Origin of the sequence: Taibaiella chishuiensis (genome assembly GCF_003014535.1) — a bacterium.
GTDB classification, from domain to species: Bacteria; Bacteroidota; Bacteroidia; order Chitinophagales; family Chitinophagaceae; genus Taibaiella; species Taibaiella chishuiensis.
The window spans coordinates 1-57,671 of sequence record NZ_PYGD01000010.1 but is presented as its reverse complement, the minus strand read 5'-3'; the positions used below and the strand labels follow the sequence as shown (position 1 = coordinate 57,671).

At 51.0% G+C, this 57,671-nt stretch carries 43 protein-coding genes (1 of these 43 running past the window's edge); 20 read left to right on the top strand and 23 right to left on the bottom strand.

Translation table 11 applies throughout. The features are described 5' to 3' along the window. Window positions 1–3,149 carry the 5' portion of a response regulator gene (locus tag B0I18_RS20125; protein ID WP_106524556.1) on the bottom strand. Its footprint begins 256 nt before the window's first position, so only the first 3,149 of its 3,405 coding nucleotides appear in the window; the start codon lies at window positions 3,147–3,149; the stop codon falls past the left edge of the window. A 140-nt stretch (window positions 3,150–3,289) separates the two neighbouring features. Then, a complete protein-coding gene (locus B0I18_RS20120) occupies window positions 3,290–5,425 on the bottom strand; it encodes a T9SS type B sorting domain-containing protein (RefSeq protein WP_106524555.1) in 2,136 nt (711 codons plus the stop codon). A 133-nt stretch (window positions 5,426–5,558) separates the two neighbouring features. Between B0I18_RS20120 and B0I18_RS20115 the strand changes: the two genes are divergently transcribed. The 7 genes from B0I18_RS20115 (at window position 5,559) to B0I18_RS20085 (ending at window position 11,324) form a co-directional block, all read left to right on the top strand. Further along, complete coding sequence (locus B0I18_RS20115; RefSeq protein WP_106524554.1) at window positions 5,559–7,583, top strand: sensor histidine kinase; 2,025 nt, start codon at window positions 5,559–5,561, stop codon at window positions 7,581–7,583. A 4-nt stretch (window positions 7,584–7,587) separates the two neighbouring features. Further along, the gene (locus B0I18_RS20110) at window positions 7,588–8,232 is read left to right on the top strand and encodes a LuxR C-terminal-related transcriptional regulator (protein WP_106524553.1); all 645 of its coding nucleotides are present in this window, start codon (window positions 7,588–7,590) and stop codon (window positions 8,230–8,232) included. Between the two features lie 69 nt (window positions 8,233–8,301). Further along, the gene (locus tag B0I18_RS20105; protein ID WP_106524552.1) at window positions 8,302–9,432 is read left to right on the top strand and encodes a M14 family metallopeptidase; all 1,131 of its coding nucleotides are present in this window, start codon (window positions 8,302–8,304) and stop codon (window positions 9,430–9,432) included. A 308-nt stretch (window positions 9,433–9,740) separates the two neighbouring features. Beyond that, the gene (locus tag B0I18_RS25545; RefSeq protein ID WP_106524551.1) at window positions 9,741–9,866 is read left to right on the top strand and encodes a lecithin retinol acyltransferase family protein; all 126 of its coding nucleotides are present in this window, start codon (window positions 9,741–9,743) and stop codon (window positions 9,864–9,866) included. Between the two features lie 44 nt (window positions 9,867–9,910). Further along, the gene (locus B0I18_RS20095) at window positions 9,911–10,585 is read left to right on the top strand and encodes a hypothetical protein (RefSeq protein ID WP_106524550.1); all 675 of its coding nucleotides are present in this window, start codon (window positions 9,911–9,913) and stop codon (window positions 10,583–10,585) included. A gap of 195 nt (window positions 10,586–10,780) precedes the next feature. After that, window positions 10,781–11,032 (top strand): type II toxin-antitoxin system ParD family antitoxin, encoded by a 252-nt coding sequence (locus B0I18_RS20090; RefSeq protein ID WP_106524549.1) that lies wholly within the window; start codon window positions 10,781–10,783, stop codon window positions 11,030–11,032. Further along, the gene (locus B0I18_RS20085) at window positions 11,025–11,324 is read left to right on the top strand and encodes a type II toxin-antitoxin system RelE/ParE family toxin (protein ID WP_106524548.1); all 300 of its coding nucleotides are present in this window, start codon (window positions 11,025–11,027) and stop codon (window positions 11,322–11,324) included. Before B0I18_RS20090 ends, B0I18_RS20085 begins: the two co-directional genes overlap by 8 nt. A gap of 79 nt (window positions 11,325–11,403) precedes the next feature. Here the strand turns inward: B0I18_RS20085 and B0I18_RS20080 are convergent, their stop codons facing one another. The 5 genes from B0I18_RS20080 to B0I18_RS20060 all read right to left on the bottom strand — a co-directional run bounded on the left by B0I18_RS20080 (window position 11,404) and on the right by B0I18_RS20060 (window position 16,033). Continuing rightward, window positions 11,404–12,345 carry a phytanoyl-CoA dioxygenase family protein gene (locus tag B0I18_RS20080; protein ID WP_106524547.1) on the bottom strand — a complete coding sequence of 314 codons (942 nt, stop codon included), beginning with the start codon at window positions 12,343–12,345 and terminating at the stop codon, window positions 11,404–11,406. Between the two features lie 38 nt (window positions 12,346–12,383). Then, window positions 12,384–13,229 carry a DUF5694 domain-containing protein gene (locus tag B0I18_RS20075; RefSeq protein ID WP_106524546.1) on the bottom strand — a complete coding sequence of 282 codons (846 nt, stop codon included), beginning with the start codon at window positions 13,227–13,229 and terminating at the stop codon, window positions 12,384–12,386. A 123-nt stretch (window positions 13,230–13,352) separates the two neighbouring features. Further along, complete coding sequence (locus B0I18_RS20070; protein ID WP_146146821.1) at window positions 13,353–14,303, bottom strand: alpha/beta hydrolase; 951 nt, start codon at window positions 14,301–14,303, stop codon at window positions 13,353–13,355. 75 nt (window positions 14,304–14,378) lie between these two features. Then, window positions 14,379–15,431 carry a cytochrome-c peroxidase gene (locus B0I18_RS20065; RefSeq protein ID WP_106524544.1) on the bottom strand — a complete coding sequence of 351 codons (1,053 nt, stop codon included), beginning with the start codon at window positions 15,429–15,431 and terminating at the stop codon, window positions 14,379–14,381. Next, entirely contained in the window at window positions 15,428–16,033 is a 606-nt protein-coding gene (locus B0I18_RS20060) for a hypothetical protein (protein ID WP_106524543.1), read from the bottom strand. The genes B0I18_RS20065 and B0I18_RS20060 overlap by 4 nt, the downstream gene beginning before the upstream one ends. A gap of 109 nt (window positions 16,034–16,142) precedes the next feature. Between B0I18_RS20060 and gldB the strand changes: the two genes are divergently transcribed. The 3 genes from gldB (at window position 16,143) to B0I18_RS20045 (ending at window position 19,123) form a co-directional block, all read left to right on the top strand. After that, on the top strand, window positions 16,143–17,183 hold the full coding sequence (gene gldB, locus B0I18_RS20055) for a gliding motility lipoprotein GldB (RefSeq protein WP_106524542.1): 1,041 nt from the start codon (window positions 16,143–16,145) through the stop codon (window positions 17,181–17,183). 89 nt (window positions 17,184–17,272) lie between these two features. Beyond that, a complete protein-coding gene (locus B0I18_RS20050; protein ID WP_106524541.1) occupies window positions 17,273–18,295 on the top strand; it encodes a DUF3078 domain-containing protein in 1,023 nt (340 codons plus the stop codon). A 30-nt stretch (window positions 18,296–18,325) separates the two neighbouring features. Further along, on the top strand, window positions 18,326–19,123 hold the full coding sequence (locus B0I18_RS20045) for a segregation and condensation protein A (protein ID WP_106524540.1): 798 nt from the start codon (window positions 18,326–18,328) through the stop codon (window positions 19,121–19,123). 1,066 nt (window positions 19,124–20,189) lie between these two features. On the opposite strand, the gene B0I18_RS20040 is transcribed toward B0I18_RS20045, so the two are convergent. The 6 genes from B0I18_RS20040 to B0I18_RS20015 all read right to left on the bottom strand — a co-directional run bounded on the left by B0I18_RS20040 (window position 20,190) and on the right by B0I18_RS20015 (window position 26,495). Further along, window positions 20,190–21,011: a TPM domain-containing protein gene (locus B0I18_RS20040; protein ID WP_106524539.1), complete on the bottom strand. Its 822-nt coding sequence runs from the start codon at window positions 21,009–21,011 to the stop codon at window positions 20,190–20,192. A 27-nt stretch (window positions 21,012–21,038) separates the two neighbouring features. Beyond that, a complete protein-coding gene (locus B0I18_RS20035) occupies window positions 21,039–21,503 on the bottom strand; it encodes a TPM domain-containing protein (RefSeq protein ID WP_106524538.1) in 465 nt (154 codons plus the stop codon). Between the two features lie 44 nt (window positions 21,504–21,547). Then, entirely contained in the window at window positions 21,548–22,138 is a 591-nt protein-coding gene (locus B0I18_RS20030; RefSeq protein WP_106524537.1) for a LemA family protein, read from the bottom strand. Window positions 22,139–22,291: 153 nt separating this feature from the next. After that, complete coding sequence (locus B0I18_RS20025) at window positions 22,292–23,170, bottom strand: NAD kinase (protein ID WP_106524536.1); 879 nt, start codon at window positions 23,168–23,170, stop codon at window positions 22,292–22,294. Window positions 23,171–23,196: 26 nt separating this feature from the next. Beyond that, on the bottom strand, window positions 23,197–24,585 hold the full coding sequence (locus tag B0I18_RS20020) for a BamA/TamA family outer membrane protein (protein WP_106524535.1): 1,389 nt from the start codon (window positions 24,583–24,585) through the stop codon (window positions 23,197–23,199). 347 nt (window positions 24,586–24,932) lie between these two features. Next, window positions 24,933–26,495, bottom strand: a complete 1,563-nt coding sequence (locus B0I18_RS20015; protein WP_106524534.1) for a T9SS type A sorting domain-containing protein — start codon at window positions 26,493–26,495, stop codon at window positions 24,933–24,935. A 191-nt stretch (window positions 26,496–26,686) separates the two neighbouring features. On the opposite strand from B0I18_RS20015, the gene B0I18_RS20010 reads away from it, so the two are divergent. Then, complete coding sequence (locus B0I18_RS20010) at window positions 26,687–28,714, top strand: tetratricopeptide repeat-containing sensor histidine kinase (RefSeq protein ID WP_106524533.1); 2,028 nt, start codon at window positions 26,687–26,689, stop codon at window positions 28,712–28,714. Beyond that, window positions 28,701–29,348 carry a response regulator gene (locus tag B0I18_RS20005; RefSeq protein WP_181358548.1) on the top strand — a complete coding sequence of 216 codons (648 nt, stop codon included), beginning with the start codon at window positions 28,701–28,703 and terminating at the stop codon, window positions 29,346–29,348. Before B0I18_RS20010 ends, B0I18_RS20005 begins: the two co-directional genes overlap by 14 nt. Before the next feature lie 38 nt (window positions 29,349–29,386). Here B0I18_RS20005 and hemL read toward each other — a convergent pair whose 3' ends face one another. The 7 genes from hemL to hemA form a co-directional block, all read right to left on the bottom strand. Further along, the gene (hemL, locus tag B0I18_RS20000; protein ID WP_106524531.1) at window positions 29,387–30,676 is read right to left on the bottom strand and encodes a glutamate-1-semialdehyde 2,1-aminomutase; all 1,290 of its coding nucleotides are present in this window, start codon (window positions 30,674–30,676) and stop codon (window positions 29,387–29,389) included. Between the two features lie 32 nt (window positions 30,677–30,708). Then, entirely contained in the window at window positions 30,709–31,683 is a 975-nt protein-coding gene (hemB, locus tag B0I18_RS19995; protein WP_106524530.1) for a porphobilinogen synthase, read from the bottom strand. Between the two features lie 78 nt (window positions 31,684–31,761). Further along, complete coding sequence (gene hemF / locus B0I18_RS19990) at window positions 31,762–32,679, bottom strand: oxygen-dependent coproporphyrinogen oxidase (protein WP_106524529.1); 918 nt, start codon at window positions 32,677–32,679, stop codon at window positions 31,762–31,764. Continuing rightward, window positions 32,670–33,695, bottom strand: coding sequence for a uroporphyrinogen decarboxylase (hemE, locus tag B0I18_RS19985; protein ID WP_106524528.1), 1,026 nt, complete (start codon window positions 33,693–33,695; stop codon window positions 32,670–32,672). The genes hemF and hemE overlap by 10 nt, the downstream gene beginning before the upstream one ends. Further along, window positions 33,673–34,383 (bottom strand): uroporphyrinogen-III synthase, encoded by a 711-nt coding sequence (locus tag B0I18_RS19980; protein WP_106524527.1) that lies wholly within the window; start codon window positions 34,381–34,383, stop codon window positions 33,673–33,675. The genes hemE and B0I18_RS19980 overlap by 23 nt, the downstream gene beginning before the upstream one ends. Window positions 34,384–34,423: 40 nt before the next feature. Next, complete coding sequence (gene hemC / locus B0I18_RS19975; protein WP_106524526.1) at window positions 34,424–35,344, bottom strand: hydroxymethylbilane synthase; 921 nt, start codon at window positions 35,342–35,344, stop codon at window positions 34,424–34,426. Between the two features lie 31 nt (window positions 35,345–35,375). Beyond that, on the bottom strand, window positions 35,376–36,611 hold the full coding sequence (hemA, locus tag B0I18_RS19970; RefSeq protein WP_106524525.1) for a glutamyl-tRNA reductase: 1,236 nt from the start codon (window positions 36,609–36,611) through the stop codon (window positions 35,376–35,378). Window positions 36,612–36,774: 163 nt separating this feature from the next. Here hemA and hemH point away from each other — a divergent pair, with 163 nt between their 5' ends. The 4 genes from hemH to B0I18_RS19950 all read left to right on the top strand — a co-directional run bounded on the left by hemH (window position 36,775) and on the right by B0I18_RS19950 (window position 41,472). After that, window positions 36,775–37,800 (top strand): ferrochelatase, encoded by a 1,026-nt coding sequence (gene hemH / locus B0I18_RS19965; protein WP_106524524.1) that lies wholly within the window; start codon window positions 36,775–36,777, stop codon window positions 37,798–37,800. A 60-nt stretch (window positions 37,801–37,860) separates the two neighbouring features. Further along, window positions 37,861–38,403, top strand: a complete 543-nt coding sequence (locus tag B0I18_RS19960; protein ID WP_106524523.1) for a CopD family protein — start codon at window positions 37,861–37,863, stop codon at window positions 38,401–38,403. A gap of 84 nt (window positions 38,404–38,487) precedes the next feature. Next, on the top strand, window positions 38,488–41,049 hold the full coding sequence (locus tag B0I18_RS19955; RefSeq protein WP_106524522.1) for a phosphoenolpyruvate carboxylase: 2,562 nt from the start codon (window positions 38,488–38,490) through the stop codon (window positions 41,047–41,049). Window positions 41,050–41,082: 33 nt separating this feature from the next. Next, a complete protein-coding gene (locus B0I18_RS19950) occupies window positions 41,083–41,472 on the top strand; it encodes a hypothetical protein (RefSeq protein WP_106524521.1) in 390 nt (129 codons plus the stop codon). Between the two features lie 132 nt (window positions 41,473–41,604). Here B0I18_RS19950 and B0I18_RS19945 read toward each other — a convergent pair whose 3' ends face one another. From B0I18_RS19945 to B0I18_RS19935, 3 genes are all read right to left on the bottom strand, one after another. After that, window positions 41,605–46,443, bottom strand: coding sequence for a PKD domain-containing protein (locus B0I18_RS19945; RefSeq protein WP_106524520.1), 4,839 nt, complete (start codon window positions 46,441–46,443; stop codon window positions 41,605–41,607). 546 nt (window positions 46,444–46,989) lie between these two features. Next, a complete protein-coding gene (locus tag B0I18_RS19940; protein ID WP_106524519.1) occupies window positions 46,990–48,984 on the bottom strand; it encodes a PKD domain-containing protein in 1,995 nt (664 codons plus the stop codon). Between the two features lie 87 nt (window positions 48,985–49,071). Further along, window positions 49,072–53,898, bottom strand: a complete 4,827-nt coding sequence (locus B0I18_RS19935) for a PKD domain-containing protein (protein ID WP_181358547.1) — start codon at window positions 53,896–53,898, stop codon at window positions 49,072–49,074. A gap of 584 nt (window positions 53,899–54,482) precedes the next feature. Between B0I18_RS19935 and B0I18_RS19930 the strand changes: the two genes are divergently transcribed. The 4 genes from B0I18_RS19930 to B0I18_RS19915 all read left to right on the top strand — a co-directional run bounded on the left by B0I18_RS19930 (window position 54,483) and on the right by B0I18_RS19915 (window position 57,218). Further along, the gene (locus B0I18_RS19930; RefSeq protein ID WP_181358546.1) at window positions 54,483–55,151 is read left to right on the top strand and encodes a response regulator transcription factor; all 669 of its coding nucleotides are present in this window, start codon (window positions 54,483–54,485) and stop codon (window positions 55,149–55,151) included. A gap of 91 nt (window positions 55,152–55,242) precedes the next feature. Continuing rightward, window positions 55,243–55,764, top strand: a complete 522-nt coding sequence (locus tag B0I18_RS19925) for a hypothetical protein (RefSeq protein ID WP_106524516.1) — start codon at window positions 55,243–55,245, stop codon at window positions 55,762–55,764. Between the two features lie 4 nt (window positions 55,765–55,768). Beyond that, window positions 55,769–56,443: a hypothetical protein gene (locus tag B0I18_RS19920; RefSeq protein WP_106524515.1), complete on the top strand. Its 675-nt coding sequence runs from the start codon at window positions 55,769–55,771 to the stop codon at window positions 56,441–56,443. Then, window positions 56,436–57,218, top strand: coding sequence for a sensor histidine kinase (locus tag B0I18_RS19915; RefSeq protein ID WP_106524514.1), 783 nt, complete (start codon window positions 56,436–56,438; stop codon window positions 57,216–57,218). The genes B0I18_RS19920 and B0I18_RS19915 overlap by 8 nt, the downstream gene beginning before the upstream one ends. Window positions 57,219–57,671 lie beyond the last annotated feature (453 nt).

The window sequence follows — 57,671 nt, the reverse complement described above, 5'->3', positions numbered from 1 at the left end:
ACCGCTTCGCGGCCGTTACTGGCGGTCTCCACCTCCATTTCCTGGTCTTCCAGCATGCTTACCAGGGCAAATACATTGCGCATATCATCGTCTGCGATCAGTACTCTCTTACCCTTAAGCTCGTTGCGTTCCAGGGGATGTATATTGTTATTGTTGAACCGTACGGTTTCCGGTTTATCGTTGATGCGGTGCAGGAACAGTTCCAGCTCATCGGTAAGCCGGCGCTGTGCCTCTTCCGACTTCATCACCACGGCTTCCGATACCTTTTTCAGTTTGATCTCGTCGGCCGCCGATATTTCCCGGTTGATCATCAGGATCACGGATACCTTGCGGAAGGCCGGGATGTTCTTCAGCGCTTCGATCCGCCTTATGCCCTCATCGATATCCATACCGATATCCGCGATCACACAATCAAAATCCTGTTCCTGTGCCAGTTTCCGGCAGGCTTCTATGTCATCGGCAAAGCGGTAGTCGATACCTTCGGGAATACTATTGACAAAACGCTCCAGGAATTCGCCGGCGAAACTATCGCCGGGCAGGATCAGCAGGTGGCGGTTGCGGTCATGCATCTGCGAACCGATCAGTTGGAACGTATGTTCCAGGCTTTCCTTGCTTACCGGTTTTTTAAGATAGGCTACGGCGCCTTCTTTTGGCATCCTGATCTCGTCTATGGCCGATATGATATGTACCGGGATATCTTTCAGTTGTTCGTCGTCCTTAAGCCGGTGCAATACTTCCCAGCCATCCATTACGGGCATCTGCAGGTCGAGGATAATGGCATCGGGTATATGCGCCGCGGCCATTTCCATACCGATCTTTCCGTCGGCTGCGTGTAAGGCTTTATAATTTCTTTCTTCTGCAAAATCCTGGAGGATCGAAGCAAAGTTGGCATCGTCCTCGATGATCAGGATAGTACGCCTGTTACCATCTGCTGCCGGGCGCAGCGGCTGCAGTACTTCCGGTACCGGCTGTTCCTTATGCGTCGTTACCAGCAGTGGTTTCTGGTGTTCGGGGTAATGCAGGGGTATACTGATCGTAAAGGTGCTTCCTTTATGCTCTTCGCTTTGGATCGTAATGCTGCCGCCAAGTATACGGGCCAGCTCTTTGGAGATGGACAGCCCCAGGCCGGTGCCGCCATATTTCCTGTTGGTGCTGCCATCGGCCTGTTTAAAGGCTTCAAAGATCAGCTGCTGTTTCTCCTTACCGATACCGATACCGGTATCTTTTACTTCGATATGTAAGCCGGGTACCGGATGCCCCTCCTGGTTTATTTCACCGGTGCGGATCTGCAGGGTTACGGTTTCATTTTTCGGCGTAAACTTCATGGCATTGGACAGCAGGTTCTTCAGGATCTGCTCCAGCCGCTGCCGGTCCGAGCTCATCAGTTCCGGCACATCCGGGGCCTGCTGCGTTTTAAATACGATGCCTTTCTCCTCGGCAACCACGGCAAACATCTGCCGCATGTTTTCCAGCATACCCGATGGTGCGAAAGATTCGATCACCAGGTCGATCTTCCCGGCTTCGATCTTCGACAGGTCGAGAATATCGTTGATCAGCTTTAGCAGGTCGGAGCCGGAGTTGTGGATGATGCGGGCATATTCAACCTGCCGTTCCGTAAGGTTATTGTCTTTGTTGTCGCTGAGCAGGCCGGCCAGGATCAGCACACTGTTCAGCGGGGTACGCAGTTCGTGCGACATATTGGCCAGGAACTCGGACTTGTATTTACCCGATACTTCCAGCTCGGAAGCTTTGAAGGCCAGTACTTCCTTGGCCGATTCGAGGGCTTCATTCTTCTCTTCCAGCTCTACATTGATCTGTTTTAGTTCTTCCTCCTGCACCCGGAGCTCTTCTTCAGAGGCCTGCAGGATATGGGTCTGGTGGGTCAGTTCGTCGTTGGCCAGGCGCAGTTCTTCCTGCTGGTTGATCAGGATCTCCTGTTTCTCCTGGAGTTCCTCCATCAGTTCGTTACGGTTTTGCTGTACCAGGGCTGTGGCCAGGCGTACCGAAACCACATTGGCTATATTCTGGAAGTAGTCCAGCGCTTTATCGGTAAACGGCACAAAACTGCCGAGTTCGATAACACCGGCTAAACGTCCGCGGTTTTCGAGGAACAGGTAAGCGATACTGCCTGGCGTGCTGCTGCCTATAGCCGTCTGTGTTTTCCAGAAGCCGGCAGGCACATCTTTCACCACGGCTACATGGTCCCGGGCGCCGTCCCTGGCAACGGGTAGTTGTTGCACGGTTATAGGCCGGGCCTGTTGCTCGGGTATACCGGTATAACTTACAGGCGATAGCTTTTTATCATCATTTTCTTTTACCAGGTAAACCACGCCCGCCGGTAAATTCAGGAAGCGGGTAATACTCAGCAATACCGCCGAGGCAAACCCGTCCACATCGGTAGCCGACTGGCAGGCCTCTACCAACTGTTGTACGCCGTTCAATACTTCATTATGCAGCCGCGTCTTTTCGTTCATCGTCTCCAGCTTTTCCAGGTTGCGTTGCAGGCTGTGTTCCGCGCGCCTTCTCTTTTTCAGCTCGGCGGCAATGACCATGCTCAGCGCTATAACAATAAACAGTACCAATACCGTACCGCCTATATTGAACCATTTGTTCATGTTGGCAAATGAACTGGCATGCGCCTTTCTCGACTTCAGCAACAGGTCTTCTTCGCCATTCATCTGCTGCAGTACCACATTGATACCGGCAATATGTTTGATCTCTTCCGTAAAATACGCTCTTTCCCGCACCGGGTCCAGGCGGGTGGTCCGGATATCGATGGTGTTCCAAAGGCGGAATAAGCCGTCGATGCGTGTTTTCAGGTCGTCGGCCTTCCGGCTCTGGGAAGGGTTATCATCCACCAACTGCCTCAGGTCCACTACTTCCTGGTGGATCGTTTTTTCGTTGGCATTCCGGAATAAGGTATCCGAGTTTTCATACTTCCGAAGGGTGCGGATATTGGCCGTATTGTCCTTTATACCGACATTGATATCCTGCAGTTTGGCCTTGACCAGTAAGGTATGATTAAACCACAATTCGGCTTCGCGGCTCTGGTAGCTGGAGTAAAGGGATAAACCACCCAGGGCGGCAACCAGGACGATGGCCAGGCTGAGGCCCAGGAAAAGTTGATAGTTAAGTTTGGTATACCGCATCAAATAAAATGTTGATTCGACGATTAATGAGCAAAGAAACAATTTTAACGGTATACTTAGCACTTTTTTGATCTGATAATTGTGGTGCTCAGGCACAAAGGCAGACCAGTTTCTATGGCCTGCCTTTGCATATTTTATACTTAGCGGATCAGCGCTACATCACCTTTCCGGCTAAAGGGATTTCCTTTGCGGTCTTCGTAGTCTATGGTATAGAAATAGGTTCCTGCGTCGGCCGGCTGCCCGTTTACATAACCGTCCCAGGATTGATCGGGTTTATAACTATTGAAAACCCGTGCGCCCCAACGGTTATAGATACTGATCCGGTACTTGACGGGTACATCGCCGCAACCGAGGTAAATGCTGAACAGGTCGTTAAGCCCATCGGCATTCGGGGAGAAGGCATTAGGCACCAGTAGTTTGCAGCGACAGTCCTGCGCGCTTATGGTAATGGTATCGCTGCCTTCGCAGCCGTCCAGTAAGGCGGTAACGATATAGGTACCGGCCTGTTGTACGGTATAATTGCGGCCATGACCGCCGTCCTGCCAGCTATAGCTATCTGCATTAAAGGGACAGGTAAGCACCAGTTGATCGCCGGTACACAACTCCTGGTCGGGGCCCAGGCTGAACTGCGGCACTGTTTTCGAGGCGATGGTAACCGTATCGGTATCGCTGCAGCCGTTAAGGCTCATCTTTACCCAGTAGCGGCCCGGCCGGTCGATATGCAGTGTAGTACCGGCTGTTCCGTCCTGCCATTGATACGCGGTTCCTGCAGGGTTATTGCTATTGTCGGCTTCTATGTTAAAGTCGAATGCCGTACCGCAAAGCGCCGTATCCCGGAGACCGGCATCAAAACTGTAACTGTGCACCCTGATCGTATCGCTATGCCATGCACAGTGATCTTCGTAGGTAATCCAATAGGTGCCCGTGCCGGTAACCGTAGCAGCCGTATCGTGGCTTTCAACACCCTGGAAGTAATAGTACAGGTAACCGGAAGGCGCATACAGCGTAAGCGCCGACCCGCTGCAGACCGAGGTATCGCGGGCGCTGTAGAGGGTATCCTGTACCGGGTAAACCACCGGTGCGGGCAACATGGTCTTGACCTGGGTAGGCGTGGTAAGGGCAAAACCCGGCGTTACATAACCACAGGCGGTACCGGCTGCATTGGGGTTATCGATGCGGTCGGCAAAGGTATTACCCGAGTTAAAGTAGCCAATGTACAGCTTATCATCCGGCGCCCGCTGCAGGTCGCCCAGCAGGAAGGTGGTCGATACTGCGGTACGGGAGGCCTGTATAGCCGCCAGTGTAGGCAGGCTCAGGTCCATCTGGAACAGCCCGCCGGAACCGGGCGCCATCAGCGGCCGGAAAGGCATAGAGTAATACAGTTTGGAGCCATCGGGCGAAAACTCTACGCCCAGGATATTATAGAAGAAGGTACCATAACCATCCAGCAGCAGGCTGTTGCTCACAATACCCGTTGCAGGATCGAAGTCATGCAGCTCAACCGCAGAAGAGTCGACCGTAACGCCATTGACCGCCCCTATGGTAAAAGTGGTGGTAGCGAGTTTGTGCCGGTCGGGCGATATCTTCATCACCGAAGTAAGATAGGCATTAGGCCCTTTTACATTACCCGTCTGCGATACCACAGGCGTGGTATTGATGCCAGCTTCCGTAATCTCGAATACCTTAAATATATTGCTGTTGTTGTTGTCATTGCCCGTAACATGGGTAACCAGCCATACATTGCAGTTATCGCCGGCAACGGCGATCATGCCGCTACCCGGCGGATCGTGCTCGGTACCGCCCATCGTCCAGAGGGGCACATTCTTCTGGGTCGTCACCACATCACCGAATCCACCATTAAGCGTCATGTCCACTACAGAGTAATGGACAGCACCGGTAAAATTGCCCCATACATCCATATCGCTCTGCAGGTGAAAGATGTAAAAGCGGTTAGTATCGTTGATGAACGGCACGATCACTGCTTTTTGCAGGGCATAGGTATCGGCCAGTAAGCCGCTGCCATTGGGCATCTGGGTATGATTACGGCTCCAGACCTGTAGTCCGCTGGTGTAGAACAGGAGGTTGCCCGTTCGGTCCGATACGGAGGCACAGCCGCCTTCCGAAGCCATATTATTGGTAGTTGCTACCGGCGTTGCCCCATTGAAGTCGATGCCGGCCTTATCGCCGAAAGCCCATATATTATTTACTTTCTGGGCAAAGAGGCAATAGCTTGCGATAAAATTGAAAAGGAAAAAAAGGCATAGATTTTTCTTCATATTCCGGTATGGTTATTAGATCAATAAAATAAAAGACAAGGCCGGGGCTTCAGCCGGCGGAATAAAATTATTATCGTTGTCTATCTTTTTTCTACGTAGAAATACGGAGGAAGCGCGCAAACAGGCAGGAATTATGTACCTTAAGCCCAGTCCTTATTGTATGCCTTTTATCCGGTACCCCCGTTTATTGTTATTGCTTGCCTGCCTGCTGTTGTGGGCCAGGTTGCCTGTGCAGGGCCAGGAGCATGTCTTACTCCGTTATACCGGCGCCCATGCTGTGAGCCAGGCCGACAGCGCCCGTATCATAGGCCTGATCAAGGCTTCGCAACGTTTTGAATATAAAAAGCTGGATACTGCTATCGCTATGGTGGACCAGGCATTGAACGAGAGCCGCAGGCTTAACTTTACCTATGGTATCGGTAATGCTTACATTGCCTATTCGATCTATGCAACCACGGCCGGCAAGTACCGGCAAAGCGACTCCTTTCTCGAAAAGGCCTATCCCTATTGCCAGGCCCTGGCCTTGCCCGGCAGCGATAACCGCCTGCTGATCCATTGGTACCAGATCGCCAGTACACAGGCGGCGTATAACGGCGACTACGACCGGTCGGTAAACCTGGCCTGTAGCGGCTTACAGCTGCTCAACCAACGACCCGGCGATACCTCGTTCAACAGCGCCCGCGTCAAGGCCTACAATGCCATAGGCTCGATGATGCAATATATGCGTCAACCCGAAAGGGCTTTTTACTTTCTCGATAAGGGTATAGCCCTGGCAACGGCAGGCAACGACCGGGCCAACCTGGCGCAACTCTACGTCAACTATGGCAGCGCCTGTAACCTGCTCCGGCAGTGGCCCCGGGCCGGGGACTACCTCGGTAAAGCCATTGCCCTGGCCAAAGCCGACGATAATACCTTTGTACTACAGGTGGCCTATCTTACCGAGGCAGGCATGTATATCGATATGGGTAAGCAGGACAAGGCCATCAACAGCCTGAAACTGGCTACGGGCGTGTCGGATAAGACCAACCCTTTTATGGCCAAAGCCACGCCGCAGCGCCTGTTGGCCCAGGTCTATTTCGACCGGGAGCAATACCGCGAGAGTATCAGTCATGCCCTGGAAGCACTGTCCATAGCCGAAAAGATGCACAGCCGTCAAAATATAAGCAATGCCCATGCCCTGCTGGCCGATGCCTACCATGCTACGGGTCAGTGGGAAAAGGCTTACACGCACCAGTTTGCCTATACCCGTATGCTCGATACCCTGCGCAATACCGCCACCCTGGCTAATATCAACCAGCTCGAGATCAAATCGAGGGTAGCCGAAAAAGACCGGGAACTGGCACAACAACAGCTTGCACTCAACCAGAAAGAAAGCGCCCTGCGCGAAAAGAACTTCTGGATCGCCGGCATCGGCGCAGGATTGCTGTTGTCGGGTACCTTGCTCTTAAGTCTGCGCAGGAACTACCGCAACCGGCAACAACTGCAGGAAAGCGCCCGCGAGGTAGAGCGGCTTAAAGCCCGTATGGACGGTGCAGAACAGGAACGGCAACGCATCGCTACCGAACTGCACGATGGCGTGGTAAGCCAGCTTTGGGGCCTCAAGCTCAACCTGGCCTCGGCGATCAGCCAGCAGGACACCGCCGGTGGAGCGCAACCCAGCGACCTGGCCAAAAGCCTCAATTACCTCGACGACGCCATGCAGGAGCTGCGTTCTACGGCGCATAACCTATCGCCGGAAATGGCGCTGCAAGCCGGCCTTATCGATGCGTTGTCCAATTTCTGTACTAAAATGAACCACCGCGGCCTTACGGACGTCGTATTCCAGGTATATGGCCAGTTGCAACCAACCGACAAACACGCCGCCCTGTCTATATTCCGGAATGTACAGGAACTGGTGCTCAATGCCCTCAAACATGCCCATGCCTCCACCGTGCTGGTACAGCTCAATTGCGAAGAGGACCTGCTGGGGGTTACCGTGCAGGATGATGGTACGGGCTTCGACCCGGCCACAGCGGCACAAGGCATGGGCCTGCGTAATGTTACCGAACGGATCCATGCGTTTCATGCAGGCATAGACCTGCAGAGCAGCGAAAAAGGAACCAGTATTTATATGGAATTTAAGTACCAACATATTGCCGGCAACGGCAAAGCCTATTAGCATTATGACCATTAAAGTAGCCATAACCGACGACCACCCTATGGTACTTGCCGGCCTCAGGCATACGCTGGCGGCCAATCCCGATATTATGCTTACCGGGGCCTATGCCACCGGCGAAAGCCTGCTGTCTGCATTGCCGGCCCTGAGGCCAGATGTATTGTTGCTCGACCTGCAATTGCCGGATATGCCGGGCAGGATGGTCGCCCTGCAGGTATTGAAACAATACGAGGATATCCGTATCCTGGTCCTGTCGAGCCAGGAAGATACCTGTTATATCCAGGAGATGATGGAGCTGGGTTGCTCGGGTTACCTGCTGAAAAGCACTACCGGTCATGCTTTGCTGCTGGATGCTATACAAAAGGTGTACTATGGCGAAAACTTCCTGGATGAAGCCCTGAGCAAACAGCTGATGACCGGCATCCTTAAAAACCGCAAGAAATCGGATAAGACCATTGCCCTGCTTACCCGCAAGGAAAAAGAGATACTGGGTTATATCGTAGATGGCGGATCCAGCAGTCATATCGCCGCGCAACTGGGTATCAGCGTACGCACGGTAGAGACGCACCGCTACAGCCTGATGCAGAAGCTGGAGGTTAAAAATGCGCCGGAACTGGTACGCAAGGCCATTGAGCTGCACCTGCTCAAATAACCGGTCGTCCCTTGCCGGTAAATGCCTAAGTTTACAGGCTGAAACACATCAACATCAACCCAACTATTTATGAAGATCACTTCCAATTTTGACAGTGGCAATATTGATATCGTGAGTATCGACGCCAACGAAGGCGATATTAAACTGAAAATCCGCCGGGATACGCATTCCGAATTCTTTCAATGGTTCCACTTCCGGTTGAGCGGCGCCCTGGGCCAGACCTGTACCCTATCGCTCCTCAATGCCGGCGAGTCCTCGTACCCGAAAGGCTGGGAAGGTTACCAGGCCTGTGCTTCGTACGACCGCGAAGAGTGGTTCCGTATACCCACTACCTTTGAGAACGGCGTATTGCAGATCCGTTTTACACCGGTACACGATGCCGTATACTTTGCCTATTTCGCTCCTTATTCCTACGAACGCCACCTCGACCTGGTACACCAGGCACAACAATCCGACCAGGTACGCATGGAAATTATCGGCGAGACCTACGAAGGCCGGCCTATCGAAATGCTGATCGCGGGCCTGCCCGACGACAGCAAGAAAAAAATATGGATCATTGCCCGCCAGCATCCCGGCGAGAGCATGACCGAATGGTTTATGGAAGGCCTGCTCGAACGCCTGCTCAACACCGACGATCCTGTAGCGCGCAAACTGTTGCAGGAGGCTTGTTTTTACATTATCCCCAATATGAATATCGATGGCGCCATAGCCGGCAACCTGCGTGCCAGCGCCTCGGGTGTAAACCTGAACCGCGAATGGGAAACACCATCACTTGAAAAGAGTCCTGAAGTATACCATACCCTGCGCAAAATGGATGAAACCGGCGTAGACCTGATGCTCGATGTGCATGGCGATGAGGTATTGCCTTATAACTTTATTTCCGCATCTGAAGGCATACCCGGTTATAACGACTATATCCGCAACCTGGAACGTAAATTTATCGAACACTGGATGGACATTTCGCCTGACTTTCAGGATACCTATAAATACGAGCTGGACAAACCCGGTGAAGCCAACCTGACCATCTGTACCAACCAGGTGGCACAACGGTTCGGTTGCCCGGCTTATACCATAGAGATGCCGTTTAAAGATAATGCGGATATGCCCGACGAGCTGTATGGCTGGTCCGACAACCGTTCCGCCATCCTGGGCGCCTCGGTGCTCAACCCCATCCTCTTTGTACTGAAAGACCTGAAATAAAATAACCGGTAACGATCATATACATAAAGCCATCCTCCGGGGTGGCTTTATTAGTTATGTGGTGTAGCTGTATTGGATTTGTTCTTTTGCTTTGGATGCAAAAAGAACAAAAAATGAGGGACGTGAGTTTCCGGTTGGTGGAATGGTACTGTTATGTCTGCATGCCTTCCTATAGGTTAGGTGTTTGGTGATCTCTAAAGCAACCTGCACGCATATAATTTACCTAGTGCTAGGTATATGTAACGTGAAATAGATATTTTATTTTTGCTCTATATTGCTTTCAATAACAAGATCAGTTGTGAAGTACTATTGTACAGCGAGCCTTGGCGCTTAGAGGTAAAGCTTACAACCTCATTACTTATAACTGCGAACACTATGCCAACGAAGTACAATACGGTAAACAAGAAAGCAGACAAGTACAAATGATGGACTGATTCGCGAAGCTTACCCGACAGTAAATGTTAATTACTAAGAGATAATGAAAAAAATATCAGTAAAAAATATTATTGCGTTTCGTCGTAAGTCTGATAAATCAAGAAAGACGTTTTTAAAATCATTAGACAAAGTAAAAGCTATCGATTCTGAAAGTGGCGGAAATTATTGGGTTAGAAGTTTAAGTGCGTTAAGCAGTACTTTTAAAAGTAACGATAATCAGCATATCAAAGACAAAATTGAAGCTGTTTCTGACGACTTTGCTAAGTCGAAACGAAAGCAAACTAAAGATATGTATCAGCGGAATCTTGATATTTTATTTAACTATGAGAATTTCGACTTTTCAACCTGGTATCCAAATAAAACTTTCAAAATATTAGAAAAAGCCAACAAAAAATCGGTTATAGAAATCAATAAAGTACCTGTACAGGTTTTGCCAAGTCAAGTCTTCACCTTTACTAAAAACAAAATCGACTACGTAGGTGCGATATGGTTTGTTGCTAAACTTGATGGATATAGTAAAGCTGAATTTGGAGCTTTTGCGGAGAGTCTTTTTATTTATTTAGAAAATAATTTCTCGAAGAAATACCAAGTCAGTTACGAAAACTGCTTAGTAGTGGACGTCTTAAACTTAGCAGAGGTGAATTACCAAATGATACTCGACCGGACCATACCAGCCATATTGGGAGATACCCTAAATTCTATAAGGGAAAACTTATAAGAATTTGCAGTTAACAAATTTCCACGTTTGTGATCAAGCGGCCCCACTGCAAGCCCCAGCCCACCCGCACCCCACCGTATCTCAGCGGTTGCTATAGTTCGTCAGCAACATACTCTTATGTCCGCCTCGACTACAATTAACATGATCTGAAAAAGTTACCAAAATTTGGTAACTTTACTAAAAACAAGGAATGTTATGGGACGAAATACCTCGGTGTCGTTGGGCGATTACTTTGAAGATTTTGTAGAACACAGCATTGCTGAAGGCCGGTACAAAAATGCAAGCGAGGTAATACGGGCAGGGCTCCGGCTGCTGGAAGAGGAAGAAAGCAAGGTTCGGGCCCTGAAAAATGCCATAGACGAAGGCATTAAAAGCGGAGTCGCTAAAAACTTCAACGCCCAAAAGCATTTAGCCCAATTAAAATCTGCAAAGCGGAAAGATGGCTAAATATGTATTGACCAACAAAGCTGTTGAAGACCTCTCTAAGATTTGGGATTATACTTATGAGGAATGGTCGGAAAACCAGGCTGACAAGTATTACGGGCTGATCATCGCCGCTTTCGAAGAAATAGCGGAAAGCCCGGCTTTGGGTAAAAGCTATGAAAAAATATCAAACGGGATCTTAGGTTTTAAAGTTGAGAAGCATATTGTATTTTACAGGGTGCTGACGCCCAAAGATGTCGAGATAATAAGGGTGCTACACGCCGGAATGGACCTGAAGAACAGACTGCTCGAATAAAACCAGGTGTATTTAAAGCATGGCAATAAAAAGGCAGTTCCATTCCTTCCAATTCATTTTACTTACCTAACCTACCACATCAATCCAATTTCGTAAAACTCAAATACTGTACAAAGCGCGGCTTGTCCGAACGGTTGATACTGGCCGTATGGGGTAAGGTTTGCAGCCATACCACGATATCGCCTTGTTGGCCGGGCACGGGTATAGCGCCGGCCTCCCGCTCGATGGCATGCTGGGCCGCCACAGGATCGTTGAATTGTTGCTGATAGGCCTCGTACCGGTGATGGAAACCGGGGATCAGGTACAAGGGGCCACGGTCTTCGGGCGTATCGTCGAGATAAATAAGCCCCTGTATATAATACTGCGCCGGCCGGTTATGATCAATATCCCAATGCAGGCGTTGATGCTGGAACTGCCAGTCCTGCGTTTCGGGCGGGTTATAACTTACCTTATCGGTGTCGGCTACGATATGGGATGTTTGATACAGTTCTGCAAAGAGTTGCTTTATGGCAGGATGCTTACGGATGGCTTCCATATCGGGCTGCTGGTATACCTGTAACATCAGGCCATGCCAGTCCTTGTGATTTTGATACCAGGTGCCGGCATCGCTGAGATCGATATCCTGGTAGTCGCAGATAAATTGTTTTACCCGCTCACAATACACAAGGGGCACCAGGCCGCTGATCCTGAGGTAGCCTTGCTCTTGCCAGTGTTGCCATTGTTCGGTACTCAAAACAGATGTTTGGTTGGACAGCGTCTCTGTGGTTTCCGGTTTGTCGAACAGACTGCCGGCCTCGGTTACATTTCCGGCGCCCCGGGTATCGAGCAGCCATTGCTTAAAATCGGCCTCTGAGCGGCATTCGTTATAGAGATAGCGGAAGGTTTCAAGTTTGCCCAAGCCGTGCAGGGCAAGCCAGCGGCTTTCTATACGATCGAAGCCCGGCATCTGCGGGCGCGGCTTGCCTGCTTTTATATCGAGATGGGTATGTACAAAATGGTGGATGAATTCCTGGCTGGTCATGGGGACACGAATGTAATGGTTTTTAAATGTCCCATTGCCTATTTTTTTAACACATCGGCGAGCTCGGTTACTTTATAGTTTTCATCGAGGTCGATAAAATGCTTGAACAATGCCGCATGGCCGGCGCCTACAATGATCATGATGCGTTTGTCCTGCTCTGCGGTTAACTTCTGCACCAGGGAGTACATGTATAAGTTGCGCCGGTACCAGGCATCGACTACCGAAGCTCCTGTAAAATCGGTGAGCGCCCCACCCTTGTTCAACAGGGTAATATACATGCCGAGATTTTTATCGCGGGTTGCTTTTGTATTTTCTTCCAGCAATATCCGGGTAAGCGACATCTTTTTCATCAAGGCATTGGCATGTTCGCTAAACGCCACGATCTGGTCTTCAATTTCCCGCTGCAGCGTGGTCTGCCCGGCCTTCTGTATGGCCAATTGCAGGCTGTCGAAAGGCCAGTTCATTTGTACATCTATGGCATGGATTTTCTGAAGCCCCGCCAGCTTTCCGGCCCGGAACGCTAACTGGAATATTTCGTTTTGTGTATAAAACGCATTATCCGGGTACTTGCTTTGTACCCAGGAAAAATATTGCCCCTTCCGGTACAGATCATAGAGGGTATCGAGTGCAGGTTGATCATCATAATCCCACTCGACAAATATTTTATCGGGACGAAACTTTTTAATCTGCGCGGCAAGTACTTCCAGCTCCTGCTGCGCTTGTTTACTCATTACATTAAAGGTCTCCGTCTTGGCCAGGTCGGCGCCGGGATTATTAAAATGAAAGACGCCCAGGAGGAGCGCTTCTTTTGCCGTATTTTTTGTTTGCGCCGTGGCATAGTTCCAAAAACATAATAGTGCGCATAGAGCGAGGTATCTTTTCATAATTGCTTCTTTGTTGCAAATAAATGGAAAACAGGAACCGTTCTTTTTTGTGTAAAAGGTATATTTTACCCAGGCAGCAAAACACTTTACGTAAAGCAGGTATAGGCTATTGGCTATAGTGTTTTACCGGACTGTATTTAAAAACGTGCTTACATCTTCTTCCCACTTTACCGCATAATCGCTCAGGTAACTTTCGTGGCCTGCTAAGGGATAAGTGACCAGGGTTTTAGGCCCTGCAAGGTTGTTGTAGATATTATCGATCTCCTGACGGGTGACCCGGTCGTCTTTTTCACCGTATAACAACAACACCGGTATTTTTATGCGCCTGGCATACTCTTCGGGATTATGGCGAAAGGCATTAAATCCATTCTCCAGCCCACCCCAGAATACAAGCAGGTCGGACATGGGAAATGCCGGCACTTTCATCATGGCAAAACGGTTCTTTACGGTTTGCCGCATACTACCGAAAGGACATTCGATAAGGAGTGCTTTTACCGGCAAGGTATGATCTGCCGTGGCTTTCATAACGGCAGCAGCCCCCATCGAGGTACCAAACAGGATGATATGATGTTCGCCCTGCCGGCTGAGGTAATCCACGCAAGCCTTTACCTGGCCCGCTTCTTTATAACCGATGGTGCATTGGTTGCCCTCGGATGCGCCGGCGCCCATAAAGTCGGGCAGGAATACCTGGTAGCCCATGGCAACCAGTGCATAAGCCCGGTCGAGCATTGATGCTTTACTACTGCCATAACCATGACACATGACTACGGTTCCTGCTGCGCCATGGGTCTTTAACCACCAACATACTATTTGTTTATCGCCGTTCAGGGTCACGGTTTCGAAAGGTATTGTTGGCCGGACCTGGTTCTGAGGCCTGGGCAGGCTTACACCCGTAAACAGTAGTTGGGCCTTTTTAAGCAGGGGCATATTGGCAGCTTCTTTGGGCTTGATGTCTGCCGCGGGATCGAAATGCGTAAACTTCCAGGCATGGAAGGCAGCCATAATATTCATCAATACCAACAGGATGCCTGCCGTTATAAGGAGTTTACGTAATAATTGTTTTCTGTTTTTCATGTTGGGGTGATACAACCAAGTAACGACCGGATGCCCGTGTTTATTATCGGGCGAAGATGCGGAAACATACCTGCCTTATGGATTGGGATCGCTGAAAGCCGGGTTGGTAATAAATGAAGAATCGGTAAGGGTGTGCAGGAATGCGATGAGATCGGCCCGCTGTACGTCGTTTAAGAAAAGGCCGCGGCCCAGCGGTACGATATGTTCATCGATATTCGGACTCTTTTGCTGTAAGGATGTGCTATAAAAATCCAGTACTTCGCCGAGGTTTTTAAAACGGCCGTCGTGCATATAGGGCGCAGTCAACGCCACATTGCGCAGGGAAGGCACTTTCATGCGGCCGCGATCGGTTTCTTTACCGGTAGTATTGTATAAGCCGGGTTGCGGCGCCAGGTCGAGACCATTGTTGCGGAAAAAATTATCGGTAAGTAATACATCGCTATGGCAATGATTGCACTGCCCTATCCCGAAAAAGATGTCGAGTCCCCGTTCTTCCTGTGGGGTCAATGCCTTTGCATTACCTTCAAAATAATACTGGTCGAAACGGGTGTTGAAGGATACCAGGGTTCTTTCGAATTGCCCCAGGGCTTTCATCACCAGGTCGCTGTTGATCTTACCGGGACCAAAGGCCTTTTGAAACTGGCGTACATATTGCGGATCCTGCTGTAGCCGCTCCAGCACTAAGCCCCAGGTATTGGCCATCTCGAGTTTATTGGTAATGGGATCGGTTACCTGTTCTTCCAGCGAAGCTGCACGGCCATCCCAGAAGAAATGTTTGCCCCAGCCCAGGTTGACGAGGCTCATGCTGTTGCGCACACCCGGCTGACCGTTTACCCCTGTACTGAATTGCTTATTGTCTGCAAAGGCGAATTCCTGTTTATGGCAGGAGCCGCAACTGATGGTATGATCCGCGCTGAGCCTTTTATCGTAAAAAAGCTTGCGCCCCAGGGCCACACCTTCTGCAGTTACCGGGTTATCTTCTGGTATGGGCATCGGGTCGAAGTAATCGCCTACAAACCCGGGCAGGTTTACGTTATAGGCCTTATGCCTTTTCTTGTCTTTACCGGCGCTGGTCTGCAATACCAATACGCCCGACAGCACTGCCGCTATAACGAGGAGCTTCTTCATTCTGCCACCTGTTTTTCCTGCTCAAACCTGTTTTTGCTCATTTGCAGGGCCCGCCTGATGGCTTTAATGATCACCCCGTTGTCGCGGGGCGAATAACCCAGCCGCTTATAGTAGCCTTTATGTCTTTTGCCGCCGCCCAGTACCAGTATCGTAGGCATACCCATACCGCCGTAAAAGGCAACTTCTGCAGCGCCTTTGGTAAACAGGGCATCGGTGGTAAACCGGTTGCTTTTTTTCCATTGTTGGAGGCTGCGGCAATCGGTCCGGTCTTCGTACAACGTCTGGAAGTACAGGATGCGCCCCGGGTGCAGCTCCCGCAGCGAGTTTACGATCCTCTCCAATCCTTTGCCCGCGGTAATACAGGGCCTGCAATCCATCATCACATATTCGTGCACCACTACGTAACCGCTGTCCAGCAAGGCATACAGGTCATAGGTACGGCCGGTTATACAATCCTGCTTTACCCATTTGGTGGTATTGTATACATCCGATTTAGGGAAGGTAAGGTTATGCGTATGGTCTTCCTCGCTTTGCACAAACTGGGCAAAACACAAGGCAGGCAAGAGCAGCAGGCATAACAGGTACCCCAGTTTTACGGACATCGGTCAAAGTTAATAAAGATTTGATAAAGCCTTAAAGACGGTCAAATCGCGGGACAAGGATAGTATAAATTGCTTAGTTTTGCCGCTGAAAAAAAGATATAAGCATATAATGAATTATATACGTTTGGTTATATGGGCGGCTATGCTTGCTGCATCCCTGTTTATTTTGTCTTCCTGCGGAGGCGGCACTACGCAAAAAGCCCCGGATGTGAGTACCGTAACCGTTCCGTATAAGTCTTATCCCTTTTACCGCGATTTTTCGGCAATAGATACCAATCATATTGCTGAAGGCTTAACCCGGCTTAAAGCAAAGTACCCCGGCTTTCTCGACTTTTATCTCGATACCCTGATCAGTTCCGGCACGCACGGGCACTATACCGATACCAGCAGGTTCCTGAAATCTTTCCTGACGTATAAAGATTATCGTGCACTGTTCGATACGGTTAACAAGGCCTTCCCGGATACTAAAATTTACGATGAACAATTAAAAGACGTATTCCGTTATACCCGTTATTACGACAGCAGTTTTACTGTTCCGGAACATGTATACTATTTCGTGTCGGGGCTTAATCTCTATACGGCCGTTACCCATAACGAAACGGACCTGGGTATCGGGCTGGATATGTTCCTGGGTCGTGGCTTCGAGCCCTATGCCCGTGTACAGATCCCGGAATATGCAACCATCAGGTTTACCCCTGAAAATATACCGGTATGGGCAGCCCGCGCTATTTATAACAGCAAGTACCCCTGGAACCCGGAAAACCAGAACCTGCTGGAACTGATGATACAGCGGGGCAAGGAGATTTATTTCCTGGAAAAAGTACTGCCCGGTCTGAAACCGGAATTATTGCTGGGCTTTACCCCCGGACAACTAAAGTGGTGTAATGAAAATGAAGCCCTGATCTATAATTTCTTTTACCAGAGCAAATCCAGCCTGCTGTTTGAAAAAGACATGCAGAAGATCATGCGTTTCGTTACCGACGGTCCGACTACGGGTGGTATGCCCAACGACAGCCCGGGCAATACCGGCAGCTTTATCGGCTGGCACATTGTACGTAAATATGCGGCGCAAACCCATGCTTCCATGCATGAGGTACTGGAGGCCAAAGATGCCCGGCAGATCCTGCAGGCAGCGCAATACAAACCCTAAGTTTTTTCTTTATTCCTGTTCTTCAATACTGTACGGCATAAAAACGGCATAGTTTTTGTGCATCTCCTAAAAATTTAAAAATTAATTCTATGAAAAGAATTTTTTTACTGTTAGGTCTGACTTTAGCCGGTAGCTCCGCTAACGCCCAATTATCCTATTACGATGCGCTGAGTAAGAAGAATGCAGAGACTAAAAATGTGGATACCGTGGCTTGGATATACAACGGTACACTCAATATCGGTATCAACCAGGGGATATTGCACAACTGGGCTGCGGGTGGCGAGTTGGCGTCTTTAACGGTGAACGGCCTGTTTAACGGCAGTCTTACCCGGTACAACAACCGCCTGCTCTGGACCAATAACCTGGACGCGGCCTACGGCCTGTTTTATGCGCAGTCCAACTCTTTTGTACCGCGTAAAACCGACGACCGTATCGACTTTACCTCTAAATATGGCTACCGTCTGAGCGATTCGGGTAACTTCTATTTTTCCGTATTGTTCAACGCCAAATCGCAGTTTACCAAAGCCTATAACTACGATGCCCCCGAGTGGGACACCTTTTCTACCTCCAAATTCCTGTCGCCGCTTTACCTCACACTGGCCCCGGGTGTCGAATACCGCAAAGGGAGCCAGATCAGTATCTTCTTCTCGCCTGCCGCCAGCCGGTTTACCTTTGTCGACAAATACTATACGATACGCAACGAAGCGGGTGCTTTTGGTGTAGAGAACGGCAAAACCATGCGGTTTGAGCTGGGCGCCTACATGTCGGCCCGTTATGTGAAAGATCTGACAAAACAGATCAGCTTCCGCAGCCGCCTGGATATGTACAGCAACTACCTGGCCAAAAATGTAACCAACGACCAGGGCGAGGTGGTTAAGAAAGATAACCCGGGTAATATCGATATCTTATGGGATAACTTTATCTCTTTCAAATTTTATAAGTACTTTTCCATCAATTTTGGCGTAGTAGCCATTTACGACAACGACGTGCCTTATGTAAAGACCTACCCGGATGCCAACGGCAACCCGGTAGACAAAAACGAGCCCTACCAGGGTCTTGGCTGGTGGCAGGTAAAACAGGTAATGAGCGTCGGCTTTAATTACAAATTCTAAAAGCCGGGTATACCGGGGAGCGCAATAAAAATGTCTACAACCTACCAGATAAAATTACCCCAGTTTGAGGGCCCGTTCGATCTGCTGCTGTTCTTTATCGAACGCGATGAGCTGGACATTTATAATATACCGATTCATACCATTACCCAGGATTTCCTGAGTTATATCCATGAACTCGAGTCCCTGAATATAGAGCTGGCCAGCGAATTTATCCTGTTCATATCCACGCTGATGCGGATTAAGGCCAAGATGCTGCTACCCCGCCGCGAGGTGGATGCGCTGGGCAACGAGATCGATCCGCGTCATGAACTGGTAGACAAGATCCTGGAGTACAAACGCTTTAAAGAAGCCTCGGCCGCTATGGCTGTAATGGAGTCTGAGCGCCTGCTGCAGCAGAAGCGGGGCAATATACGCAAAGAGCTGGAGGACCTCGGCAACCAATATGCGGAAGGTACCGAAGTGCAGACCGTGACGATGTATAAGCTGATGAGCACCTTCGAAAAGCTGATCAAAAAGCTGAACGAGCGCAACAATAAGCCCCAGCACGTTATCGTCAAGTACAACTATTCGCAGGAAGGCCAGCGCGAATACCTGGTCCGGGAATTGCAGGCCCGGAAGAAGGCAGCGTTCGAAGCCATCTTTGCCGTTTGCGAAACCCGTATCCATGCGATCTTTACCTTCCTGGCCCTGCTCGAACTGATCCAGCAGAAATACATGACGCTGCTTACCGGTACCGGTCGTAACAATTTTATCGTGGAGTGGAATGAAAACCGTGCCGAAGATATAGGCGAAAATGATACTCTGGCCACACAGGAGCCCGAAGTATAGAAGAAGACTATAATATACCGAACCGGATCTGCGGATCCGGTTTTTTTATGGAAATACGTGTAAATACGCATTGCAGCCTAATAAATATTTTATATTTTTACCGTGTAAAACAGTTCTTTTTAACCGCCAGCGAAGATAAAACCTGGACTCCACCGGCACCCGGCCCCATCCCGTTCCCCGCAATTTGTTATCCATAAACCGAAAACCATTCCTGTTTAACGCTTCGAAACTAATCGGTATGAAAGCTAAAATTATAGGAATCCTGCTTGCTATTATCCTGGGTTGCCTGATTATGGAGATCAGGATATAGCAATGTCCAACACCACACACAACTGCACATTTATAATACCATACAAGAACGGCCGGGAAAGATCCCGGCCGTTCTTTTTATAATGATATAGTCGATTGTTGTATTTACGGCTCAAGTAGAAAAGGGAACAAGCGGAAAAGTTGGGGGACTCCGGTGTACTTACCCTGGTTTTTTATTCTTCTTTGTCTTAATACAAAGAAGCAAAAATCAAGACTGTAGAAAAAGTGCTAAAAATGCCTTGTACGCCTAAAAGAAATAAGTCCGGGCATTAGTAAAAATTGGACGAAGGAATGACGAACGAACTAAAGTACAGGGCCAGACTGTGGGAACTGTATTTCTTTCTATACGGCGTCCTGCAGCATTTATTCGCTGTATTTTTTATTTTCCTATTGTGCTCATGAGCGCTACGCGGTTTATTAACGCCCTTTTTCTAAAGGTCGGTATGTTTGGTCGTTTCCTGGCTTGACGTCCCGGCAGTGCATGTAATGGGCGTTGGGCAAAGCATTTCTACGCGGTGGTGACCATATGTTATAACCAATATGCACCTGTTCGCTGCGACGCCGCGCTCGCTGCGAGAAAAAATGAAATTCGCCGGATCACATTCGCCTGCAAGGACCTGGTATTATAGTACATTTATCTATCCTGGATAGCTTAAGCGCTCCCTATTTATTCTCTTTGAATAATTAATAAAGGAACACATCGGCAGGCTCGATTTTCAATACCCCTGGAAATTGGGAAATTGCGCTTGATCTGTATTTACCAGCTGCCGCTTGCGCCGCCGCCGCCAAAACTGCCTCCTCCGAATCCACCGAATCCGCCACCACCCGAGCTGCCGCCACTGCTTCCACCACCCCAGCCACCGCCGGAACCGCCGCCGCCCAGCATATTGCCCAGGATCATGCCGGTAAAGAAATCGGCACCACCCCTGCGGCTGATATACCTGCCACCGCCGCCACCGCCGCGCGAGGAGAAGAATATAATGACCAGGATAATGATGATCACGATCACCAGGACGGGAATACCACCGCCACCCTCATCATCGGTATTGGTGTTCTCAGCCGTGTATTCGCCTTTCGTCGCCTGTATCAGCGCCGTGGCCGCCTTTTGAAAACCGTTGTAATAATTGCCCGTCTTAAACTCGGGCGCCATTTCGTTGCGGATAATACGGCCGCACATGGCATCGGTAAGCGCGCCTTCCAGCCCGTAACCCGGAGAGATATTGATCTTGTGGTCGGTACTCGACACCAGCACTACGATCCCGTTTTTGTTCTTTTTAGAACCTACGCCCCAGCGGTTGCCCAGCTCGGTAGCATATTCGGCAACATCGTAAGGCCCCAGGCTTTTTACGGTAACGATCGTGATCTGGTTGGAGGTTTCGCGGGCAAAGCTCACGAGCTGTCCTTCCAGGTTCTGTTGTTGCGCGGGCGTCATCAGCCCGGCGAAATCGTTAACCAGCCGGGGCGGGTTGGGCGATTTGGGGAAATCACTGTCGGCATCGGCAAAAACCTGCAGTGTCGAAAAGGACAGCAGTATATATAAACAAAAGGAAAAAACTCTTTTAAACGAAAACAAACTCATGGTACCGTGGATTCAGATTAACACCTACTAATCACCGAAAACGATATCGTCCGGCAATTCATTCTTATCTGTTTTACTGTCGTAAGGAAAGTGCTCGGAGAGCGACATGCCGATATGTTGTACACAAGTGGCAATACCCTCGGCAATACGGTTTTCTTGGAAAAAACGGCGCAGCAACTGTACTTCCTGCCGCCAGTATGGATCGCCGCCGGTCTTGCGGTGAATACCCTCGTCGCCATACAGCGCCAGCTGCCGGTCTACAAGGGCAATATAGACCAGTACGGCATTGTGGTTGCTGGTCTCCTGCATTTTCAGTTTGAAAAACACTTCGCGGGCCCGGTCCATACTGTCTACATAAGCGCAACGGGATTCCATATACACCCGGATCTCCCCCGAGGTATTCCGTTCGGCTTCCTGTACGGCAGCTACGATCCGCTCCTGTTCGGCAGCGGAAAGCAGGGGCTTCTTTTTCGGTTTAAACAGACCAAACATATCGGCTATAATTGAAAAAAGCGGTGTTACCCGCTTTTAAGAATTTAAAATTTTACTTCAGGATTTTTTTCGGCCCCGGCTTCGGCTTTAAACATGCCTTTTTCTTTGTAGCCAAACATACCGGCAAACAGGCTGTTGGGGAAGCGCAGCACCTGTACGTTATAGGTTTCTACCGCTTCGTTGAAGTTTTTGCGGGCCAGGGTGATCCGGTTGTTCGTGCCGGTCAGCTCGTCCTGCAGCGCCAGGAAATTGCTGTTAGCTTTCAGATCGGGATAAGCTTCGCTCACAACCATCAGCCTGCCAAGCGCCTGGGTAAGCTGACCCTGGGCCTGTTGGTATTCCTGGATCTTTTCGGGAGAAAGGTCGTTGGCATCGAGCTTGATCTGCGATGCTTTGGCCCTGGCTTCGATTACGGCGGTCAGCGTGTTCTGCTCATGTGCAGCAGCGCCTTTAACGGTATTAACGAGGTTCGGGATAAGATCGGAGCGGCGTTGGTACTGGTTTTCTACTTCACCCCATTTGCCCTTAACGCCCTGGTCGAGGGTAACAAGATTATTTTTAACGTTGCAAGCCTGGCAACCGCCAATCAGCACGATGGCCAGTATAACCAGTAACGCGATGAGTCCCTTTTTCATGTTTTTGTTTTTTAATTTAATAATTTTCTCAAAAATAATTGAAATGTTTTGATTGCTCCTGTTTTTTTTCGGTAAAAAAACGGCAGGATACGGTAGAAACCGGTAAGGTTTAAGCGACTGGTTTGCAGCCCACAAAACCTGTCTTGTACCAATCTAGTTGCGGCTGTCGATACCCCAGTACAATTTCTGCCTTACGGTTTTCAGGAAGTTATGCTCATCCAAACGGATCAGTGAAATATAGAAGTTTTCTTTTTTGATCGCCAGCTGTACATCCTTGGTAATGGTTTCCATACGGGAGTCCATTGTACATAAGAAGTTGTCGGTACGGCCTTCGATCTCGAAGGAGATCACATTATTATCCGGCACTACGATCGGCCTGATATTAAGGTTATGCGGCGCCACCGGTGTGATGACGAAACTGGAGGTTTGCGGAAATACCAGCGGCCCGCTACAGCTCAGCGAATAACCGGTGCTGCCCGTAGGCGTGGATACGATCAGGCCATCGGCCCAATAGGTATTCAGAAACTCGCCGTTGAGGTAGGTATGGATCTTGATCATCTGCGAAGAGTCTTTCCGGTGCAGGGTAAACTCGTTGAGCGCAAAAGGACTGTCGCCGAAGAGCGGTACACTGGAGTCGAGATGGACCAGCGAACGCTTGTCGAGGGTATAGGAACCGCGCAGCAAACTCTGCAGGGCAATATCGATCTCGTTTTCGGGAATGGCCGCCAGGAAGCCCAGCCGGCCCAGGTTAATGCCGATAATGGGGATACCCGAATCGCCGATAAAACAAACGGCGTCCAGCATGGTACCATCGCCGCCCAGGCTGATCATAAAATTGGTATTGCGGCTCAGGTCGCCGTAACCGGTAAAAAGCAGTGGTGTCTGTTCGAAAACGATATGGGGTTGCAGCCGTTCGTAAAAGTCTTTGAAAACGGTAACCTGTACATTATTTTGTTTCAGTACCTGGAAAGTGTGTTTCAGTACCGGCAGGTCCGATTCCTCAAACACACGGTTATATAAAGCAATGAGCATTATGTTCTGTATTTGGCGGTGAGCAGTTATTCTCCGTTACGGTGTAAATATAAAGCTTTCTGGTTGAGATGGTTCACCGTGTACTCAATCCTCACTTTAATATCATATAAGGTGACGATATCCAGGCCGATGCCGCCGGAGTAAAGCATCTTGTTGTAGAGGTTATCGCTTACGGGGTATTTGTTGTAACCGGCGCCCACATCGCCGTATATTTTACCATATACTCTTATCGGGATTACCTGGAAGAAACGGATGGGCAGGTTGATACGCACGTTCAGCAATTCTCTTTTCAGGTTGGCCCGGAGCAGGCCGAAACAGGAACCGTCGATCACGAAGTACTCATAACCCCTGATATAATCAAACTCGTAACCCAGGTTTTGCCGGAAGATATATGGTTGTTTTTGCGGTATCGACACCCGGCTGCGCAGGATAAAACTGGCATACCATTTTTTGCTGAGCTTCAGGAACTGGTCGTAATGCAGGTTAAGGCTGCTTTGCCAGGAGCCGCCCAGCAAGGCAACCTTCTGATCAAAGGTACCGATAAAACGGTTGCCGGTAAGCGGGTAGTTCCAGTTATCGACGCCGTTGTATTCGAAACGGTAACGCAGTTGCAGCACATCCTCCTGGGTACGGCCACCACCCAGGAATTCGGGGTTAAGCTCGCTGATGGAGTCGCTGATCCAATAGTGGTGAAAAGACAGTTCAAAGGTATGGGTGGTGGCATAGGCCGGGCGGTAGGTATACCAGGCGGCCAGGTCCAGCCGGCGTTGCATATAATTATGGTCGCTGCGCAGGAACTTCAGTTTGTTGAACTCGGTCATATAGGCAATCTCCCGGTTCTGCAGGGCAAATATGGAGGCGCCGTAACCGTGTCGCTGGTTCTTATCGGCAAAAGGCCGGCTGTAGGACAAGCCCAGCTTTTGGGTATACCCTACCTGGGCCGAAGCGGAAATGACCTCGCGGTTACCCCTGAAATTATTATGGTTGATGGACAGGCCCAGGTTAATGCGGCGCAGGTCCCGGTTCTGTTCCGTCCACCATACGTTAAAGTTACGGTCGGCAAATTCGAGATTGCCGCCAGGCATAATCGGGAAGCGGTCGAGCACAAATATTTCCATGCTGATGGAATCGCCGCTAAGCGGTTCCCAGGAAATTTTGACATCGTTAAACAAGCGCAGGTTAAACAACCGGAGTTTGTTCAGCTCAAGCACACTGCTTAGGTCAGCCGTAGGGATACAATTGCCGGTGTGGACGCTCAGTTCCCGCAGGATAATGGCATCCCTGGTTTTGCGGTCGCCGGATATATGGATCGCTTTGAGGTAATTGCATTTTTCCGTAGCGGGTACGGCAGTATCGGCCTGCCCGTGAGCAAGAACAGAAAACAGTAAACATACAAACAGAAAAAGCCGGCGCAAAGGGATAGAGATCGGTTTTAAAGGGCGCGCAAAGATACTATTGTACAGCTAATTGTGCCTCAACTTTGTTTTATTTTATGAAATTCATATACGAGGCCGGCCAACCTGTTTTCGCCCGGCCTGCGCTCCTTACCGGCAGGCATATCGTTGTGCTGTCTCCTACCCTGAATATCATGATCAATTTTTTTTATAGATAACAGGCTGTACATTCTTTACCTTTGTGTTTTCATGGTGATAGGGTTTATAGGGCTGGCTCGTTTTCGGGCCGGCTTCTTTTTTTTATAAAGAGAAAGCCGCCCTTTACAGACGGCTTTCTTTGGTCATAGAAGTGGTTCACTTCCCAGCCCCTAATTCATTTTAATTACTTTTTCTGCCTTTATAAAATTGCCGTCCTTATCGCGCAGCTGCAACAGGTATATACCTGCAGCCAGGCCACTGATATCGATTGCGCGGGCGTCTTTCTCGTTAATGAGCACACCGCCGTCTACCCGCAGCAGCAGGGCATTTACTTTTACCGGAGATTTAATATACAGCCTGTCTTTTGCCGGGCTCGGATAAATGCTGATCTGGCCGGCAATGCCGTTCGGATCATGTATCGCGGTAGGATTGTAGTTAAATGCTGCGGAAGTATTACTGCATCCCGAACCGTCTGTTACTTTTACAGTATAACTTCCGGCCTGTCCGCCGGTATTATACGTAGCTCCGGTAGCGCCGGGTATAATAACGCCGTCCTTATACCACTGGTAGGTAACCGTAGGTGTTACCGGCGTAACGCTGAGCGTGCCACCGGCATTGGTAATCACCGGTAAGGCTGGCTGGGCGCGGAATTCGGCTACTACCGGCAAGCCAAAGTTATTCTGCGAGAAGCCGGGACACTCGACCGGCGAACCTTTTACGGTATAATCCCCGGACGCAGTCGCTTTGTACACGACATTATTAGCACCAGGTATTACAGCGCCGTTCTTATACCATTGTACCGATTGTGTATAGGGGGGCAGTACTTCGAGGAATAAGGTGTCGCCGCTGCACAACAAGGCCTCACCCTCATCACCGGTGGTAAAGTTGCCGGAACTGGATACGCTTAAGGAAGCAAAGGCCCATCCGTCGACCAGTACGCTATCGGTATGTACATTACAGCCCATAACCGTAACTGCTGCGCTGAACCAGCTGCCGGCATCGGCAAATTGTTCTACCGGGTGCGTTTGGCTGGTTGCACCGGGAATCAATACGCCATCTTTATACCATTGGAAATTGCTGCCGGAGTCTACCGAAAGCGTATCCACAGCGCTGGGGCACAGCACCAGGTCATCGGGCGAAATATGCGCTGTAATATAGGACACATCGATATCAACGCCCAACATGGCGATATTATTCGGACATACTGCCGGTGCACCCTGCACGATATACGTGCCGGGTTCGGTGATCTTCAGTTGATTGGTGGTAGCGCCGGGTATGGCTACGCCGTTTTTAAACCATTGTATATTGGCCGGGTAGGAAAAGGTAAGAATCATCGTATCTACGCCGGGACATAACAGCGAACTACCATCGTTGGGATTGATGGTATACGTACCACCATGCGCCACGAAGGGGGGCAGGTAGGCCCAGCCGTCGACGAGTACGGAATCCGACATTTCGGTGCAGGCGCTCTGCGTGGCGCTTACCTTAAAATAAGAACCTGCAGCAGTAGCCTGGTTGATGACGAGGTATTGCAGGGTGGCGCCTGGTATTACCGCGCCGTCCTGGTACCATTGATAACTGTCGTAGGCTTGTGTCCATAAGGTATCGGTCTCATTCGGACACAGTACCACGTTACCGGGGGTAACGGTGGGTGTAAAACTACATTGCGCAGCCGCTTCACCACCCGCCAAACCCAGGAAGAGCAATGCACTTACAAAGGATAATTTTTTCATAGTTAGTTTTGATTTCTGAACAAATTTTTAAGAATAACAAAGCTATTTTTATTCCCGGCCTGTTGTGCTGTTACATATACCGCATTCTGAAAATGGGTATTTATACCCATTTTTAGCCCCGCGCAGGTTATGCTGCCTTGTTATTGCTTACTTTAGTTGCTCCCATATTGTACGATCAAAATAACCCGCTTATGAACAGGAAGGCCAGGTATTATATCCTGTTGTTGCTTTGTTGCGCTTTAGCGGCCGGCGCGCAGGAACCCAAAGGACGGCTGAGCTCCGGTATGCGCACGGTACTGGATACCGGCGCCATCAGGAAGCTGATCGACTCGGCCGTACGGCTATCGCTTACCGATCCGGGAGCGGCTTTGGGCCTGTTGTCCGAAACACAGGCGCAGAGCGAATGGCAGGCTTACCATACCGGTACGGGCAGGTCGCTGCTCGAAGCCGGCGTCATTTATACCACCCAGGGTCTTGACGAAAAGGCGGTCCCGCTGCTGCGCCAGGCCAAACCGCTCCTGGCGGGTACCGCAGAAGGCCGCCGTTATGTACCCGAGGTGATTGCTACACAGGGGCGCATACATGCCGCCCGGGCAGAATATGAAACCGCAATAAAGTACTTTTACGAGAGTATTGCCACTGCTGCGAAAGTAGCGCCGGAAGCCAATCTTGGCTATGTATACTGCAACCTGGCGGGTGTGCTGACCCAGATAGGCCGTACGCCCGAAAGTGTAAGGACCTATTTAGACAAGGCCGAGCAATCGGCGCTGCAGTATAAGGACTCGGCATTGCTTGCCCGGGTCTACAACAACAGGGGCTTTGCCTCCAATACCCTTAAAACCTGGGATAGCAGCCGGCTCTACTTTAACCAGAGCCTCGCCATAGCCCGGGCGAAAAAGCTACCGGTATACGAACACCTGGCACTGACCAATATCGGCATTACCTACCTGGAGCAGGCCCGGCCGCAACAGGCGCTCCCCTATCTCGAAGCCGCCAATAATATGACCGCTACCCTGCCGGGCTACAGCGTAAACCTGGCGCAGGGCGCACTGGGACAAGCTTACGTACTGCTGGGCGATTACGCCCGTGCAGAGCCCATCCTGCTACGGCAATACGATGAAGCCGTGGCGCAACAGCAGCCGGGCAATATACGCACCGCACACTATTACCTGGCCCAGCTCTACGGCGCCAGGAAAGATTACGACAAAGCTTACCGCCATGCCATTGCCTATATCGATCTCAACAATACTTTAAGCGGCGCAGAGATCATTAAACACGTCAACGAAGAGGAAGTAAAATTCAGAACAGCGGAAAAAGACCGGGACCTCTTGCTGAAAAAACTGCAGATCGAGCGACAGCAAAAAGACCTGGAACGCAAGAACCGCTGGATCACCATTACCGTCGCTATTGTCGTGATCGTATTATTACTGGTGTTCTTTACCATTAAAGGATATCGCTCGCGGCAAAGGCTGATGAAGCAGAAGATGGATAACCTGGAACAGCAACGGGAAATAGAACGCTTAAAGGCCGATACTGAAGGCGAAGAACGGGAAAGGGCGCGTATAGCAAGGGAGCTGCACGACGGCATTGGCGGCCTGGTAGCCGCGGCACAGATCAATATGCGTACCCTGGGTAAAGAGGTAGGTATCGTACAGGAATCGGAAACCTACCGCAGCACGCGACAGATACTCGAAGAAGTAGGCTCCGAACTGCGCAAGACGGCACACAACCTGATGCCCTCGGTACTGTTACACCGCAATATGGAAGAGGCAATCAGCGTATTTTGTAACTATATCCGGCAGACCCAACGGCTTCATTTTGACCTGCAATGTTATGGCGATTTCAACCTGTTGCCCGACAGCTATAAGGTAACCGTATACCGTATTGTACAGGAGCTGATCCACAACGTGGTCAAACATGCGCAGGCCTCCTCGGTGCTGGTACAGCTTATGTTCCAGCAACCCCTGCTCAGTATTACCATCGAGGACAACGGCAAAGGCTTTGCACCGGATCCGGCAAACCCTAAAAAAGGACTCGGGCTTAAAAATATAGAAGAACGGGTGCAGTCCATCCGCGGCTCCTTCTCGATCGACAGTACACCGGGCAAAGGCACTTCGGTATATATAGAGCTGGACATACCTGCCGGCCTGCCGGAAACCAAACGGGGCAAGGATAAGAGCGGCCCTGTACCCTTAAATGACCTCCATGAAAAAGATTGATATTGCTATAGTAGACGACCACCCGCTGATCCAGAAAGGTCTGCATGATATGTTCCGCTACCTGGATAGGTTTAACCTTATTGCAGGTTATAACGATGGCGCCAGCCTGCTGGAAGGGCTGAAACAAAGGCAGCCGCATATCCTGCTGCTCGACATCCACCTGCCCGATCATTCGGGCGAAACACTGGCCCGTATTATTTCGAAGAGTTATCCGTCGATAGGTATTATTGCCCTGACCAATTTAGATAACGTGTATTATATCCGCTCTATGTTCAAGGCAGGGGTGCAGGGCTATGTGCTCAAAACGGCATCCGAAGAGGTGATTATCGAGGCTATAGAAAAGGTATATGCCGGCGAACAGTTTCTCGAAGCCAAGTTGAAGGAGCTCGTATTGCAGGCAACTTTAAGTGAAGGTGGCAACCAGCGTCAACCTCATCTCTTACTGACCAAAAGGGAGCAGGAGGTATTACAGATGATCGCCAGTAATATGACCAGTAAGGAAATAGCGGAAACCCTGTTCCTGAGTAAACGCACGATCGATCACCACCGCAATAACCTGTTGCTGAAACTGGATGTAAAAAATACCGCCGCCCTCATCGCCAAGGCCATAAAATTAGGGCTGGCCCATACCTGAGACCAGCCCTGAACGTATATTATGAAAACGCCAGCCCCCTAGCTTATCTCGGCAAGGCTTTCGGCAACGGCTTTAATCGTATGGTCCAGGTCGGCAGTACTTAAGGCATTGCTGATAAACCAGGTTTCGAAAGCCGATGGCGGCAGGTATACACCGCGGCACAGCATGGCATGGAAAAACTTATTGAAACGCCCGTTGTTGGCAGCGGCAGCCGATGCAAAATCGTTTACGGGCTGTTCGCTGAAATGGATACTGAGCATACTACCCAGGCTGTTGATCACATAAGGTTGCCCCCATTGCTGCAGTACGGTATCCAGGCCCTGGCGCAGATAAGCCGTCTTCTCGTCCAGCGCGGCATACAGGCCGGGCTGTTCCTTTAATTCTTTAAGTAAAGTATAACCGGCGATCATAGCCAATGGATTACCGCTTAAAGTGCCCGCCTGGTAAACATTGCCCAGGGGGGCGATATGCTGCATAATTTCCTTACGGCCGCCGAAGGCGCCTACCGGCATACCCGCACCGATCACCTTACCATAAGTTACCAGGTCGGCATCGATGTGCAACCTTTGCTGTGCCCCACCCGGCGCCAGGCGGAAACCGGTCATGACCTCATCGAAGATCAGTAACATGCCTTCTGCATCGCAAAGGGTACGCAAGCCTTCCAGGAAGCCAGGTTCGGGCAGGATACAACCCATATTACCGGCAACGGGCTCGATAATGATTGCGGCGATCTCGTCTTTATGCGCGGCTACCAATGCTTTAACCGCATCCAGGTCGTTATAGGCACAGGTCAGCGTATCGGAGGCCACGCCGGCCGTAACACCAGGCACCTGCTGTATATTGAAGGTAGCCACGCCACTGCCTGCTTTTACGAGAAAGCAATCGGCATGACCATGATAACAACCTTCGAATTTGATAAATTTATTGCGCCCGGTATAGCCGCGGGCCAGGCGTATCGCGCTCATACAGGCCTCGGTACCGCTGTTCACCATACGGATAAGGTCTACATTGGGCGCCATGCTTTTAATCAGTTCGGCCATCTCGATTTCGAGTTCGGTAGGTGCGCCAAACGATGTGGAATCAGCCACTTTATCCTGTATGGCTTTAACCACCGGCGCATAGGCATGCCCCAGGATCATAGGTCCCCAGGAGTTGATATAATCGATATACCGGTTACCATCGGCATCGTACATATAAGCACCTTCGGCCCGTTGCATAAACAAGGGCGTACCGCCTACGCTTTTAAAAGCACGTACCGGCGAGTTAACGCCGCCCGGGATCGATTGCTGGGCACGGGAAAAAAGCTGTTCGCTTTTTGCTTGTATCATAAGTATTCAGAAGTTGTTATGTGCAGTAGAAATTATTGGAGCAGCATGGCTGCATCTTTGGCAAAATAAGTAGCCACCAGGTCGGCGCCGGCCCTTTTAATGGAGGTCAGGCTTTCGAGCACGGCCTTCTCTTCGTTGAGCCAGCCCATTTTTGCCGCGGCCTTGATCATCGCATATTCGCCGCTTACATGGTAAGCACTAACAGGTACGGTTACCCGGTCTTTGATCTCGCGGATAATGTCGAGATAAGCCATGGCAGGTTTTACCATAACTATATCGGCGCCTTCTTCAATATCCATCAGCGTTTCCTTAATGGCTTCCTTCCGGTTGGCATAGTCCATCTGGTAGGTCTTTTTATCGCCGAAGCCCGGAGCGCTGTCCAGGGCATCGCGGAAGGGACCATAAAAGCAGGAAGCATATTTGGCGCTGTAGCTCATAATACCGGTACGGGTAAACTGCGCTTCTTCGAGTGCGCTGCGTATCGCGCCTATGCGGCCGTCCATCATATCGCTGGGCGCTACGAAGTCGGCGCCTGCTTCGGCATGACTCAGGCTCATCCGTACGAGGGCTTCAACGGTTTCGTCGTTTACAATTTCGCCGTCTTTTACGATACCGTCATGCCCGTATTCGGAGTAAGGATCGAGCGCCACATCGGTCATCACGATCATACCCGGTACGGCATCCTTGATGGCCCTGATGCTGCGCTGCATCAGCCCGTCCTTGTTCCAGGCCTCTTTACCGGTGTTGTCTTTCAGTTCATCTTTACTTTTAACAAAGAGCAATACACTCCTGATACCCAGGTTCCAAAGCGTTTTTACTTCCTGTATAGTGAGATCGATGGAATAACGGAAATAACCGGACATAGAGGGAATCTCTTGTTTATACTGTTCGCCCTCATCGATAAATAATGGGGCTATAAAGTCGGCAGGGGTCAATACGGTTTCGGCTACCATGCTGCGTATCGCCGCATTGGTGCGTAGTACCCGGTTTCTTCTCTGAAGTTGCATAGTCTTGAAATTTTATGCGCTCAGCCAGGCTGAAGCGCTATAAAGGTAAATAACCCGGCGGTATTGCAGCCGGCGGGCTTAGGAGGCGATCCAGGTACGTGGCTGGCGGCATACCTGCAAGAGGCGCTCCTCTTCGCTGCCTGCTGCCGGGCGATGGTCGTAATCGAAGCGCACCGTGGGCGGCAGGCTCATCAGGATACTTTCTGTGCGGCCATTGGTCTTTAACCCGAAAATGGTACCACGGTCGTGGATGAGGTTGAATTCGACATAACGTCCCCGCCTGATCTCCTGCCAGTATTTATGTTGTTCGTTCCAGGGCGTATCCTTCCTGCGTTCAACGATGGGGATATAGGCCCGGACAAAAGCATTACCATTGGCCTGCTGGAAACGGAAGAGCCAGTCGGCATCGCGCGCCGCATCTGGTCGCAGGTGGTCGTAAAACACACCGCCGATACCCCTTGTTTCCTGCTCCCGGTGGGTATTTACAAAGTATTGATCACATTGCTCTTTGTACCGGGGATATAAAGCAGGATCAAAGGGATCCATGGCCTGTTTTAAGGCGCCATGAAAATGGATCGCATCTTCGTCGAAAAGATAATAAGGCGTAAGATCGGCGCCACCGCCGAACCATTGGTCGGCGATACAGCCCTCTTTGTCGTAGAGCTCGAAATAGCGCCAGTTGGCATGTACCGTGGGTACAAAAGGATTAAGCGGGTGGATCACGAGGCTTAGACCACAGGCAAACCAGGTATGCCCTTCTATCTTCAACTGGCTGCGCATAACATCGGTTACGGCGCCATAAACAACCGAAGTGTTTACGCCGCCCTTTTCAAATACAGCGCCATTCGCGATTACCCTTGTTTTACCGCCGCCGCCTTCGCCGCGCTCCCATTGGTCTTCGCGGAAACGGGCCTGGCCGTCGACAGCCTCCAGGGCCCGGCAGATCTCATCCTGCAGACCGTGGATATAACTGATCCATTGCTCTTTTAATGCCATGCGTATTCTTTTACAGTATCTACAAATGCTCTTGCATGATCGACCGGCACATTGGGCAGGATGCCATGTCCGAGATTGGCGATATACCGGTCTTTGCCGAAGCCCTGCAACATTTGTTTTACCTCCTGTTGGATGACCGGTATCGGCGCCAGCAGTTTGGCCGGGTCGAAATTACCTTGCAGGGTTACCTTACTTCCTGCCATAGAACGGGCCAGGCCGGGTTTTATACACCAGTCGATGCCCAGGCCTGCAGCTCCGGTAGCCGCCATTTCGGCAAGCGAATGCCAGGCTCCTTTGGCAAATACCACGATCGGGGCCAGGTCTTTAACCGCGGCTACGATCTGGCGCATATACTGCAGCGAGATGTCTTCGAAATCATGCGGGCTCAGCAGGCCGCCCCAGCTGTCGAACAGTTGCACCGCATCGGCGCCGGCTTCGATCTGGGCTTTAAGATAGGCAATAGTGGTATCGGTAATGCGTTGCAGCAGGGTATGTGCCAGCACCGGGTTTTTATAACAAAATGCTTTGGCCTCGTCGAAGGTTTTACTGCCCTGCCCCTGTACCATATAACACAGCAGGGTCCAGGGAGCGCCGGCAAAGCCGATCAGCGGCACGCGGCCGTTCAGCTCTTGTTTGATGAGCTTAATGGCATCGAATACATAATGAAGCCGGTCGTGTACATCGGGTACTACGATCCTTTCCAGGTCCTGTTCGGTGCGGATGGGTTCGGGTAATACCGGTCCTTTATGCTCGATCAGCTGTACCTCCATGCCCATGGCCTGTGGCACCACCAGGATGTCGGAAAACAGGATAGCGGCATCTACCCCGATGATATCGACGGGTTGCAGGGTAATCTCGCAGGCCAGTTCGGGCGTCTGGCAGCGTTCAAAGAAACCGTAACGGTTCCTCAGGGCAATATACTCCGGCAGGTATCTTCCTGCCTGGCGCATCATCCAGACCGGCGCGCGGTCTACAGTTTCGCCTTTCAGCGCTTTAATTAATAAGTCGTTCTTCATTATAGTAATTGATCACTTGATCGAGCATCGCCTGTTCGCCAGGTTCGGGGCTTATGACCGTGTTATGGAAAGTATAGGATTGTACTACCGCGGCCGTGGTAGCGCCGATGGCAAAAACGGTGCATTTAAACGGCAGCATATTGACCGAAAAAAAGCTATGTACCGCACTCGGGCTGAAAAAGAGTACACCCCGGTAGGGTTGCGTATCAAGCACCAGCGGTGTTGCCTTGGTCTCGTACACGATGATCTCTTCGAGGGGTATACCTGAACGTTGTAGCGCGACGGGCAGGTGGTCGAGCCGCTGATCGCCGCAGAAGAACACGACCTGCTGTGCCGACAGGGCGGTAATTTTTTGGGCCAGTTGCGCAGCATTGGGCGCCGTAGCTACAATGGCCGCATCGCCCAGCCAGTCTGCTGCTTCCTGTGCGGTTTTGCCGCCGGTGCAGGCTATATTCCAGGTGCGTGGTGCTTCAGGCATCAATTCCTGCAGGGCCTGTACGGCATATGCGCTGGTAAATATGGCCAGGATAGGTTTTCCGGCCAGGGGTAAAAGGGATTGCAGCAAGGCTTCGTCCTCGCGTATCGCCACCTCGATAAAAGGGGTGATATCGATATGAATACCGCACCATGCAGCATCCTTGATACTTTCGGCCGAAAGGTGCCGTGTGCTTAACAGGTTTATGTCCATGCCGGTGGTGTGCTGTTATTTAAAAAAGGGGACAGCTATGCTATCCCTTCCTGTTCAGTTTTGCAATGATCCGGTCTGCGCCGGCTGCGATAATCTTTTCTGCGGCAAGACGGCCCGCTGCAGCCGCTTCCGCCGCATTAAACACCTCTTCGATCTCTATTTTTTCCTTGCCTTCAGCACTCAGCACGCTTCCTTTAAACACCAGCTTATCGCCGTTGTAAGTGGCCAGGGCACTGATGGGTGTGGCACAGCCGCCCATAAGCGCCGACAGAAAATCCCGTTCGGCATGAACACATGCTGCGGTAGCCGTATCATTCATCGGTGCACAGGCTTCGAGCAACACCTGTTCGCCTGCCCTGCAGACCACCATAATGGCCCCTTGTGCCGGAGCAGGCAACATCCAGTCGAGGTCGACGGCTGTTCCGGGACGGATGCCGATGCGTTCCAGGCCTGCCGCTGCAAATATAGCGCCCGACCAATCGTTGTCCGCAAGCTTTTGCAGGCGGGTCTGCACATTGCCCCGCAACTCGTCGATGCGGTGATGCGGGTAACGGTTCAGCCATTGCGCCCTGCGGCGTACAGAACCTGTGGCAATGATATGCGGTTCGGTAAAGCTATGCAATACCTCCGGGTCTTTAACCACCAGGATGTCTTTATACGAAGCCCGTTGCAGCACAGCGGCAGATACGATACCCTGCGCCATTTGTACGGGCACATCTTTCATAGAATGTACCGCTATATCGATGCGGTTACTGAGCAGGTGCGCATCAAGCGTTTTGGTAAATACACCTTCAACGCCCATGGCATACAGCGGGGTTACGAGGTCGAGGTCGCCTTCGCTTTTAACCGGTACTAGTTCGGATGGAAAGCCTTGTGCGGTAAGTAATTGCTGTACCTGCTCCGCCTGCCATAAGGCAAGCCGGCTGTCGCGGGTACCGATACGTATATTTTTCAAAGTCATTGTTGTGTACGCAGGCCTATGCCCGGAAAGCTCAGGATAAAGAGATCTGTTCGTTGAGCGTATTGCTCATATAGTCGTTGATCGTTTCGATATAGTTACAACCGGGTCTGCGTTCTTCGGTCCGCATTTTCATGGCCATGCCATTAAGCGCCTTTTGTACGGCCTGGTTATCGGTATCTTTACGGGCTTCGAACAATTGGTTGTTGAGCTCGTTGAGCTTTTGTTTTACGGCTTTCAGCACGGGTACATTCCTGCGCATCAGGTACCATTCGGCAAAGTCGTGGATCTGGCAGGTGATCAGGGCTTTGGCCCGTGGCACTTCTGCTTCCCTGCGCCGCAACGTTTCATCGTTGATCTTCGACAGGGCATCCACATCGGCCAGTTGTACGCCGGCATAGTCCCGTACTTCGGGGTCGATGTTATTGGGAATAGAAAGATCGATCAATACCTTTTTATCGCCGGCTGCCAGGTGTGCTTTGCGCAATACCGGGCTGGTGGCGTTTGTAGCTACGATAATGATATCGCTATCGGTGATATGCTGTTCCAGGTCGCGGTAAGCGCCTACCTGTAAGCCGAGCTCTTCTGCAAACTGACGGGCCCGCTCTTCGGTACGGTTTACCAGGGTGATCTGCTCCCGGCCTGCTTTTTCGACCAGGTTGCGGCAAGTGTTCTTACCTATTTTACCCGATCCGATAATGAGTATTTTTTTCTGGCTCAGGTCCGGTACCACATTCAGGATAAACTGTACGGCAGCATAGGCTACCGATACGGTACCGCTGCTGAGTTGTGTTTCGGAGCGGATGGCCCGCGAGGCCTGCAGCGCGCTGTTGAACAGGCGTTCGGTAAATGTGCCGACATAACCGCGTTCTTTGGCAAAGGCCACGGCCAGTTTCATCTGCCCTACAATTTCGTAATCACCCAGGATCTGTGAATCCAGGCCGCCGGCTACATTGAAAATATGCTTGAGGGCTTCGTTACCATTGCGGATATAGGCCTGGCGAAAAAAATGATCGCTGTCGCCCTCGGTGCAACTGCATAAAAGGGTGATCAGCGATGATGCATCTTTAGAAAAGCCATAAACTTCTGTTCTGTTGCAGGTAGAGAGTACGAATAATTCGGAAATGCCATATGCAGGCGCTGTTTCCAGTAATTGCGCATATTGCTGTTCGTTAATGGCGTACTGGCCCCGTAAGGCGGTATCCGATTTACGGTAATTGATGCCGATAACCCAAAAGTCAGAAATTGAATGCTTGTCGTCTGTATGCATGCCCGATAAAACTGATTGGTGTGCAAATGTAAAACATATACGTGATCATGCCGGAATGGGATTGTCATGAGAATGTCATTTCACAAATCAATATCGTTTATGGGCTTCCCGATAACTTCCCGCCCGTACCTTTGCACTCTTCCTGATCCTCAATTTTCCCTATATGGCTGCTACTGGCAAAGCATTGGTATTAATGAATCTCGGCTCGCCCGACTCCCCGGAGGTAAAAGATGTAAGGCGGTACCTGAATGAATTCCTGATGGATAGCAGGGTGCTGGATTTCCCGGCCGTGTTCCGTTTCCCGTTGGTACGGGGTATTATAACACCATTCCGCGCCCCCAACTCTGCCAAAGCATATAGTAAGGTATGGCGTAAAGACGGCTCGCCGCTGATCGTACTTACCCGGCAACTGGCCGATGCCGTACAACAACAGTTCGATTACCCGGTGCGGACCGCCATGCGTTACGGCAATCCCTCGCCACGCAAGGTATTCGACGAACTGTTGCAGGCCGACCCCGGATTGAAGGAAGTGATCCTTTTCCCCCTGTACCCGCATTATACCATGTCGAGCTACGAGACCGCCGTGGCCTATGCCAGGGCGATCCACAAAAAATACAAATACCCGTTCAGCCTGAAGTTTGTGAGCCCGTTCTATAATCATCCCGACTATATCGCAGCCCTGGCGGCACGTATAGCGCCTTACCTCGAACAGGGTTACGACAAGATCCTGTTCAGTTATCATGGTCTGCCGGAGCGGCATATGCGTAAAGACGACGAAACCATCAGCCGGTACCAGAACGGCGCGAAAGATACCGGCTTCGTGATGCCGGCCATCAACTACCAGAAACAATGCCATGAAACTACCCGGTTGGTAGCCGAAAAGCTGAGCCTGCCCGAAAACCGCTATGAGACCACCTTCCAGTCGCGCCTGAAACAGGCCGGCAACGAATGGATCAAACCCTATACCGCACCCCGGCTGGAAACATTGCCGGCCGATGGGGTAAAAAAGCTGCTGGTGGTATGCCCCGCCTTTATCAACGACTGCCTCGAAACCCTGGAAGAGATTGCCATGGAGGGCAAACATGCCTTTGAAAGTGCAGGCGGCGAGGAACTGGTTTATATTCCCTGCCTGAACGACTCCAAACCCTGGACCGATACTGTTGTTGCCTGGGTAAAGGCCATGTTGTAAACGAAGACGCTGTATTTTCCTGTAATTTTGAGCCCGGCACGCTAAAGCCGGCATCACCGTATGGACTTTTTTTACCTCAAGGCATTACATATCATTTTTATCGTGACTTGGTTCAGCGGCATGTTCTATATTGTCCGCCTGTTTATCTACAATACAGAAGCGGCCGCTAAAGCGGAGCCTGAGCGCAGTATCCTGCAACAGCAATTCGGTATTATGAGTAAAAGGCTCTGGTATGGCATTACCATACCTTCGGCCCTATTGACCCTTATCTTCGGTCCGCTGGTATTGTGGCAGGGCCACTACCTCGATCATTTCGGCGCCCACGGCTGGCTGCATATCAAACTGCTTTTCGTGCTGTTGTTGTATGCCTATTTCATCAGCCTGCACCGCATTTTTAAACAACAGCAACGCGGTGTGTTTAAATACAGTTCGCAGCAACTGCGTATCTGGAACGAAGTAGCGACCATATTCCTCGTGGCCATCGTTATGCTGGCTGTGGTCAAACAAGCCATGAGCCTGGCCTGGGGCCTGGGCGGCCTCGTTGCCTTTGTGGTGATCCTGATGCTGGCCATCCGTATCTATAAGCAATTAAGAAAAGCATAACAGCCATCTATACCATTTACGCGGAACGCCGGGACGGGCAATAAGGCAAAATCCCTACATTTGAGGATACAACACCTCCGCATTATGGCCTATTCCGTAAACTCCGGGAATGCGCTGCGCCAGTTCAACGAATTGGTAGGCACCCGGTTCCAGCTCTATAACAGTCTCTTCACGGCCCTGCCTTTTCATAAGATAGAAAAGACCGGCGTACTGCTTACCCTTTTCCTGATGCATTGCGAAGAAGGCTATCAGAAACAACTAAGTCCCCGGGATATTATCGACAGCTTCCTGGAGCAATACACCACCTACACCGACAGTAAAGACAAGCTGGACATGCTGTTCCGGTTTATACAATATGCAGAACGCCAGATCGTGCTGTTCGATGCCGTAGAGGACGCGGCCTTTGCACAGATGCACGATACCGGCCAGGCCGACCTGCTGCAGCTTGCACTGAAGCAAAGCCGCAAAGCCGCCGCCGACCGCGAACAAGCCATACAGGCGCTTGGCGACCTGGAAGTAAGGCTGGTGCTTACGGCCCATCCCACCCAGTTTTACCCTGGTGCGGTGCTGGGTATTATCCACGACCTCTCCGAAGCCCTGGCCGCCGACGATACCAGCCGCGTGAACGACTACCTGCGCCAGTTGGGCAAAACGCCCTTTATGAAAAAACAGAAACCCACCCCTTACGACGAAGCCGTAAACCTGATGTGGTTCCTGGAAAACGTATTTTACCCGGCTGCCGGTAATATCCTGAACGAACTGCAGGACGCAGTGCCCGACCTCTTTGCCCGCGACAAACACCCGGTAATACGGCTGGGCTTCTGGCCGGGAGGCGATCGCGATGGCAACCGGTTCGTTAAGGCAGAAACTACCCTGCGTGTAGCCCGGGCCTTAAAGGAGCGCCTGCTGCGCCGCTACTATGCCGATGCCCGTGTATTGCGCCGCAGGCTTACGTTTAGCGGCATAGCCGAGCCGGTGCAGGACCTGGAGCGCAGCCTCTTTCACACCTTATTTACACCCGGTTACGCATTCCCGGTTACTAAAGAAAGCCTGCTGCGCGACCTGTATGCGATCCGCGACCTGCTTACCACCGAGCATGGCGGCCTGTTTGCCGGACTGGTCGATGACTTTATCGCGAAGATCCTGGTGTTCGGCCAGTTCTTCGCTACCCTAGATATCCGGCAGGACAGCTCGGTACATACCGCTATGATCGGCGGGCTGCACAAGGATTATAGCCAGCTGGACGAAGCCGGCAGGGTGCAATTCCTGGCCGGCCTGTCTACCGGCACAACAGCCATCAGCTTTGAAGATGATGTACAGCAGGACATCGTAGACGTGATCGGCGTTATCCGCAATATACAGGAAGAGAATGGCGAAGAAGGCTGTAACCGTTATATCATCAGTCATTGCACCAGCGCCTCCAATGTGCTGGAGGTATATGCGCTGTTTCTCTTATCCGGCTGGGAACCGCAGCAGTTGCCTGTCGACATTGTGCCCCTGTTCGAAACCGTAGACGACCTGCAGCATGCCGCAGCGGTAATGGATATGCTTTACAGCAACGAGACCTATAAAGCCCATCTGCAACGCCGGCACAACAAGCAAACCATTATGCTGGGCTTCTCCGATGGCACTAAAGACGGCGGGTACCTGATGGCCAACTGGTCGATCTATAAAGCCAAAGAAGCGCTTACCGCCATATCCCGGCAATACGGTATAGACGTTGTATTTTTCGACGGCCGGGGCGGTCCGCCGGCAAGGGGCGGTGGTAAGACCCAGAAGTTTTATGCCTCTATGGGTAGCAATATCGCCGATAAGGAGATACAGCTTACGATCCAGGGACAAACGATCAGTACCAATTTCGGCAATATCGATGCCGCGCAATTTAATATGGAACAATTGGTACAGGCAGGTATCTATAACCGGGTATACGGCCCTGCGAAACCCACCCTCGACGAAGCCGAGGATCAATTGCTGAATGCCTTGTCGGAAGAGAGTTTCCGGGCATATACCGAGTTGAAAAATGACGAACATTTTCTCGAATACCTGAGCGAGGTAAGCCCCTTGCGCTTTTATGCCGATACCAATATCGGCAGCCGGCCGGCCAAACGCAACAGCGGCAAACTGAATATGAACGACCTGCGTGCCATCCCCTTTGTGGGCGCCTGGAGCCAGCTGAAGCAGAATGTAAGCGGGTATTACGGTGTAGGCACCGCCTTACAACAACTGGGGGAACAGGGCAAATGGCCGGAGCTGCGACAGCTCTACAAAAACTCTTCGTTCTTTAAGGCCTTGCTCGATAACTGTGAAATGGCGACGAAGAAATGTTACTTCCCGCTGACGGCCCACCTGGCGCGGCATCCGCGGTTTGGCAACCTGTGGCAGAAGATCTATAATGAATACCTGCTTACCCGCGAACAATTACTGCGCCTGTCGGATAAAGAAGAACTGATGGGCGATGAACCGGTAAGTGCGCAATCGGTACAGATGCGCGAACGCATTGTACTGCCCCTGGTAACGATACAACAATATGGCCTGATGCAGCTGCAGGAGCAGGATAGTCTTACTGAAGCTTTACAGCAGGTATACGAGAAAATGGTAACGCGCTGTTCGTTTGGCATTATCAACGCCGGCCGTAATTCGGCATAACAACTGTTATCTTTGCAGGCTAAATAAAACATCGTGATCGAACCCATAGAATTACGTCCCGGCAATTACATACATCCCGGGCTGCCCGGCGAGGCCGCAGCAGACACCGGCGTCTACCTGCGGGTAGTGTCGGTAGACCTGGTTGCAAGGCAGGTAAAAGCCAAGGCAGATTACCAGCAGGATATCCGGACTTTTGCGGTAGCAGAAATATACCCGTGCGGATTGAGCGATCTGCAACAGGCCATCGGTGGCCTGGCCTTCGGACCGCATTCCATCCTGTTGCAGGACGAAGGCGTATACATTGTACATGAAGAAGGACCGAGTATCCCCCTGCCCCATATCCGTTATGTGCACCAGTTCCAGAACCTGGTACGCAGTCTTACCGGCTCCGAAATGGCCTTTAACCTGGCGGCCAGGTCCTGATCCCGCATTATCGATAAAATATAGCCCCGGCATAGTAATGCCGGGGCTTTTTATGTACCGCTTAAGCGCGTGTAAAAAGAAACCCATAGCGGCATAAGCCACTATGGGTTCCGGGTTTAAAGGAAAAAGATATTAGCGGGTCAGCGAAAGTTTGCTTTGCTGTACCGTAGTACCGTTTTCTTTCATGATCACCTGGTATACACCGGCGGCAAATTCAGCCACGGGCAGTACCAGTTCACCACGGTCGGCAGTCACGGTATGTGTCTGCAGCTTACGGCCGATCATGTCATATACTTCGATTAGGCGGTCGCGGCTGCCTGGTGTAAAGCTGTACACAACAGCTGCAGTTTCGCGTGCAGGGTTCGGCACCAGGCGCATAGCCGTACCGGTGCTCGTCAGTGCGGCAGTCATCGGTACATTGTCGGCTACCAGATTGGTGCCCAGTTTGCCACATACCTCGTCATCGTAGTGCATGGGGTCGCTCGTTACAGCGCAATAGCCGTTATCCAGCGTCATGGTATACGTATGACCGGGGCTTGGATAGAAGAGCTGCATCAAGCCATTACCGGAAGATACCGGTACGCCATCTTCATCCCATGACCATCCGGCAAACGGGGTGATCGGCCCGATCAGGTAGGTTTTCGTCCTCAGCTTACAGAAACAGCCTTTCGGGAAGATCCACAGGTATTCGCGCGGGTCTTTAGGCGTATTGATCTGGCTGCTGCTCTTACAACCGTTCTCGTCGGTAAAGAACACCTGGTATTGACCACCCTGGTAGGTTTGCATGGTCGGGCCATTGGCGCCATTACTCCAGTTGTACGTGCCTGAGGGGCCGCTTGCATCCAGCGTAATCAGGTACTGCGGATCGCAATCCACATTAAACGATACAGAAGGCTGTGCCGGCTGCGGGTTTACGGTAACCGTAAATGGCGCGCTGGTACGGCTGCAGCCATTCAGCATCACCGTTACGGTGTAGGTATAGGTGCCCGGGGCATTTAACGACTCGTTGAGCGTTGGCGATGTAGACGGGATAATGCTACCCGGCGTACCCCATACGTAGGTAGCGCCCGGTACGGGTTCTGTTGTCAGCGTAAACGGTACGTTAGCACATTGTTTGGCGTTACCGCTGATAACGGCTGCAGGTATCTGTTTGATCTCTACTGCTGCGGTATTGGTCTTGGATTCGCAACCGTATATACCGGTAGCTTTGATCCAGTAGCCACCCGGCTCGGTAACGGTAAAGCCGCTGGCCGGCGGAACCGTATTACTCAATTGCATATTGTCCTTGTACAGGCTGTACATACCGGTGCCGCTCGGCATAAAGCCGCCTGCTGTCGGTGTATAGGCCAGGTTAACCGGGGTGCCCAGGCAGGCCGGGTTAGGCGATGCCGTAAGGGTTCCGGAATAAGGATTTGCATTGGCAGTGATCAGTTGCGATTTGGTGCTTACGCAACCGTACTGGTCGGTAACAGTAAGGGAAACCGGGCTGTTGATATACGGCGTAGTGTATACGACACCGCCTTCCAGGCCCTGGCTTTGTGCCGGACCGTAGTTCCAGAGATAGCTCAGGTTAGCGCCCTGGCTTTGGTTCCAGAAGTTAAAGGCATTACCCACACAACCTATGGCATTGGTCGCCAGGGAGAAATCGGCTACCGGGAAGGCCGGTAAAGTTACCGTTACACTGGTGGTACACGCAGGGTGCATAAAGGCATTGTCCTGGATTACCATGTAATAGGTATTGGTGGTACCGCCGGCTACGTTCACTGCGGTGCTTAAGCCGGTACCCAGGCTTACCCAGGAGGAGTTGTAGTACGTACGGTTTACGCCGATACCGGGGTACAGGCTGGAACGGTCGGCCAGGGTAACTTTGTAGTTACCTGCGGCCTGGTTACAGGCTATTTCATAACGCATACCGGCCATATAAGGTACCAGTACGGTAATGGCAGAGTCTATCACGCAGGTATCGCCTGCATTGTTGCGGTAGAAGGCAAAGTAGTCGAACTGGTAATTGCCGGCCTGGGTTACGGTTGCATTCAGGCTGGTGGCGTTCATACCGGTAACGGTTACAGTATTGGCATAGATCCATTCCTGGAACATCATCGGTCCGGTCACTGCTGCGTTTACATTGATCGTACCGCAGGTATTGCTGCCGGTCAGTACAATTGCAGGAGAGGGGCCGGGGCCGCACAGTTCTTTAGGACAGCCGTCTTTGATCTCCACGATATTCGATGTGCTGCTGCAACCGTTGCTGTTGCTCACGGTTACGGAATACAGGCCCAGGGAAGAAGTGGTTAACGTAGGGCTGTTAGGACCGGAGGGGCTCCAGGCAAAGGTATTGGAACCACCGATACCCGTAGTCAGTGTTGCGGTAAGTTGCTGGGTAAATGGTCCGCATTTGGCAATAGGACCAGAAGGGGAAATAAACGCAACCGGCGCCGGTTTTACATGGATAACCGGGCCTACGGCCGTTGCCGTACCCAAACATCCGTTAGGATTCTTAATGGTTACCACAGGCTGGAAGGCCGACTGGCTGCTGGCGCCGTTGGTGTTGTAAATATGGGCATAGATGCCTGCAAACGATGGGCCGGGATAGTTCTGGCTGCCATCGCCCCACTGCCAGGTAACAGAGTCTGTAGAGGTTACTGCATAACTCGGTACCAATTGCAGGTTAACCGGGGAGCCGCTGCAGATGGTGGTATCGGCTGCACCGGAACTTAACTTGGCTATGAATGTAGGTACGCCGCGTACAAATACATTGAAGGAATCAGTACGGTAGGTATTACATTTCCTGACTTTTACATAGATCTTAGCCGTAGCGCCGGTGCCGGGAGGTACGTTCCACAGTATGGAAACGATATTGCCCCCGCCGCCGCCAAATATGCCGCCGTTAGGATTGATTACACTACCCAGGTTAGCCGGGGAAATGCTCCATTCATAAGAATCGGCGCCGCCATAGCTTTCGCCATAGGTTTGCGTGGTACTGTGACATACGGTAGCCGGGCCGGAAATAGACAGGGCCGGCATCGGGTCGGTAACGATACGGGTAAGCGCGGTAGATGCGCATTGTGCAGCATCGGCCGTGATCCTTTGTACAGAAACGGTATAGTTAGGTGCACCGGTAAACGTGATATACGTTTCCGCGCCGGTTGCACTGTTTACACTGCCGCTGGATACGCTCCAGAGGAAGGTAGTACCTGCAATTGCAGGGCCGGCGCTGAACTGTACCGGGATACCGGGACAAGCGCCGCTCGGGCCGGAAATCATGGTCGGTGCGGCAGGCAGGTCTTTAACGGTAATTGCATAGTCGTCGGCCGGGCAGAAAGTAGCACCGGTCGCACGCAGCGTATAAGTGCCGGGTACGGTAAAGGCCGGAGGCGTAAAGGTAAAGCCGGAGCCTGTTGCTGTAACGGAGCCCGTTGCATTGGTCAGCACCCAGTCGGCAAAGTAGCCGCCGGCACTGTAACTTGCGGTCTGGTTTTTACACAGCAGCTGGCTGCCGGTAACCTGGGCTTTAGGATTAGCCTGCAAGCCAATCTCGGTGTAGCCTTCGCAACCGAGAAATGTATTGAAATAGGAACATGCCAGTGTAATCGGGCCGGGAGCCGTAGCGACTACCACAATCTCGTTACGCTGGTCGGTCTGGGTCAGGTAAGCCGAACCGCTGGCCACATACCAATTCATCTGTGTTGTTGGCCATTTGGGCAAACGGTACACATACTCCTGGCCTACGCAGATGTTCTGCTCGCCTTGTACCTGGGCGTGGTTCACCACAACAGGTACAGGTTCGATGGTGGTCATTTCGCATTCCTTGCAAGCGGTATAGGAAATCAGGCCAAAGCCGGTAGCCGGGTCTACATGATCCCAGGTTACCACCACCGATTGGTCGGTTATATTTCCGATCGATCCGCCCTCTACGTTCCAGCTATGTACGTCGCAAGGGATATTTACAAAATATTCGGCAGATTCATTTTCACACATTACCCTCGGGCAGGTGATCACCGGCGCTTTGCCGTCTTTTACAACAACTTCAAGGGTCATTTCATCGGTACATCCGCAGGAGTTCGTCACAATCAGGGTAACCTTATAACCGCCAGGCACATCGTACTGGTGGGTAATGGGATTACCGGCCCCGCCGGGAGACTGGTTGCTCACCTGGCCGTCGCCAAAATCCCAATGCCAGGAAACGATAGGCGATTGCGCGGATCCGGTGGAGTGGTCTTCGATCAGGATGCTGCCGCCGCGGCAGATCACTACGGGTTGGTCGTTCGAATTCAGGATTCTAAACCGTGCATCGGGTCCCTGCTGGATCTTAACACACATGGTTTTGCTGGCTTTACAGCCGTAAATAGTCGTCTCGGTAACAGTAACCGTGCCGCTGCCGGCAGGTCCCCAGGATACATAACAATCATTGCCGGAAGGGCTTAAACTTAAAGCGCCCGTGGCGGTCCAGGTATAGGTGCTGCCGGGGCTGCCGGCTACGGTATACTTCACCGTAGAGTTTTCACACACCCATTGACAGGTAACTTCATCAAACCGTGCGCGCTGCTCTTCCTTGGGGTCATTGCCCAGGGGCTGGCAGGCCAGTAATACGTCGGTAGTCAATACGGGTTCCGGTATGGCGCCCACCTGTACGGTATAGGTATAGACATCGCCTAATGTAGAGGTAGCTGTAATCGTTACATTACCTGGTGTATGCCATTGGATATTGGCGGTACCGGCGCCGGAGCCCGTATTGGTAGTAGAGAGCACGGTACCGGCAGTACTTGGGCTCAGGGTCCAGGTAAAGTTATACACGAAACCGGGAAAGGTAAAAGGATTGTTTGCGGTATAGGTACTGGTACTACCGACACAGGCCGAAAACGGACCGTTAATACCAGGACGGGGAGGCCGCTGCGCATCGGCGAAACTCATCCCCCCCAGCATAAACAGGCAACAAAGCAGCAGCCGCTGGAGTAAAAATGTTCTTTGCATAATTAGTCTTTGATTAAAGTGGATTTTTTGTGTCCCGGAAAACGAACCGGGTTCTTTGATTTTTTCGGTTGCCCCATAACGTTAAGGGGGATGACGGCTTTTTTTGATCTGGTACATATTGGGTTTTAATAAATGGCTTGTTGCCCGCTGTTTAATTACCGGTAAGCTTTATAGCGCATATTGCCGGCATCGTATTATCCCTTCTCCCGTTTCTGAAAAATGACTATTGCAACAGAGGATTTTATAGATAACATGAGTATGCTACACGTTCATTTTATATCGCAAATGAAATACATAAAGCATAAAAAAAACTATATCAATTAGAATAATTTACGAGATGTATTTTTCTGATAATCCGAAACAAAGAGTTTATGCAGTACAAATATCATTTCGTCCTTAGAAAACCGCAGTTCGTCCTTTAATTGTATATAACCTGTTTTTTTAATGAAAGGCCGTTTTTGTTCAACGAACTCAGGCTCAGGCAAAAAGAAACAACCCTTAAAGAATGCTCTTTAAGGGTTGCACCGTAAATATTATGAGTGATTGTTATTGTTTAATGATCCGGATCCGTTGTTTGGCGCCTGTTTTATGTAGTAATTCGATAATATACCAACCTTCGGCCAGGCCGGCCATATCGATAACCGCCTGTCCCTGTCCAAGCTGCCCTTCTTGTACCCTGCTGCCGATACTGTTGTAGAGGTTATAAGGCGCCGGTTCCTGCAGGCCGTTGATAAAGAGTTGTGTTTTGGCCGGGTTGGGATAGATGCTCAGCAGTCCGAACGGATCTGGGTCTGCAAAACCCACACCGGCGGTGGATACATTTTTACAATAGGTATTGCTGCCACAGCTGTTGTAAGTGGTTACACATACATTGTAGGTGCCGCTTTGTGCATAGGTCTTGCTTATGGTAGTACCCGTGCCGCGTTCGCCGTTGCCAAAGTTCCATACCACGCTGTCTACAGGCGTGCTGCCGGTATAGGTAAAGTTGAGGGTATTGCCGTTAACCGTATTGGTGTAGTTGGCTACCGGCAAGGTACAGCTACAGCTGGCCGATCCGAACTTGGCTACGAACCAGTCGCTTTCGCCGCCGATATTGTTCAGGGTATTCGGGCCTACGATCAGGTCATTGAAGAATTTGCCGGAAACATAATAGTTGCCCCGTTTGTCGCGCTCGATGGCAGCGGGTACCTCCTCGGCGCCATAACTGCTCTTTAAAGTATCGATGCCTGCTATGCTGCCCGTCTGTGCGTTGAGCCGCGCCAGGAATACATCGGAGCTTTCGTTGATGCCCTGTTTCAGGGTAACGCCGCCCCACTGCATATCCTGGTAAAAGCTGCCGGTAATGGCCACGTCGCCATTAGCCGCTGCAATGGCCAGGCCGTTGGCAGCGCCGATTACCGAGGCATTAGTTGCCCACAGTTTATTGCCGTTTACATCCAGCTTCATCACAAAGGGGCAAGGCCACTCCACGGTAGTCAGCGTATTGCTGAAGGTATGCCCGTTAAAGCTCTGGCCATGAAACGTGTTGCCGGTAATATAGATATTGTTTTGCTCGTCTGTAGCGGGCCTGCCGCTGATCATACCCGCCGTTTCATAAGCCGGGTTGGTGGTCGACGATTGTTTTACCCATTGCATAGCGCCTGTAGCCGAGAAGCTGCCAAGGTAAGCAGCTTTGGTCACCGCCGTTGTACCAAAGGTCATGGTGCCATAACCGGCATCGTAGTGCCCCGATACATAATACCGGCCATTGGCATGGTCCCGTTTAAAACGGCTCTGTTGTATATTGTACAGGTTGCCGCCCCCGCCCGAGCCGCCGGCTATGGTTATGTTTAAGGGTGTGGCCCCGAGAAAGGCGCCGGTTGCACTGTACCGGTACACATAGATCCCGGGCGCTGTCACCACGAATGTGCCGCTATAGATACCCGGGTTAAGATAACAGAAGATAAACGACTCGCCGTTGGGCGCTACGTCCATATCTACTACACCGGAGTAGGTAATCGATGCCGGTCCTACGGTGTCGGCCTGCGGCATACGCAGCCATTTGTAGTTGCCGGAGGTATCGTATTTAACCACGAACATGCTTTTGTTCGTGTTGCCCAGGGCGGTATCGCTGTCGAAATGCGTATAACCCAGGGTATTATTACTGATCGTATAACCGCTCAGGTAAACCCCGCCGAGCGTATCGGTCCTTAAGCTCCTGCCCGCACTGCTGGTATAGCTGCCTACTACCTTCATCCAGCGAAACGTACCGTTGCAGCTCCAGCTGGCGATAATCACATTGCCGGAAGACAGGTTGTTGCCATAACCGGCATGGTTATGGCCATCTACATTAATGCCCATATTGGCATTGCCCAATACATAAATGTTGCCGTTCTTATCGGTAGCGATATCGGCTGCATTTTCGAAGCAACAGGAATTGGTTGCCGGGTTGGCACTGCCGCCCCTTTTGCCCCATTGCCAGGTACCCTGCGCATAAGCGCCCTGCGTACCGCCTATTACCATCAGCAAAATCGAAATAACCTGTGTTGAAATTCTTTTCATAATACCATCCTGTTTGTGCTGTTCGTAAAAAAAACTTAAACCAGGGCGGCACTGCTGCCACCCCGGTTTAAGTAAGAGACTATAACATTAGCGGGTAAGCGAAAGTTTGCTTTGCTGTACCATAATGCCGTTTTCTTTCATAACCACCTGGTACATACCGGCGCTGAATCGCTCCATCTGTAATACCAGTCTGCCGTTTTCGTTAGTAACGGTATGGGTTTGCAGCATCCTGCCTACCATATCATATACTTCGATCGTGCGGTTGGTGCTACCCGGTGTAAAGCTGTACACAACGGTCGCCATCTCCCTTGCAGGGTTAGGGATCAGTTGCATAGCAGTACCCAGGTTGCCCCGTACGCCGGCAGCAGCTACATCTGCTTTAGCCGGCTGATCCAGCTTCCTGCAGGTATCGCTGTCAAAATACATATCACCGCTGGTTACATGACAGTAGCCATTATCCAGGGTCATATTATATACACTGCCGGGATTTACATAGAAATCAGGCATTACACCAGATCCCGAAGCGGCAACGCCCCCGTTCTGGTTCCATTCCCAATAGTTGAACGGAATGATGGGCCCGATCACATAAGGCTTACGGAGTTCTGTTTTACAGAAGCAACCGGTAGGGAATACCCACAGGTATTCGGCCGGATCGCTCGGTACGGAGAAGGCACTGCTGCTCATACAACCGTTGATGTCGGTAAGCACAACCTGGTAAGGTCCGCCGGCGTAAACATTCACCGAAGAACCGGACAGGCCGTTGTTCCAGTTATAGGTACCGGCTACACCGCTTGCATTCAGCTGCAGCTCGTATGGGTTACAGTTCACCACGTTGAAGCTGAGCGACGGAGGCGCCGGCAGCGGGTTAACGGTTACCGTAAATGGCGGACTGGTGCGGCTACAACCGTTTACCGTTATGGTTACCGTATAGGTGTACGTGCCCGGAGTGCTGAGCGTCTGGTTGAGCGAAGCGCCGCCGCTACCACCGGGGCTCCATACATAGGTAGCGCCGGCTATGGTCTGCGTGGTAAGCACAAATGGTACGCCAACACATTGTTTGGTATTGCCGCTGATCGAGATGGCAGGCACCTGTTTGATCACTACCGGAACCACAGGGGTTTCGACTTCGCAACCAAAGTTACCTTTACCTTTTACCCAGTAACCACCCGGTGTAAACACGCTGTAGGTAGCGGTAGGTGCAGTGCTGGTAAACAGCGCCGCGTTCTCGTTATACCAGGTATAGGTACCTGTTCCGGATGGCATTAAGCCGCCGGTAGAAGGCGCATAAGCCAATGTTACCGCGGTACCCTGGCAGGTCGGGTTCGGCGCTGCCGTCATGGTGCCGGAGTATGGGTTGGCTACCGCGTTGATCGGGGTAGAAGCCGTGCTGGTACAACCATACTTGTCGGTTACGGTAAGGGTTACCGGACCGCTGTAGGGGTTGGCGTACACTACGCCGCCAACAGGGTTCTGGTTTTGGGCAGTACCGTAGTTCCACAGGTAGCCCAGGCCAAGACCGGTGCTGGTGTTGTTAAAGTTAAACGCCACATCAGATACGCAACCCGGGTTAGGGATACCTGGCAGCAGGTTAAATGCGGCGGCCGGGAAGGCAGGCAGGGTAATATTTACCGTAGCGGTACAAGCCGGGTGGGTAAAGGTATTGTCCTGTATCACCTCGTAATACGTATTGCTGGTGCCGCCCGCTGCGAATACCGTGGCGCTGAGGCCCGTGCCCACACTGGTCCAGGAGGCATTGTAATAGGTACGGTTAAGGCCGATACCCGGGTACTGGTTGGTATGATCCTGTAAGATGATCTTATAATTACCACCAGCCTGGTTGCAGACGATGTTATACCGCAGGTCGGCGATATAAGGTACCAGTACCATAATGTACTTGTCTACATAACAGGTAGCGCCTGCATTGTTGAGGTAGTAAGCCCTGTAGGTAAACTGGTAGTTACCTGCCTCGGTAAAGGTTACATTCAGGTTGGTAGCCGAAGGCGAACCCACTACGGTGGCGCCCGGCGGGTAGAACCAGTCGTAACCCACGGTAGCACCGCTTACGGTCACATTCACGTTTACACTGCCGCAGTTGTTGCTGCCGCCGCCCGAGATAACCGGTGGTGTACCGGGACCGCATGGGGTTGGCGTACAACGCTCGATAATGTTAACGGTATTGGACATACGGCTACAGCCATTGCTGTTGGTTACCAGCACGGAATATGAACCATAAGCCGTGGCCGTACATACCGGTGTGGTAGAAATGGCGGGTGTCCAGGCATAAGTATTCGAACCGCCTACACCGGTAGTGATGGTAGCGGTAAGCACGTCGCCGGAGAAGGGACCGCAATGTACCAGCGGGCCATCGGGCGATACATGCGCAACCGGTGCCGGTTTTACATTGATCGTCGGACCGGTAACCGTGGTGGTACCGGCACAGCCATTAGGATTGGTGATGGTAATTACCGGGACGAATGCAACGGGACTGCCCGCGCCTTCGGTATTGTAGGCATGAGAATAGGTACCGCCGAAGGTAGGCCCGGGAATGGTCTGATTACCATCGCCCCACTCCCATGATACGGAAGTTACGGAGCCTACAGGATAACTGGGCACCACGATGAGGGTTACCGGTACACCGCTGCAGACTGTTGTATCCGGCAGGCCGGAACGCAGTTTGGCTACGAAGTTGGGCACCCCGCGCACAAATACTTTGAAAGAATCGGTACGGTAAGCGTTACATTTTTTGATCCTTGCGTATAGCGTTGCTACCGCACCGGTACCGGCCGGGATATTCCACAGCACAGTAGGATTGTAAGTGCTGCCGTTGCTGACCACGCTACCCAGGTAGGATGGCGTAACGCCCCATTCGTAGGCATCACCGCCCTGGTAGTTGATCGAATACGCAGCGCTGGTACTGTGACATACGGTATCGGGACCGGTGGTAACCAGGGCCGGAACCGGGTCGGTCACGATTTTGGTAAGCGGTGCAGATAAACATTGCGCAGCATCGGTAGTGACGCGGCGCACCGTAATGGTATAGTTAGGCGCACCGGCAAAGGTGATATAGGATTCAGAACCTACCGGGGCATTGGCAGTGCCGCCACCGGATACCGACCATTGGAAGGAGGTACCGGGTATCGGTGCACCGGCGGAGTACTGGACAGGAATACCTGCGCAAGCGCCGTTAGGACCGGTAATAGAGGTTGGCGGAGCCGGGGTACCCACTACTTTGATCAGGTACTGGGCCGGAGGACAGAAAGTAGAGCCGGTTACACTCAGGCGGTATACACCAGCCTGGCTGAAGGTGCCGGTAAAGGTAGTACCGGTGCCGCTACCGGCCGGGTTATTGGCCGGATCGGTAAGCGACCAGGTACCTGTATAACCACCTATTGCGTAATTAGCGCTCTGGCCCTGGCATAACAGCTGGCTACCGGTAATATTGGCTTTAGGCAGGATATTGATCGTGATCGTAGCCGAGCCGCCGCAAGGCAACATGGTGTTTTCGTACTTGCAGGTCAGGGTAATGGTACCCGGGCCTGTTGCAGTCAGGGCAATTTCGTTGCGTTGATCGGTGCTGTTTAAGGTGGCTGTGCCGCCGCTGCTGCTCACCGACCAGTCGAACTTGGTAGCGGGCCATTTGGGCAGGCGGTATACATATTGTTCGCCCTGGCAGATCGTGGTCGATCCCTGTATCTTGGCGCGCTGCAGGATAACAGGAACAGGTTCCACCACCGTCATCGGGCAGGGTGCACAGGATTTGTACATCACATAACCGAAGCCGGTTGAAGGGTCTACGTTATCCCATACAATAATGGCAGTTTGTGCCGTAGCGGTTACGATGGTACCGCCGATAACGCTCCAGCTGCTGGGGCTGCAGGGCCTGTTGACGAAATACTGGGCTCTTTCTTTTTCGCAGACTACCCTGGGGCAGGTAATTACAGGCGCTTCGGGGTCCAGCACCCTTACTCTTCTTTTGAAAGAGGAAGAACAACCGCAGGAGTTGGTTACCGTAAGCATTACGGAATAATCGCCTGGTGTGGTGTATTGGTGCGAGATCGGGTTATTGGCAGCACCGGGAGATTGGTTGCTCACCTGGCCGTCGCCAAAGTCCCAATGCCAGGATACGATCGGGGATTCGGTCGTACCTGTAGACAGATCTATCAATACAAGTTCGCCGTTTTTACAGATAACGATCGGATCGCGTTGAACGGGTTGGGCTTCGAACTTAGCTGTAGGGCCGGCTACTATCTTTACACAGAACGAGGTGCTTGCCGTACAGCCTGCGGCCGTAGTTTCGGTAACGGTAACCATACCATCGCCGGGGGCGCCCCAGCCTATGCTGCAGGTATTGCCGGAAGGGGAAATGGAAACCGAACCGGTAGCTGTCCAGGTATAGGTGCTGCCCGGGTTGCCGTTTGCGGTATAGGTCACATAACTGTTGGCACATACCCATTGGCAGGAGGAGGTATCAAACTGGGGCGTCACAGGTCTTTGTCCTTCTTTGCGGAAGGAGTCTTCGAGTGGCTGGCAAGCCAGCCGTACATTGGAAGTAACAGAAGGGGCCGGCAGGGCGTTTACGGTAATACCGAGCGAGCCGGTTACCACGATCGCGTTACCATTGGCGGGATTGCGCCCGGTAAGCACCACATTGGCCGGACCCGCATTGGTCCATTGGATATTCGATCCGCTGATATTGCCGGATAATACCGTACCTGCAGATGTGGGACTTACCGTCCAGGTATAATTGAAAGCCGGGTTGAGAGCGGTAGCTGGCGTATAGGCCGTCGTGCTGCCCTGGCATACATTAACGGGGCCGTTAATGCCTACCACGGTTTGGGCAATGGCTGTGCTCATACCCCCCAGCAATACAAAGCAACATAGGAGAAGTTGCCGGAGTATAGGGGTCTTTTTCATAATTGTATTGGTGTTTGATCTTCGGTTTTCGGAATGGTAAAAACTGGGTGTTAAAAAACGTCGCTCCCCCAAGCTATGGCGGGTGCCGGCTTTGGGTGCATCCATAAGAAATACCTGCGCGGCGCGGAGCCGGCAGGTAATCATTTGTATAACCGGGATAAACAGTTAAGGGAGGGTCGCCTATGCGAAGTTTACGCAGGCGTATAACAGGCTGTGGCGCGGCCCACAAAGGCTTAACCCGTATTTTTCCTGCAGTCTTGCAACTTTGTATATACCTTTGCGTAAATAACATAATGGGTGGACATTTCGGTTAACTTACAGAACAGGCAAAAGGCAATGCGGGATATTTGGTAACGAATAAACAGGACTTTAAAAATATATTTTTTAATATGTACAAGCTATTCTGTTAAACATCCTTTAATAAGATGTAAAATTATATTTGAGTATTTAAGTTTCAAACAGACATTAAACTCAAATCTTTCAGGTTTTTACCTGTAAGAATTTTTAAAAAAAGCTTATATTTTTACCTTTGTATACTAAGCAGAAGTCCTAACCCCGAACGGAAAATGGAATTAAAGATGACTATGAAAAACAATCCCATACTTATCGCCTACGCAGACGATCATACCGCTGTGCGTAAAGGTATTATCGCCTTTATTACAGCGCTTGGCGGCATTAAGGTCGTAATCGAAGCCAATAATGGCGCCGAACTGATCAAAGCGATGGAACAAGCTGAAACTGTGCCCGAAATATGTATTATCGACATTAAAATGCCGGTGATGAACGGTTTTGAAACCATTTCGGTGCTCAAGCAGAAATGGAAGAATGTTAAAGTACTCGTCCTTTCCACATTTATTGAAGAACTTTATGTGCTTAAGATGATAAGGCTGGGCGCGAATGGTTATTTATCGAAAAGCTGCGATCCCGAAGAGATCAAAGCGGCCCTGGTATCCATTCGAAACAATGGGATGTACTTCTCCGACTTCTTCTCCCAAAAGATCGCCGTGGCCCTGGACAACAGGCATATCAGGCTGCCTAAGCTCACTGAAAAAGAGCTGCAGTTGCTGAAATATTGCTGTAGCGACCATACCTATGTACAAATCGCGGAAATGATGAACACCACGCAGAAAAGCGTGGAAGGCTACCGCGACAGCTTGTTCCGAAAGCTGAAAGTAAACAGCCGGGTAAGCCTCGCCATGTTTGCCATCAAATCCGGCATCGTTACCGTAGACCAGGGCGTTACCCCTATCTGACCTGTTTAAGCACACCTATCCTGTCCCTGATATCCAATCGCTAATTCGTTAAATTGCTCAATTTTTTTTCTACAACGTTAAATAATCAGTTATGAGAAAGTTACACATACTCACATGGGTAGTAGTCCTGCTTTGTTGTTATTCCTGCAAGAAAGACAAAACCACGGAAAGTGAAAACAGCAAACAGGCTGCAGCCACACAATCCGACCAGGGAGGCTATACGGCAATGACCTACAATGTAGTCATAGATACGAACCTGGTACCGATCGACACCGTCAACCGGATGATCCGCAGTTACCTGAGAAGCCTCGACGGAGAAGACGATAACCTGCGTTCGCTTATTCTCAATGCAGAAACACTAAGAGAGTACCTGAAGGATTCGTCTATCAAAGAAGTGAAGCTGATGTTTGCGCATACGCAGAGTTATATGAACTCCGGGCATGAAGGCCAGCCTGTCGGTCTGAAAAGCAACGCACTGACCATTGTACTGGCAGGCTACCGTGCCGATGGCACCTATGTATTGTCGCAGGGTTATAAAGTACCCGATCGCGCACGCCCTTGTCCCACCAGCTGCCCGCTTGTCGGCAGCGCATCCAAAGACGTTATAGAATAGCAAGATGAATTTAAACGCCGGTGAATTATTATACGTTCATTTATCCAACTCGTACAACCTGGTCCTGTTGCTGGTCTCGATCTTTGCTGTTTTCCACTTCCGGAAAATGGATCTGGCCTCCAAGATCATCTGTGTACTGATTTGGATAGCGAGCCTTACGGAAGTGCTGGCCTGGTATTCGGCCAAGCATTTCCATAATAATTTACCGGTGTATAATATCTTCAGTTATTTCGAACTGGCACTTATCAGCCTGTACTTCAACTATAGTATCGACACCTTCCGGAAAAGAAACCTCGGGTATTACATCGCCGGGGTGGGAACAATACTCGGCGTGCTCAATATGATCTTTTTCCAGCCGATCACCACGCTCAATTCCAACTTTATATTCGTAGAATGTCTCTGTATTGTAAGCATGTCGCTTTATTCCTTTTACAGGCTACTCCTGCTGAGCAATAACCTGTACCTGCAAAACAATACACACTTCTGGGTGCCCTGCGTACTCATTTTCTACTGGTGCACTACCCTCTTCAGCTGGGGCATGTACGACTTTTTCGCCGGGCTGTTGCAGGAAAAAACCGCCATCCTCAATATCTGCCTGCTCATGGTCAATATCATTACCTACCTTGCATATGCAACGATCTTTTTCCTTCCTTCTAAAATAAAGAACCTTAATGAATAACCAGAACCTGGTACCTTTTTTCGTAACAGGCACCCTATTGATGGTGGTTTTTGTTTTCTTCCTTATTGTTTTTCTTATCGTGCAGAAAACCAAACAGAACCGGCAGGAAAATGAAATGTTGTACGCCCGTATCGACGAGAAGGAGCGTACGATGCAGACGATCTCGATGGAGATCCATGACAACGTAAACCAGATGCTGAACCTGACCCGGATGACCCTGCGTATGATCAACAAATATGCAGTACCCGAACAGGTACCTTTACTGGAGCAGGCGGGCAATATACTCGACAACCTGATTATCGACGTGCATAACATCAGCCATACGCTCAATACCGAATACCTTAAGAAACGCGGCCTGATCGAATCGTTGCAACAGGATGTAAACTGGGCCAATATTTCGAAAAAGATCGAATGCTCGCTCGATATCCAGGGTAATCATATTGCCTTCCCGCCGGAGAAGGAGTTGATGCTGGTGCGTATTGCCCAGGAGGCCATCAACAATACGCTCAAACATTCCAATGCCACGCGGCTTGAGATCCAGCTTAACTATACCGGTAAAGAATTCAAAATGTCGATTGCCGATAACGGCAGCGGCTTCAACTTCGACCCCGACGCGCCCGTAACTGGTGTGGGCCTGCAAAGTATGCACCAGCGTACCCGCATTATCGATGGCAAACTTACCTTTAAGTCGATGGTCGGATCGGGCACTACGGTTATCCTTACGGTACCTTATACCGACTCCGACCTACTCTCCCGCCGTAATGTCACCAACTGAAAACAGGCAGCATAGCCAGGCTACCAATCCAGTTAAGCCAGGTCTGTTCCTGCCTTGTGCTTCGCACCTGTTGTCCGTTCCGCGATATCCCTCTTTTTATACTTGCCCGGTTCTTCGCTTACGATTTAAGCCGGTTGTGCTTTTGTGATAACCCGGGCTCGCTGGCCTGAAGCACTGCCATACCTAAGTATCTTATCTATTTAGCTCTTTCCAGATGCTGTAGCCATAAAAAGAGCATATCCCGAACCTGTTTTCATTTAGATGCCGGTTGGCGATCCGAAGCTGGCCATGCTGATTCCGGGTTGATTCCCTGGTTAAGGCCCGAACGTATAGGCTGGAAATTGCACGATCTACCGGGTCAAGCAGAATTTCTGGGGGACAAAAGCCTTATTCTTAAAACGAATCATCATTTTGCCAGATCCCTATTTATTTACTCAGCTATTCTTAGTGCCT

What these genes read in the sequence shown, in the direction of transcription:
- B0I18_RS20120 (WP_106524555.1), bottom strand. Translation starts at nt 5,425, where the DNA reads ATGAAGAAAAATCTATGCCTTTTTTTCCTTTTCAATTTTATCGCAAGC.
- B0I18_RS20115 (WP_106524554.1), top strand. Translation starts at nt 5,559, where the DNA reads ATGTACCTTAAGCCCAGTCCTTATTGTATGCCTTTTATCCGGTACCCC.
- B0I18_RS20110 (WP_106524553.1), top strand. Translation starts at nt 7,588, where the DNA reads ATGACCATTAAAGTAGCCATAACCGACGACCACCCTATGGTACTTGCC.
- B0I18_RS20105 (WP_106524552.1), top strand. Translation starts at nt 8,302, where the DNA reads ATGAAGATCACTTCCAATTTTGACAGTGGCAATATTGATATCGTGAGT.
- B0I18_RS20095 (WP_106524550.1), top strand. Translation starts at nt 9,911, where the DNA reads ATGAAAAAAATATCAGTAAAAAATATTATTGCGTTTCGTCGTAAGTCT.
- B0I18_RS20090 (WP_106524549.1), top strand. Translation starts at nt 10,781, where the DNA reads ATGGGACGAAATACCTCGGTGTCGTTGGGCGATTACTTTGAAGATTTT.
- B0I18_RS20085 (WP_106524548.1), top strand. Translation starts at nt 11,025, where the DNA reads ATGGCTAAATATGTATTGACCAACAAAGCTGTTGAAGACCTCTCTAAG.
- B0I18_RS20080 (WP_106524547.1), bottom strand. Translation starts at nt 12,345, where the DNA reads ATGACCAGCCAGGAATTCATCCACCATTTTGTACATACCCATCTCGAT.
- B0I18_RS20075 (WP_106524546.1), bottom strand. Translation starts at nt 13,229, where the DNA reads ATGAAAAGATACCTCGCTCTATGCGCACTATTATGTTTTTGGAACTAT.
- B0I18_RS20070 (WP_146146821.1), bottom strand. Translation starts at nt 14,303, where the DNA reads ATGAAAAACAGAAAACAATTATTACGTAAACTCCTTATAACGGCAGGC.
- B0I18_RS20065 (WP_106524544.1), bottom strand. Translation starts at nt 15,431, where the DNA reads ATGAAGAAGCTCCTCGTTATAGCGGCAGTGCTGTCGGGCGTATTGGTA.
- B0I18_RS20060 (WP_106524543.1), bottom strand. Translation starts at nt 16,033, where the DNA reads ATGTCCGTAAAACTGGGGTACCTGTTATGCCTGCTGCTCTTGCCTGCC.
- gldB (WP_106524542.1), top strand. Translation starts at nt 16,143, where the DNA reads ATGAATTATATACGTTTGGTTATATGGGCGGCTATGCTTGCTGCATCC.
- B0I18_RS20050 (WP_106524541.1), top strand. Translation starts at nt 17,273, where the DNA reads ATGAAAAGAATTTTTTTACTGTTAGGTCTGACTTTAGCCGGTAGCTCC.
- B0I18_RS20045 (WP_106524540.1), top strand. Translation starts at nt 18,326, where the DNA reads ATGTCTACAACCTACCAGATAAAATTACCCCAGTTTGAGGGCCCGTTC.
- B0I18_RS20040 (WP_106524539.1), bottom strand. Translation starts at nt 21,011, where the DNA reads ATGAGTTTGTTTTCGTTTAAAAGAGTTTTTTCCTTTTGTTTATATATA.
- B0I18_RS20035 (WP_106524538.1), bottom strand. Translation starts at nt 21,503, where the DNA reads ATGTTTGGTCTGTTTAAACCGAAAAAGAAGCCCCTGCTTTCCGCTGCC.
- B0I18_RS20030 (WP_106524537.1), bottom strand. Translation starts at nt 22,138, where the DNA reads ATGAAAAAGGGACTCATCGCGTTACTGGTTATACTGGCCATCGTGCTG.
- B0I18_RS20025 (WP_106524536.1), bottom strand. Translation starts at nt 23,170, where the DNA reads ATGCTCATTGCTTTATATAACCGTGTGTTTGAGGAATCGGACCTGCCG.
- B0I18_RS20015 (WP_106524534.1), bottom strand. Translation starts at nt 26,495, where the DNA reads ATGAAAAAATTATCCTTTGTAAGTGCATTGCTCTTCCTGGGTTTGGCG.
- B0I18_RS20010 (WP_106524533.1), top strand. Translation starts at nt 26,687, where the DNA reads ATGAACAGGAAGGCCAGGTATTATATCCTGTTGTTGCTTTGTTGCGCT.
- B0I18_RS20005 (WP_181358548.1), top strand. Translation starts at nt 28,701, where the DNA reads ATGAAAAAGATTGATATTGCTATAGTAGACGACCACCCGCTGATCCAG.
- hemL (WP_106524531.1), bottom strand. Translation starts at nt 30,676, where the DNA reads ATGATACAAGCAAAAAGCGAACAGCTTTTTTCCCGTGCCCAGCAATCG.
- hemB (WP_106524530.1), bottom strand. Translation starts at nt 31,683, where the DNA reads ATGCAACTTCAGAGAAGAAACCGGGTACTACGCACCAATGCGGCGATA.
- hemF (WP_106524529.1), bottom strand. Translation starts at nt 32,679, where the DNA reads ATGGCATTAAAAGAGCAATGGATCAGTTATATCCACGGTCTGCAGGAT.
- hemE (WP_106524528.1), bottom strand. Translation starts at nt 33,695, where the DNA reads ATGAAGAACGACTTATTAATTAAAGCGCTGAAAGGCGAAACTGTAGAC.
- B0I18_RS19980 (WP_106524527.1), bottom strand. Translation starts at nt 34,383, where the DNA reads ATGGACATAAACCTGTTAAGCACACGGCACCTTTCGGCCGAAAGTATC.
- hemC (WP_106524526.1), bottom strand. Translation starts at nt 35,344, where the DNA reads ATGACTTTGAAAAATATACGTATCGGTACCCGCGACAGCCGGCTTGCC.
- hemA (WP_106524525.1), bottom strand. Translation starts at nt 36,611, where the DNA reads ATGCATACAGACGACAAGCATTCAATTTCTGACTTTTGGGTTATCGGC.
- hemH (WP_106524524.1), top strand. Translation starts at nt 36,775, where the DNA reads ATGGCTGCTACTGGCAAAGCATTGGTATTAATGAATCTCGGCTCGCCC.
- B0I18_RS19960 (WP_106524523.1), top strand. Translation starts at nt 37,861, where the DNA reads ATGGACTTTTTTTACCTCAAGGCATTACATATCATTTTTATCGTGACT.
- B0I18_RS19955 (WP_106524522.1), top strand. Translation starts at nt 38,488, where the DNA reads ATGGCCTATTCCGTAAACTCCGGGAATGCGCTGCGCCAGTTCAACGAA.
- B0I18_RS19945 (WP_106524520.1), bottom strand. Translation starts at nt 46,443, where the DNA reads ATGCAAAGAACATTTTTACTCCAGCGGCTGCTGCTTTGTTGCCTGTTT.
- B0I18_RS19940 (WP_106524519.1), bottom strand. Translation starts at nt 48,984, where the DNA reads ATGAAAAGAATTTCAACACAGGTTATTTCGATTTTGCTGATGGTAATA.
- B0I18_RS19935 (WP_181358547.1), bottom strand. Translation starts at nt 53,898, where the DNA reads ATGAAAAAGACCCCTATACTCCGGCAACTTCTCCTATGTTGCTTTGTA.
- B0I18_RS19930 (WP_181358546.1), top strand. Translation starts at nt 54,483, where the DNA reads ATGAAAAACAATCCCATACTTATCGCCTACGCAGACGATCATACCGCT.
- B0I18_RS19925 (WP_106524516.1), top strand. Translation starts at nt 55,243, where the DNA reads ATGAGAAAGTTACACATACTCACATGGGTAGTAGTCCTGCTTTGTTGT.
- B0I18_RS19920 (WP_106524515.1), top strand. Translation starts at nt 55,769, where the DNA reads ATGAATTTAAACGCCGGTGAATTATTATACGTTCATTTATCCAACTCG.
- B0I18_RS19915 (WP_106524514.1), top strand. Translation starts at nt 56,436, where the DNA reads ATGAATAACCAGAACCTGGTACCTTTTTTCGTAACAGGCACCCTATTG.